Below are 57,671 nucleotides of genomic sequence, written 5' to 3'. Positions count from 1 at the left end.
TTACACATTTTATGCAATATAATTAACGTGCGGTCAGGCACATTTTTTATAAAGGTTAGTGATGGGATGAAGATGTTGATTTCCGTTTTGGCTGGACGCTTTCCGCGGGGCGTGTCTTGAGCCGCTTCGTCGCTTCGCTCCTGCAGGGTCTCAAGCTGCACGCTCATTCCCGCAGGAGTCGCCAGCCGCCACTCCAATCAACGCATTTCTAAAAGGGTATGCATCTTCACTAGAATCATTTTCCCGCCTTTAAGTGAAGGAATTTCGACAGCGATATGGGAAACCTTCAACTCATACGTCTTTCCTTTGATTTCTGCTCGAAAATTGATTTTCCCCTTTCTTCTAAGAGATGAATCGCATACCTTCAATTTCTTATTTTGATAGTGCAAATAACGATTTTTCTTCATTTGAGTAATAAAATGATCTTCCTGCCCAAAAGATGAATTTATGTTAAAATAGAGTAAGGTATATGAATATAACAAATTTTTCAGATTTTATTTTTGCGAAATGGATTTTTAAAGTAAGGAGGCAGTTATGAAAATACAAGCGTGGATTATTTCTATATCTGTTCTTTTAGAGATTATTTTCTTCTTGACCCTTACTGATCTCTCTTGGAAACTCCAACAGTTTCAAGAAAATACTGTAGATTCAATTTCTGTTGACAATGTTGTTGTGCAAATCACTATTTATGGTATTTTATTTGGTATTTTCTTAAACTGGCGGGAAATTTCTTTAATTATTACCGGGAGGGTTTCATTCAATTGGTTCCCAGCGGTTATTTCAGTTCTTCTGCTTGTTCTTGTCTTTATCCCCTATCATAATTGGATCTCTTGGTATGGAGTTCAGACGAACAGTTGGATATCTTTTATTATGGAAAGCATTCTCGCAAGGATTCTTATTTCGGTTTTTACTGGCATTTTATTCGTCCGCTCTTTTGTAAATAATTAACTACAACTGAGAAAGTAAAATGGGGCTGGGACAAAACTCCAGTAAAAAAAATTAAGGCGTTGGAGCTTACACTAAAAAAGTGTGACCCCCACGCCTTTTTTGTCGTTATTTTAGTAAACAAGAAGGACACCTTTTTATAAAATTAAAGTGACCAAACAATAATTTTGGAGGTGCCCTTATGTTTAAACATTATACCATGAACCAAGTAGTTTTGCTGCTAGATTTAGAAATTAAATTGAAAGAAAACGCTATTGCCTTAGCGATCAATGATCTTGTCCAGAGTATTCCGGAAGAGGCTTTCGAGGATTTCATACGACAAACCGTGAAAAATGAATTAGCACTTGCATTGATGGCGGTGAACTTGAGAAAAAGCCCCGCCATGAACGGTAAAATCGTGATGGAGATGGGGAAATCTCTCAACAAAGGTTCCAAGCAAATTTTTATTGCTTGGAACCTTTTTATTTTACTATTTCTGGCTTGTTATGTCCTAGCCTCTTAGGGCGAAACTACAATTACTCTTGCCCAAGGTATTTTTTTAAATATTTTTGCTGATTTTTCATAAAATCTTCGTGAGTGGTCTCTAAAACAATCTCCCCATCAGCATTTTTTAGGGTTACGGGTGTATCAGGATCAATGGGTTCTGTTTTTTGATTCTTCATTCTTTCTTGCATATGCGCTTCTGAATAATTTGGTTCGTTGTCCTTCTGGTTATTTGCAAGGGCACTTGACGATGCAAGTCCAAGCAATAAAACGACTGTTACTATCATTAACAATGAGCCAATTTTCTTCATTAACTTTTCCACCTTTCTGAACTAATTCATTATTACAGTACTAGAAGAACTAAAATGCGCCAATGTTGCCGTTCCAGCTCTTTCACCTGTTATGAATTGAGTAGAATTACCATCGAGAGTACGCCAATTGTAAGTTCCCCCTCCACCTGTCCAGTTAAACACTACTTGTGAACATCCTTCTTCACCTGGATATAGTAGATCTGAAGTTGTCGGCTCACCATAATAGACGGTAATATCTACGTGAGTACTATCGACATTAGATACCGTGTAACTAGTTACATCATGGCATCGAGTTATATTATTTACACCAGTAAAATTCATCTTATTAGGATCCCATCCTACTTTATATAAAAAGGCTCGATTTTCAGACGACTTGTTAGTTAGATAATTGTTTGCGTATACAGTATTACCATTACTCACGTTGGTTGGTCCATTATTAATATATACTTCCTGAATATTATTTGATCCCGAAGCAGAGTAAGTGTCAGTGGTCGCATTATAGGTCATGGTGAGGTTCGTTGCAGCAAAAGCATTAAAATTGAATGAAAAGAAAATCAAACTAAAAAACAGGACTGTAACCGTAATCATTTTCTTCAACACAATTTCCTCCCTCTCCATTTTTATATTTTACAACTTACCTTTGTATTCCTAGAATTTCTCAAGCACCTCCTTTATATGAATCTATTTGACGAATCTACAATCACTATAACATGTCTTAATTATTATTGAAATGAAGATTCAGAAAAATGCGTTTTTTCTACCATCATCCAAAAAAGGACTAATTTCCTATGGTGATTTATTTGAATTATGTGATTGAGTACCTGAATATTTTCTTCGAAATAGTTTTTTCTAGAGTTTTCAAAAATACTATTGTATGGATTATTGATTTTTGATACACACTGATAGTGCTAGATCACTGGAACATTTTTAGATTTTGCCAGCTTCAAACATATCAATATTCGGAAATAACTTGTTGTGTTAATTCATATAACCTCTTGCTCTGGTTTCTAGTATTTAGCGGGAATAGGAGCCGGAAACATATAGTAAATCCTCCTATTTTTTTCGTATCTAATTATTCAATCAAACTGTCTTCTTCTGACCCATTATGGGCCGATTAGATATCACTCAAAAAAAGTGAAACTATCCTTCTACAATAGCGGGTTGATCCTATGCATGACTGTTGAAGGAGTCAACAAACTGCTTGACTGCTTTACAAAACTATAAATTTGCCTAAAATTGTTTTTTCTTATTTGCATGTCTTCCCCATCTCGCCCATATATATAGTCTTAAGGGGGATGGACATGCTGCATGTATTGTTTTTTGCTTTATTAGCAGGTACATTTCTATTAGGTATGACATGGATGAGAATGGGGCTTTTTCATTTGTCAGGTAGCAACATGGAAAACTGGCTACAAAAGTTCACAAACTCTCCATTTATGGGAATGCTAGCAGGAATTGGTATGACAGCCATACTTCAAAGTAGTTCTGCCGTCACCGTCATTGCAGTTGGGCTTGTCTCAGCGAGAATCCTAACATTTCCACAAACAACCGGCATCATTCTTGGTACGAATATCGGGACTACCGTCACTTTAGAATTTCTTACCTTTGATTTAAATCATCTGATCATTCCTTTCATTATTGCAGGAATCCTCTTACAATTCTTTAAAAATACGAAGCTGAAAAGCTGCGGTTATATTTTTCTAGGGATTGCAATCATTTTTGCTGCTATGAACGGATTTGAAATATTAGCCAAATCTATAGAAGATGTTCCGATCATGCAAAGGCTGATTGGTTTAATGAAAGGGAATATTGCCATTTCATTTCTCACCGGGACTTTTTTAACGGCGATCATTCAATCAAGCACCGCTATGACGGGAATCGCTATGACCTTTTTAACTTCCGGGACTTTTGACTTAAATACAGGAATAGCGATTATGATCGGTGCGAACATCGGTACATGTGCGACCGCTTTACTTGCCAGTATAGGTGCGGGAAATGAAGCTAGACTCACAGCCTATGCTCATATTTGGCTAAACTTGGCTGGCGCTCTCCTGTTTTTACCTTTCATTTCTGTTTTAGGACATGTAAGCTCTGTACTTTCCGATGCGCCTGACATGCAACTCGCTCATGCAAGCGTACTATATAATACCGCATGCTCTTTACTTGCTTTACCATTCGCAAAAAAGTTCGGACAATTTATTATATGGCTTCACGGAAAATAAAAGGGAGAGTATGATCATCTATTCCTGAACAATCTCTATTCCTGAGCTTGTTCCAATCCGTGTAGCCCCGGCCTTTATCATTCTATCGGCGTCTTTCTTCGTCTTAATTCCCCCAGACGCCTTAATTCCCATAGCCTCCCCAACTGTTCGCCTCATTAACTCTATATCCTCTACCGCTGCCCCACCACCAGAAAAACCAGAGGACGTTTTGACAAAATCAGCTCCAGCACTTTTAGCCAGCTCACAAGCTTGACGCTTTTCATCATCTGTTAAAAGGCTTGTTTCAATGATGACTTTCACGGATGCTTTGCCACTTGCAGCAGCGCAAACAGCACGTATATCTCGTTCCACAAGCTCTACATCACCACTTTTCAGAGCACCAATATTGATCACCATATCCACTTCAACAGCCCCATTTTCGATCGCATTTTTCGTTTCAAACGCTTTCGTTTCAGGTGTATTCGCCCCAAGCGGAAAACCAATCACTGTACAAACCTTCACATCTGTTGCCTGTAAACACTGGCTTGCAAACTGCACCCAAGTTGGATTGACACATACCGAAGCAAATTGATGGAGACTGGCTTCTTTACATAATTTCATAATTTGCTTTTTGTTCGCATTTGGTTTTAATAAAGTGTGATCAATCAATTTTCCCATATTTTTATCCAAGTCATATCACCTCAAGTATTGTATCTCTACAAATAAGCATATCATTTTCACCTTTTTTGAAAAAGAAAAAGCTACCCATAGATGGGATAGCTTTACATTACATAGCCATAGAATTTGTTTTTTCCAATTCATCCATTTCCCTAACGAATTTTCCTTCATTATAGGGATAACCGGACTTAGAAATCTTCACTCGAATCAATTTGCCAATCATCTCTTTTGTAGCCGGGAACACAACTTTCATGTAATTATCCGTATATCCTTCATATAATCCACTCTCAGGATTTTCTTTAAAAGGTTCTTCTGGAATGACTTCGAGAACCTCATTCTCAAAACGCGAGGCATATTCTTTCGCAAGCTGGTCTGATAAAGCAATCAAGCGATGCACACGGTCATTTTTGACCTCTTCATCAATTTGCTCTTTCATTCTTGCCGCAGGGGTCCCTGTGCGCATGGAGTAAGGGAAGACATGGAGCTCAGAAAATTTATGTTTCTTAATGAAATTATAGGTTTCCATAAATTCTTCTTCTGTTTCTCCCGGAAAGCCAACAATCACATCAGATGTCACCGCAAGATTTGGTAGAGCTTTTTTCAGTCTTTCAAGACGTTCAGCGAAAAAGGCCATTGTATATTTCCTTCGCATTCTTTTTAAAACAGTATCTGAACCTGATTGCAGCGGGATATGTAAATGACGGACAACAAGCTTCGATTTTTCCAAAACTTCAATCACTTCATCCGTTAATTGGCTTGCTTCGATGGAAGAAATGCGAATTCTTTTCAGCCCTTTCACCTGATCTTCAAGATCACGTAATAAAGCAGCCAAATTATAATCTTTCAAATCCTCTCCATAACCACCTGTATGGATGCCTGTTAGAACAATTTCTTTATAACCAGCATCCACTAACTGTTGGGCTTGGCGAATCACTTCTTGGGGATCACGAGAACGCATTAATCCACGTGCCCAAGGGATGATACAGAAAGTACAAAAATTATTGCACCCCTCTTGAATTTTCAAAGAAGCGCGCGTTCTATCTGTAAAGGATGGGACATCCAATTCCTCATACACACGATTTTTCATGATATTACCGACACCGTTAATCGGTTGTCTTTCTTGCTTATATTGCTCGATATATTCAAGCATTTTCACACGATCTTGCGTTCCGACAACAATATCAACTCCAGGAATCGCCATGATTTCAGCGGGAGATGTTTGCGCATAACATCCTGTCACACAAATTACTGCCTCGGGATTTTTGCGGATGGCCCTCCGAATAACCTGGCGGCTTTTTTTATCCCCTGTATTCGTTACTGTACAAGTATTTATGACATATACGTCCGCCCGGCTTTCAAAATCAACTCGTTCATATCCTTGATTTTGAAACAATTGCCAAATAGCTTCTGTTTCATAGTGATTGACTTTACAACCTAATGTATGGAAAGCAACACTAGACATTACCTCACCTCAATAATTCAAAATGATAGGAAATAGCAGCCAGTGTATATAGCGGCGCTGTTTCTGTTCTTAATATCCTTGGACCAAGGCCGCAAATTTTAAACTCATTTTCTACTAGTACGTTTTTCTCTTGGTCTGTCATACCACCTTCAGGACCGAAAACAATGATTACCTTTTCGCTTTTTTCCATTGTCGAGAGGATTTGGGCGAACTGGCTTATCTCCCCTTCTTTAGCAGCCTCCTCAAAGGCTAAGACTTTCCAATCAAAGGCTTGACTATATTGGATTAAATTCGCAAGCTTCATCGGAGATTGAATCAAAGGTAGAGTCTGCCGATGGGATTGTTCAGCTGCTTCTTTCGCGATTTTTTTCCATCTTAAAAGCTTTTTTTCTGCCTTCTTCGCTTCCCATTTTACTATAGACCGCTCAGCAATAAAAGGGGCAAACTCTGCTGCTCCTAGTTCTGTCCCCTTTTGAATGATCCAATCTAACTTGTCTCCTTTAGCCAAGCCACTTGCAATGGTGACATGAACAGGAAGCTCCTTATCTTGCTCTTCCCAATTGATAATCTTTGCCTCTATCTTTGAATCATAAATAGTTTCCAATGATACCAAGGCTGTTTTTGAATCGGAAAAAACAACCCAGAAAGCGGCTCCTTCTTTCATCCTCATAACATGAACAATATGATGGTAGTCATCACCTGAGAGGATAACCAAGTTTTGGCCTTTGTATTCTTCATTCAAAAAATACCTTTGCATGTCTTCACTCCATCACGTTCTTCTCGCAATGAAAGTCACCCAATCTTCCATCACAAGGGTTTCCGTTATTTCAAACCCTCCCTGAATAAGGGCTGTTTGGACTTCCTGTTTTTTGGGCTGAATGATTCCGGAGGTAATGAAGTATCCATTTTTACGAACGAGTGATGCAGCATCTTTGGTTAATCGAATAATGACATCTGCTAGAATATTAGCCACAATCACGTCGACGTTATCAATCTCCAGACCGTTCAGTAGATCGCCTTTACGCACCTCGATTTTCTCTTGTAGTTGATTCAATGCAATATTCTGCTCGGCTGACTCAACAGCAATTTCATCCAAGTCAAGGGCAATAACGTTTTTCGCATTTAAGAGAGCCGCTGCAATACTTAATACCCCAGATCCTGTACCGACATCAACAACTGTATCTCCTGCTTTTATTATTTTTTCCAACGCTTGAATACTCATCACAGTAGTTGGATGTGTCCCGGTACCGAAAGCCATACCCGGGTCTAATTCGATGATTAATTCATCACTTGAAACCTTTTGATAATCTTCCCATGTCGGAACGATCGTAAAACGCCTGGAGATTTTGGCAGGATGATAATATTGTTTCCAAGCTTGCTCCCAGTCCTCTTCTTTTACTTCTGTTGTTGAAACATGGTTCTTCCCAATATCAATATCGTAATGGGTTAAGTCCGAAATCTCCTGTTTAATCGAATTAATTGTTTCACCAATAAAGCTATTAATCGGTAAATAGGCTTTAATTATGACCCCCTCTTCGGGATAATCATCCGGATTCAACTCGATGATTTCACCAAACCAGTTTTCCCGTTCCTTTGTCAACTCCAATGGGTCTTCGATCACAACTCCACTTGCTCCAGCTTCATGTAAAATATTACAGATTGCCTCTACTGCTTCATTTGTTGTATGGATACTTATCTCGTTCCATTTCATAACAGACCGCCTCGTTATTTTTCTCAACTTTTAAACGTTCGTCTTACTTTATCAAAAAAACTTTCATGTTGCTCATCAGGAGTGTTGCCACTAATTTCCGCAAAATCCCGGAGAAGTTGCTTTTGTTGTTCAGATAATTTCGTAGGTGTAATCACCTTCATTTGAACATGTTGATCCCCTGTACCATAACCACGAACATTTGGAACACCTTTGCCGCGCAAACGGAATTTCGTTCCTGTCTGTGTTCCGGCAGGAATTTTTAATTTTACTTTTCCATAAAGAGTAGGAACCTCAATTTCATCGCCTAATGCCGCTTGAACAAAGGTAATCGGCATTTCACAATAAATATCATCCCCATCACGTTCGAAGAATTCATGGTCCTTCACACGGAAAACAACGTATAGATCTCCGGATGGACCACCATTTATTCCCGGTTCCCCTTCACCCGCAACACGCATTTGTTGTCCTTCATCTACACCTTTCGGAATTTTGACATTAATCTTTTTCCGCTTTTTAACTTTTCCATCTCCGCCACAGGTAGAGCACTTTTCTTTAATGATTTGACCTGTCCCATGACAATGTTGACATACTCGACGATTGACAATCCGTCCAAAAGGCGTATTTTGTTCCACGTTCAATTGACCTGAACCATGACAATGTGGACATGTTTCGGGGGAAGTTCCTGGTTTTGCCCCACTTCCGTGACAGGTATCACAGGTTTCTTCTCTTGGTATTTCAATAACTGTTTCTTTTCCGAAAGCAGCCTCTTCAAATGATAAAGACATTGTATATTGAAGATCAGCACCTTGCCTAGGAGCATTTGGATCACGGCGGCTTCCGCCACCACCAAAGAAGGTATTAAAGATATCTTCAAATCCACCGAAACCAAAATCGGCGCCTCCTCCAAAACCTTCTCCCCCAAAACCTTGAGGTCCTGAATGGCCAAATTGGTCATATTGGGCCTTTTTTTGATCATCGCTTAATACTTCATACGCTTCCGTTATTTCCTTAAATTTCTCATCTGCCCCTGGTTCTTTGTTAATATCAGGGTGATATTTTTTGGATAAACGTCTGTATGCTTTTTTTATCTCATCCTTAGATGCATCTTTCGTCACACCTAATACTTCATAATAATCCCTTTTGCTCATCTAAACACACTCCCGAATCTTTTCACATAAGGTATATTCTAGCATATTTCAATTGTAGATTGAAAGTGCCGTCCTATTTATCGAGAAAAGCCAAAGCCGATAATGGCTTTGGCTTTCTTAATGTACAATAATTATTTTTTCTCCTCTTCGTCCTGAACTTCTTCGTATTCGGCGTCTACAATATTATCGTCTTTGTTTCCTTGTCCTGCTTCTCCCTCTTGACCAGCTTGTGCTTGTTTTGCTGCTTCTTCATACAGCTTCATCGAAAGGTTTTGGACAATTTCTTGCAAAGCGTCTTTCTTTTGACGTATTTCTTCAAGATCATTTTTCTCAATGGCAGCTTTTAAGGCTGCTTTTGCTTCCTCCGCCTTTTTCACTTCTGCTTCATCGACTTTACCTTCAAGGTCTTTTAATGTCTTTTCAGTCGTAAAGACCAATTGATCTGCTTCATTTCTAAGCTCAACTTCCTCTTTCCGCTTTCTATCAGCTTCAGAGTTTTCTTCCGCTTCTTTGACCATTCTTTCCACTTCTTCTTCTGAAAGGCCAGAAGAAGATTTGATCGTAATATTTTGCTCTTTTCCTGTGCCAAGATCTTTCGCGCTAACATTGACAATACCGTTCTTATCAATGTCAAATTTCACTTCAATTTGTGGAACCCCGCGAGGTGCTGGTGGAATATCGGTTAATTGGAAACGGCCCAATGTTTTGTTGTCTGCTGCCATTGGTCTTTCTCCTTGCAGAACATGAATATCAACCGCTGTTTGGTTATCGGCTGCGGTAGAGAACACCTGAGATTTGGCAGTTGGAATCGTTGTGTTACGTTCAATCAACTTTGTAAAGACGCCACCCATTGTTTCAATACCAAGGGATAGTGGTGTTACGTCTAGAAGGACGACATCTTTCACATCCCCTGTTAACACACCACCTTGAATTGCGGCACCCATTGCAACAACTTCATCAGGGTTTACACCTTTATGGGGCTCTTTTCCAACCTCCTTACGGATCGCTTCTTGAACCGCAGGAATTCTTGTGGAACCTCCCACTAAAATTACTTTATCGATCTCAGAAGCGGATTTTCCTGCATCTTTTAATGCTTGACGAGTAGGTCCCATTGTTCTTTCCACAAGGGATGAAGACAGTTCCTCAAATTTAGCCCGTGTTAAATTGATTTCCATATGAAGCGGACCAGCGTCACCTGCTGTAATAAATGGTAAGGAGATTTGGGTAGAAGTCACCCCAGAAAGATCTTTCTTCGCTTTTTCCGCCGCATCTTTCAAACGTTGCAAAGCCATTTTATCAGTAGAAAGGTCAATCCCATTCTCTTTTTTGAATTCCTGCACAAGGTAATCGATGATCACTTGGTCGAAGTCATCCCCACCAAGCTTATTATCACCTGCAGTAGCTAACACTTCAAAAACTCCGTCTCCCAATTCCATAATGGAGATATCAAATGTTCCTCCACCTAGGTCATAGACGAGAATCGTTTGATCTTCTTCTATTTTATCAAGACCATAGGCAAGAGCAGCAGCCGTTGGTTCATTAATAATTCTTTCAACTTCAAGCCCCGCAATCGTACCGGCATCCTTCGTTGCTTGACGTTGTGAATCATTAAAATAAGCAGGAACGGTAATAACTGCTTTATCAACCTTTTCACCTAGATAGTCTTCCGCATATGATTTTAAATATTGCAAGATAACAGCCGATAACTCTTGAGGCGTATAATTTTTCCCTTCGATTTCCGTTTTAAAGTCTGAACCCATATGACGTTTGATTGACATAACTGTATTGGGGTTCGTAATGGCTTGACGTTTCGCCACTTCCCCAACTTGACGCTCACCATTTTTAAACGCAATTACAGATGGACTTGTTCTATTTCCTTCTGGGTTGGGGATAACTTTAGCTTCTCCACCCTCTAGGACTGCCACACATGAGTTTGTCGTTCCAAGGTCAATTCCGATAATTTTGCTCATTTATAATACCTCCTGTATCAATATAAAGATCCTGCTAACTATTGGTTTACCTTAACCATGGATGGCCTGATCACGCGATCTTTTAAGATATAACCCTTTTGAAATTCTTCCACAATAGTATTCGATTCAAACTGTTCATCCGAAATTTGCATAACAGCTTGATGGTAATTGGGGTCGAATTTCTTACCAACCGCTTCAATTTGTTCAGCGCCTGCTTGCTTAAGGGCCTCAATAATGGAACGATAAACCATTTCAACACCGTTTAACAAAGCTTTGGATTGCTCATTTTCAGGCTCGATTGCCATTGCACGTTCAAAGTTATCAATCGCAGGCAATAACTCGGTAATAAGCTCTTGCGATTTATACTTTTCTCTTGCCTCTAATTCTTGACGGGCACGTCGACGCGAATTTTCAAAATCCGCATATAATCGAAGATAGCGATTTTCAGCCTCTTCTAATTTTGCTTGTAATTCTTCGATTTTGGAAGTTGTTTCATCTTTCTTTTCTTCTTCGGAACGGGCCTCATCTACGTCAGTTTCTTTTTGTTGCGTCTCTGCTTCGGATTTATGATTAACCTCATCGGTATTTTCAACTGTTTCTTCCATTAGATCATCTTCTTGATTTTTTAGATCAGCCTGTTCATTTACATCTTTATTCATAACAGTCACCTCCTTAAAAGAAAAGCGCAAGCGCCTTGATTATAGGATGAACGGCTAAAGGCGCCGCTTCAATCACTACGTCGATGGACTCGCATCCTGCGAGCCTCTCGGGGGCAGGCTCTGGGGCTCTAGATCCAGCGAGAATTTAAAACAAACAGGGGAAATCAGCAGAAACCCAGCTGATTTCCTCGCGTTTGATTCACCTATTGATAAAGTCTTGTTAAAGCAAGAGACATATCTTTGCTCAAGAAGTCTAAAAGACTAATAACTCTGGAATATTCCATTCTTGTTGGACCAAGGATGGCGATTGTCCCAACATCTTCATGACCAATAGAATAAGTTGCCGTAATAAGACTAAAATCTTCCATCATTAAATGATTATTTTCCTTACCAATTTTCACATTAATTCCCCGTGGTGTATGTTTAAATAGTTCGTATATCCCTTTCCCTTCTTCTATCATATCCATGAATGAACGAATTTTTTCAATATCATTGAATTCGGAATGGTTTAACATATTTAATTTTCCACCAAAAAACAGTCTTTCATTAACCGGAGAATCTAAGGTTTCCATAATAATTTTAAAGAAATAATCATATTGTTCAATATGTCTCTTTAGGAGATTTGCCACTTCTTTATAGATCGTTGGTCTTAATTCAGAAATGAGTACCCCTGAAAGTTTTTCATTTAAAATATTGACTATTTTTTCAATTTCTCCTGCTGCAACATCACTAGGTAAAGTAAATATTCGATTTTCTACATGCCCAGTATCTGTGATAATAATGGCGACAGCCGTATTATCGTTCAAGGGTATCATTTGAATACTTTTTAATCGGTTTTCTTTCACAGCGGGTCCTAATAAAATGGCCGTATAATTGGTTAATTCCGATAAAATCCGAGCCGACTTTTGTGCTATATTTTCTAACTCGTAAAGTCGCTCACTAAATATGGAATGAATTTTATTTATGTCTTCCTTCTTCAGTTCTTGGGGTGACAGTAAATGGTCGACGTAATAGCGATACCCCTTTTCAGATGGGACCCTGCCAGAAGAAGTATGCGTTTTTTCGATAAATCCCCATTCTTCTAAATCAGCCATCTCATTTCTAATCGTTGCCGAGCTAATAGGAAACGGAATATTCTTCGATAATTTTCTTGAGCCGACAGGTTGGGCAGATCGAATAAAGTCATCAATAATTACCTGCAATATTAATAATTGACGATCCGTTAACACTTTCATCACCTCTATTAGCACTCTATAAACATGAGTGCTAAATCTATAAATAAAGTATCAAAATGCCTAGATGATGTCAACAATTTGTACTTAAAGATAAGAATTTTTTAGAAAAGAAAGGCTTGAAAAACCTCATTCCCAAGAAATCGCCCCTTCTGTGTTAAACGAAGATGATCAAGATCGTTTTCCAATAACCCTTTTTGAGTCATTTCCTCGACCGCTTCTCGGAAAATTTGCAAAGGATCCATAGAAAACTTTTTCTCAAAATGCGAAATCGAGACCCCCTTTGTTTTCCTCAAACCAAGAAACATCTCCTCTTCCATCTTCTCTTTTTTGGTTGGAATATGTTCTGAAAATAGAGGGCGCTTCTCCTTTGCAATAGGTTCCATATATTTTTTTAATGGACCCGCATTAGAATATCTTGCCCCAGCCACATAACCGTGTGCTCCGGCCCCAAACCCATAATATTCTTCATTATTCCAGTAGACAAGATTATGCTTGCTTTCATATCCAGATTTAGAAAAATTACTTATTTCATATTGATATAATCCTTTTTTATCCATTTCCTCCATTAATAAGCGATACATATCTGCCTCTTCATCTTCACTAGGAAGTGGAAGTTTCCCTTTTCTCATTAAATTATAAAAGATGGTTTTCGGTTCTACGATTAATGAATATCCAGAATAATGGGGTAACTCCAAAGCCAGTGCTTTTGTCAGTGTATCTTTAAAATCGATGATTGTTTGGCCAGGTAAAGCATAGATTAAATCAATACTAATATTCGTAAACCCTATTTCTTGGGCCTGATCAATAGAGCGATAGACATCTTGAACACGATGGGAACGCCCTATTTTTTCAAGTAATTCATTATTAAAGGACTGAACTCCAAAACTCAATCGATTCACGCCATAGTCAGCAAGAATCTTTAATTTCTCTTTCGTTAAATCTCCTGGGTTTGCTTCAAACGTGACTTCTCCCCGTTCAAAAGGAAGGTGATCGCGGATTCCCTTACAAAGAGTTTCTAATTGTTTTTCATTTAAAGCAGTGGGCGTTCCCCCACCAACAAAAATCGTTTCTAAATCAGCCTTGGATGTTGGGTCAATCATCATCTTAAATTCTTGAAAGAGCGATTGCAAATACTCGTTAACAGGTTGGCCTTTCAGAAAAAATTTATTGAAGTCACAGTAATAACAGATATGTTCGCAAAATGGTATATGAATATAGGCAGCTTTCATCTTTTTACACTTCCAATCAAAAAAGGAGTTAGCCTTCCAGTTGGACCCCTCTCCCTTATCACTTTATTTTCCGTCATCGTCCCGCCTTAACACCGCCATAAACGCTTCCTGCGGAACTTCTACCGATCCCACCTGCTTCATCCGTTTTTTTCCTTCTTTTTGCTTTTCCAATAATTTTCGTTTTCTGGATATATCACCACCGTAACATTTAGCCAATACGTTTTTCCCCATTGATTTAATGGTAGAACGCGCAATAATTTTTTGACCGACAGCCGCCTGTACTGGTACTTCAAATTGCTGACGGGGAATCAATTCTTTTAGTTTTTCTACGATTGATTTTCCCCTTTCATAGGCAAAATCACGATGAACAATAAAGCTTAAGGCATCTACTTTTTCACCATTTAATAAAATATCCATTTTCACTAATTTCGAAGGTTTATACCCGATCATCTCGTAGTCAAAAGAGGCATATCCTTTTGTGTGCGATTTTAATTGATCGAAAAAGTCAAAAACAATTTCAGCAAGTGGAATTTCATACATCACATTGACTCTAATATCATCCAGATACTGCATGTCGACGAAATTTCCTCTTTTTGCCTGGGAAAGCTCCATTACCGCACCGACATAATCGTTGGGCACCATCATAGATGCTTTTACATAAGGTTCTTCCACATGATCTATTTTTTGTGGGTCAGGCATATTAGAAGGATTATCGACCTTGATTTCTGTACCATCGGTTAAATAGACTTGGTAGACCACACTTGGTGCAGTAGTAATCAGCTCAATTTTAAATTCCCGCTCGATTCGTTCTTGAATAATTTCCATATGAAGCAGACCTAAAAATCCACAACGAAATCCGAATCCAAGTGCTTGCGATGTTTCTGGCTCATATCTGAGAGCAGAATCATTTAATTCTAATTTTTCCAAGGCTTCTCGGAGATCATTGAACTTATTCGAATCAATCGGATATAGTCCACAAAATACCATGGAATTTAATTTTCGATAACCTGGTAGAGGCTCTGCAGCAGGAAAGTCTACTTTCGTAATCGTATCCCCTACTCTTGTATCTGTTACATTTTTAATAGCAGCGGTCAAAAAACCAACATCCCCTACTGTTAGTTCTTCGACTAACATCGGCTTTGGCGCATGAACACCGACTTCTAATACCTCAAACTCTTTTCCAGTGGCCATCATCTTTATTTTGTCTCCGGCTTTGACCGTTCCTTCCACAATTCGTATGGAGGCGATAACCCCTCGGTAAGCATCATACAGTGAATCAAAGATCAAGGCTTTTAGCGGTGCATCAGGATCACCTGTAGGAGCAGGTACTTTCTCAACAATTTCCTCCAAAATCTCCTCTATCCCTATGCCTGCTTTCGCGGATGCGAGTACTGCTTCACTTGCATCAAGGCCAATGACATCTTCAATTTCCTTCCTGACTCTTTCCGGATCGGCAGCAGGTAAATCAATTTTATTAATAACCGGTAATATTTCTAAGTCATTATCTAATGCTAAATAAACATTCGCAAGGGTTTGGGCTTCGATCCCTTGGGCTGCATCCACAACCAGTACAGCTCCTTCACATGCGGCTAAACTACGTGATACTTCATAAGTGAAATCAACATGCCCCGGTGTATCGATAAGATGAAAAATATAATCCTCACCATTTTTGGCGTGATATTTTAATTGAACCGCATTTAATTTAATGGTAATTCCCCGCTCCCTTTCTAAATCCATGGAGTCAAGGAGTTGGGCTTTCATTTCTCTTGCTGTTAAAGCTTTCGTTTTTTCCAATATTCTATCTGCCAAAGTTGATTTTCCATGGTCAATATGGGCAATAATAGAAAAATTTCTAATCCGTTCTCGTCTCATTATTTTATCTTCACGATTCATTGCTGTTCACTCCTGTTAATCGACGCATGATTGCTAGGCTAAATTATAACAGTAGTGTCCGGAAAAGTGAAATAGAAAAGAACATAAGTGTTTGACTCGAACCACCTATGTTCTGGTTGTATATAATTATGTTTTAAAAAAGACTTGCAAAAAAGTTAATCACAGCTTGGGCTATACTGGAGACCATATTTGCCAATAACTTTCCAGCTTCTGAAAAAAAGTTAAACGCCTTGGCGTCCTCTAATTTTTCTTTTTTCTCATCTAAATTAAAGGAGGAAAGTTCATTCCCTAATACAGCCGCATTGATCTTTCCATCCTCCGTTTTTTTCACATCTACTGGTGTTGTGAATGAGGAATCTGTATATCCCTTCATTTCATTCATTCCTTGATTTGCTTTGTTTAAACCGATTACAACACCTGCGACTAAAACCAGGGACAGTAGTAGTGATTTCATAACAAATTTCCCCATTCCATCCACCTCTCTATCATCAGCTCTACTAAATTATATGCAGATTGAAAAATGGTAGAACAAATTTACCGTGTTTTAAACCCAGTATCTGACTGATCAACGGCTGAATGTAAGGCAGCGTTCAAGCCAGTTGACAATAAATTCGCCATATCTTCAATAAATACATCAACTTCTTTTGGAGTCACCATCAGATTATGTCCTAAGGGGGCTAAAACTTCGGAAATGAGCTCCCTCTTCTCCTCTTCATTTAGTACACCTACCATTCCTAAAAAGGTCTGTCTTTCATTTTCTCCTGGTAGATCTTCTTCGGTTAATTTTTTCTTTTCCCCGAAGGTCAATCCTGCAGGGGCTAGAGATCTTGATGGACGCCCTGATTCTTTTAATTCCTTGCCGAAATGCTTTAGGATAAAATCAATCGTGTCACTCGTAATCGTTACAGCATCCACGACAGTGGGAACTCCTATCGAAATGACGGGTACACCCAGTGTTTCCTTACTTAATTCCTTGCGCTTATTCCCTACTCCAGAGCCAGGATGGATCCCGGTATCAGAAATTTGAATGGTCGCATTCACCCTTTCAATCGACCTAGAAGCAAGCGCATCAATGGCAATGACAAAATCAGGTTTTGATCTTTCCACAACGCCAAAGATGATATCACTTGTTTCAATACCTGTTAGCCCCATAACTCCAGGAGCAATCGCACTTACAGCACGATACCCCTTTTCAACATTTTCTGGTTGCAACTGAAATAAATGTCTCGTGATGATTAAATTTTCGCAAACACTTGGTCCTAAGGCATCTGGTGTCACATTCCAGTTTCCCAATCCCACAACTAAACAACTAGCGTCTTTAGGAATGTTCAGCATATGTAAAAATGAATGGAACTCACGAGCAAATACCTCTTGAACGTTTTGTTGTGTCACACTATCTTGTGATCGAATCCCTTGCACTTCCAGGGTAAGATAATATCCTTGCTTTTTCCCTAATCGTTTTTCCCCTTCAGGTGTAATCGTTGCCATGGAAATTTTTATATCATCTTCCATTTTTTCCTGAATGATGACCCCTTCAATTTCCTTTTTTTCAATTTTATGCTTCTTTTTTCCTGTTAATTGTTCTAAAGCTAATTCAAATGCTTCGGTTGCAAGATCCGTTCGAATGGCATATTGGTCTAAATGTATCTTATTATCTGTCACAAAAAATACCTCCCACTCTAATCTTTTCTTTTTCACATCTTTTCCCTACTATCTGATTTTCATTCAGAAGTATTGCATTCTTTCTATCTGTTTGATAAAATATCCAGTGTTCTTATTGTTGAAAATGGTATTGGTCGAGTGATATAAAAATCTCGATGTTGTACAGGAGGTGAAGGGAATGCCAAATATTAAATCCGCTATTAAAAGAGTTAAAATCAACAATGCTAAAAGTGCGCAAAACGCTTCAGCAAAATCAGCTATGCGTACAGCGATGAAAAAATTTGAAGTTGCTGTTGAAGCGAACCAAGAAAACTCAAAAGAATTGTTTAAACAAGCAGTAAAACAATTGGACAAAGCCACAACTAAAGGGTTAATCCATAAAAATACTGCCAACCGTCAAAAAGCTCGTCTTTCAAAAAAATTGAGCAAATTGGCATAAACCAATAAGAAAAGCGCAAGCGCCTTGTTCAGCCCCGACAAGCAAATGTTCCTGAACCTAGGAAGGGCGATCTTTCCCTTCATAGGTTCAGGGTTATTTGACCTTGAGGGGCTAGGCGCTGGAGCTAGATCAAACATTAGCCAGAATTTGCTTTCCTATCCTGTAAAAAAAACGCCCCTCGGGGACGTTTTTTTATTTTACCCTTCTTTATTTAAGTTTCCTAATTGAAGTAAAAAAAGCTCCAATGCCACTTCTCTTCCTGCTCCTCCTGTTTTAAGCTGTTGATCTGTTTTGGCTAGGAGTTGAATAATGGCTCCTAATTCCAAATCCGTAAATGCATGTGCTTGTCCAGTGGCCAATTTTACTCGAAAAGGATGTACTTTTAATGTACTTGCAATTTGTGCTTGTCCATATCCGCGTTTTATTAACTCCTTCACTTGATAAATTAAGCGAAATTGAGTCGCAATTAAGGCCAAAATTTTGATAGGCTCTTCATTTTGTTTTCGTAAGTCATAATAGATCCTGAAAGCCTCGTCCATTTTTCGTTGCACCACTTTATCAATCAAATCAAAAATATTTTGTTCAAGAGATCGGGATGCCAGCTTTTCTACTGTATCCACATGAACGACTCGCTCTTTTCCAACATATAAAAATAATTTTTCCAGTTCTGAATGAAGGCGGGTTAAGTCTGGACCAACTAAGTTCAGTAATAAATCGATTGCTTTTTTCTCCATTTTTACCTGTTGATCTGCTGCTTGTTGCTCAACCCAAACTCTTAATTCTCTTTCATTTAGTTTTTTCCCCTCCACAACCTCCGCATGTTTCTTTAATAATTTTGTGATTTTTTTCCTTTCATCGAGTTTTTCATAAGCCCCTGAAAACACCAAAATCGTATAGGGGGCCGGTTCTAATATGTAGCTTTCTAACTTTTTTAGATTATGTTCCACTTTCTCTTTCGGCTTTTCTGAAGTTAAAAAAATGGGGTTATGCAAAATCACTAATTTTTTTTCACCAAAAAAAGGTAAGGTTTCTGCATCTTCTAAAGCTTGTTCAATCGGCGTTTCTTCTACATCATAAACGGATAAATTAAAGTCCATTTCTTCATTTGTTAACACATTTGTCACTAATTTTTGTTTTGTTTCATTGATTACATAACTTTCTGTTCCATATAATAAATATAAAGGAGAAAATTGTTTCTTTTCTAATTTATTCCATATTTTCATGGTCAAGCCCTCTCTCGTTCATCTACTATTTATATCGTATGAAAGCTGGGCTAATTTGACAAGTGGAAAGAGACAAATCAACAAAAGTTGATTTGTCTCAGATCTATGATGAACGCCTCAGATAAAAGTCCTAGGAGTCTTTTTCTGAAGCGGAACATAGCACATGTGCACAGTTCAAGTGGTTTTTTCTGCAGAATAAGAAGCGCCAAACTTCTTGTACCTATATTGTGACCTAGTTGCTTAAAAGTATGGGTGTCAACTCTTGTCAACAGTGGTAAAGGAAAAAGTGGATTTTTTTTTAGACTTCGTCTATACTATAGTGGAAACAGGAGGGGTTATCTTTGAACGAATTTGAAAAAAATGTTCAATCAAAACGTAATGATGCGATTGATTCTGGGGTGGGCTTTGTTGTTGGCTTTGTCTTCTTTGCTGCTATTTTTGTAATAGGAGCAGTTATTGAAATCATAGGAAAATAATTTTTTTAAAAAGTATAAAAATTGGCTGGTGCTAAGTCTTACCAAGCAGCTTAGCACCGAGCAGCTTGCATGATGTGAGTCAGAGCGGCGAAGGTGTGCGGATATGGCGACCCTAGCCGTTTTTCATTCTCTTGCGCTTTTGCTATTTGCTATATCCTATTGCAAAATGGTGGAAAACGTTCCTTCCTCGTTTGAAAATTTATAATGGATGGCACCTTGTTCATCCGTACGAAATATTTTTACATCGGATTCTTTAAGATGCTTCAAGACATCTGGATGTGGGTGCCCATAGCGATTATTTCTTCCTGCTGAAATAATGGCATATTCCGGGTTAATCCGTTCCAATAGTTCCGTACTTGTGGATGTCTGGCTTCCATGGTGGCCAACCTTTAACACATCTACCTGCAAATCATTATACATACGTAATAATTCCATTTCACCTTCTCTCTCTAAATCCCCTGTAAACAGCCATTTTAATCCACCAAAATAAGCAAACAAGACAAGGGAAGAATTATTATCCATATATTTTTCATCAACGGGATAAATGAGTTCAAAGTAGCCGGATTTATTTTCCCATTTTGTCCCTGCCTTCCTAACAGATACTTTCGTATTTTTTTCTTGTGCTTTCAGAATAAGATCTTTCATCATCGGCTTTTCCCAAGAATTAGGAGGAATAAGAACTTCCTTCACCTTTATTTGTTCTAAAAGCTCTTCCCCTGCCCCCATATGATCGATATCTCCATGTGTCACAATTAATTTGTCTATTTTTTGGACTCCTTTACTTTTTAAAAAGGGGATTAATATATCTTTCCCCGTATCAAATGGTTGCTTTTGTATAGTCCACTCTTCTTTTGGAAAATCAATTTGACCTCCCGTATCGATGAGATAATTTCCACGATTATAAGGTAATTGAATAAAAATGCTATCCCCTTGTCCAATATCGATAAAAACCACTTCACCTTTTGGGGAATAATATAATGAAATAAAATGGATGATCAAGATCAACAAGAGAGGGAACGATGCAAAATAACGAAATCTTTTCCTTTCCCTCACAAGGAAAAAGATACATATTCCACCGATCACGAAAATGAGAGTCAAACCACTTGGTTTACCAGTAAGAATAGAGGAAAATTCCCAAGAACTAGCGAACATGGCGATTTGCTCGGACAATGCCAAAATCTCGGCAAAACCATTTGCAACCAATAAAAAGATCCCTTTATGAACGAACTGTAAGAGCCAAATAAAGATGGTAACCGGCAACACGACTAACGAATAGTAGGGAATAAATAATATATTTGCGAAGATACTGACTAAGGAGAATTCATAAAAGTGGAACATTAAAATAGGCAAGGAAACAAACATAGAAGTGATGGATGAATCGAATAATGACTTTAAAAAAGAGCCTTTTTCCACTAAACGACTTGACGTAATCACCAATCCGAAAGATACGGAAAAGGATAATTGAAATCCTGCTTGATAAATAATATAAGGGTCAAACAAAGTGAAGATCATAAAACTAATGGCAATCGTGTCCAACGTTGTAATCGGCAAACGCCATTTCTTAGAAGATAAAAGGAGAAGCATCATCAGAATGGCTCTTATAACCGGAGGGTTTGCTCCAGTCATAATCGCATATAGAGGCAGAGTACAGATAAAGATCCAATATATCATTTCTTTTGTTAATCCTATTCGCCTGAAAAGGTAATAAAGAAACCCCATAATCAACCCAACATGAAGACCAGATATGGCCAGTAAATGAATAATTCCCAATCGTTGATAGGATTCTAATACATCCTCATCAAAAGATGCACGATCACCGAAAATAAGTGCATTTGCATAAGGAATAAGCTTGGCAGGAAAATTTTCCTCTACAAGACGAATCCCTTGTTCCCGAATATTTTTTAATTGGTTTAAAAGTGAGTTTTGATTCGGGGCGCAATGGTGAAAAGATGATTTTGAAGGCTGGAAAATCCAGTGAATATTTTTCCTTTTTAAATATTTGGCATAATCAAAAGCATGTTCATTCGTGTTTTCCCTAGGGGCCATTAGTTCTCCCGATATCTCACAAACGGTTCCCGCTTGAATCGTTGCCATTAAAAAATCCTTTTCTTTCTCTGTTTGAATCATATACTGTAACTGAAATTTTTCACGGTGGGTAGATACAATCGCTTTTAAACGATCACCATCTATAAGGGGGGGTTCTCGAAAGGTGATAGAAGTTGTGATTTTCCCTTGTGTATAAAAGGAAATATGACTTTTTGCTATTATAAATCCAACACCTGAAAATAATAAAAAACAAGCACAACTGGCTATGAAGAGCTTTGTATTTTTCTCCAGCATCACTCTTCCCATGATCGTAAAGACCATTAAGAAAGAAAATAGATGAAACTCAAATATCATTAATAATCCTGAAAGTGCAGTAAAAGCAAGAAAAATCCATTTACCTATAAACATAGCGCCTCCATTTTTAATAGAAGGCTTCCCCTCCATTTGCAAAAAAACTGATGTGACTTATACCCGCAAATCAGAGGAGATGCCTCTTCCCTTATTCTTTAGGAATTTTGTGCAAAAGACAAAAAGATGTCCTTATCCAGTGGTACTTTTTCCATTTTGACATGAGCTTGTTCAAGAAGTTCAATGGCATAGGGGTGATTTTTATAATCCTCTGCATAATAAATCGCCTTTATTCCTGCTTGGATAAGGGCTTTGCAGCATTGTAAACACGGAAAATGTGTCACGTAAATTTCCGCCCCTTCTGTTGCAACCCCAAATTTCGCACATTGAAGAAGAGCATTCATCTCAGCATGGATTGTTCGAACACAATGATTGTCAATTACATAACACCCTTCATCTATACAATGAGTGCCACCAGCAATCGATCCATTGTACCCTCCAGCAATCATTCGTTTATCTCTTACAATGGTTGCGCCAACCGCGAGTCTTGTACAGGTGCTACGAGATGAAAGCAGATGACTTTGTGCCATAAAATATTGATTCCACGATAGTCTTTTCATAATTTTTTTACCTCTCCACTTTTTCTATAATATTATAACAGATACAGTCTTTCTATTATTAGAGGATGTTCAAAAAGTCCGATAAAAAGACATAAGCGAATTTCTTCGTTGGCTTGCTTTTCCGCTGCTCACGTATTAACTGCATACGTTCCGCTGCTCAAAGCTACGCCGCCTCGAACTTCTTGGTCCTTTTTATCCTCCTTTTTGAACTCACTCTATTATTGAATTTTAATTTGTTCTTTTAATTTTTCGAAAGTCTTTTCACCAATACCTGATATGTTCATAAGCTCTTCTATTGTTTTAAATGGTCCATTCTCTTCACGATACTCAATAATAGCAGCTGCTTTACTAGGACCAATCCCTGGCAAGGTTTCCAATTCATTGGTGTCCGCCTTATTGATATTTACTTTCTGATCATCCTTACTGTTCATATTGTCTAAGCTGGTAAGATCTTGTTCTATTTCTCCTATTTCCGGAATATAGATGACCATCTCATCATGTACCTTCATCGCATAATTAATTTGGTTTTCATCAGCAGACGTTGATATCCCACCTGCTCTTTCAAGAATATCATAGATTCGCTCACCTTCAACTGCTTCATATAAACCAGGTTTTTTAACAGCTCCTTTTAAATCAATAAAAATACTTGCCGAATCCGTCCCATTATCCTGATTTTCCTCTTCCATTTGGCTTGTTACTGGTTCAGTCCATACAGGGTCAGTAACCGCTGCATCGTCCTTTTGAAAATATTTAAATAAGAAAAGAAAGAGTAGAATCATGCCAATCACAATTCCAATGATAATATGTTTATATTTTTCAAGCCATATTAGCAATTTTCACTACACCTCAGATCATTATGAATATTTTGTGAGCACTGGCATACATTTGTTAGGAGTAATGGATGAAGGAGGGAGAAACGTGAAGGTCGGAATTATCGGAATCGGGAATATGGGTACTATTCTTTCTGAAGCACTTCTCGCAGGAAAAGCCATATCTCCTTCAGACCTAAGCATTATCAATCGTACCAAGGCGAAAGCTGAAAAGTTTAAAGATAGATATCAGGGAGTTACAATAGCATCTGACTATGAAGAATTAGTCCAAACATCGAATCTGATCTTTCTCTGTATGAAGCCAAAAGATTTTTATACTTTTCTTAATCAAAACAGTTCATTTTTTAGGAAGGATCAATGTCTTGTCTCAATTACGAGTCCTATTCAAACATCATGGCTAGAAAAAATGGTTCCAAGTTCTTGTGTCCGACTCATCCCAAGCATAACCAATCGTGCTCTTTCTGGAGTTACCTTGTTCACTTTTGGACTTCATTGTACAGAAACTTGGAGAAATGAATTACTTGAAACCTTTTCAACTATTTCAACCCCAATCCTTATTTCGGAGGAGATTACAAGGGTTTCTTCAGATATCGTAAGCTGTGGGCCGGCATTTTTTAGTTATATCACAAGGCAATTTATTGACGCAGCCGTATCTGAGACCAAAATTGATGGAAAAACGGCAGAAAAGTTATTTGAACAAATGTTAATTGGCTTAGGAGATTTACTAAAAAAAGGTTTTTATTCATTATCTGAATTGGAAGAGAAAGTATGTGTGAAAGGTGGAATTACAGGAGAAGGCATCAACGTATTAGAAAATGAACTAGGAGATGTATTTGAAAAAGTATTTCAAGCGACACATAAGAAATATGCAGAGGAAGTCCAAGAATTAAAAAAGGATTTTGTCGATCAAGAATTAAAAAAGGATTTTGTCGATTAAATATAGGTTTCGACATATTTTATAAAACTCCTGCTAATAAATAAAAAATTTTTAAAGGAATGAAATCAAGAAGTTGGCTGTGCCTGAAATAGCGGGAAAAGTACAATTCGGGCACAGCGGAGGGTAAAACTGGAGCCTGCCTTCTCCCCCATTGCTGAAAAATAATGAGCCTAAAGAGCTTCATTCACTTTTGACAGGCAAAAAAGATCCTTTCTGACTGTTCGTCAGGTTTTTTTTCGGTAAAATCTGCTGTGACCGATAGGATCGTGAACCCTGTTTCATTTAACCAGTTTGTATAGTCTTCCAATAAGTAGGTCCGTTGCACGTGGGATTCTTCAAAACGATCATATTGACCAGTTTGATCATCTTTTAGAAAGAATGTAAGATCATGCTCTACTGTATAGGGAGTATCCTCTGGGTAGCAATCCCATATATAAGAAATTTCCTCCCCGACATAGGAAAAGGTTTGATTCATAAATATATTTTCGATCTTATAAGCTGAATGGACGTCAAATAAAAATAATCCTTTATTCTCCAAATGGGCATAAGCACGCTGAAATGTTTGTCTCACTTGATCTGGTGTTGGGACATAATTTAAAGAATCACAAAAAATCGTAACGATATCAAAGGTCCCTAATCCTTCCAGATTCGACATATCTTGTTCATATAGCTCCAAATTGATACCGGCTTGTTCAGCCTTTTCACGAGCGACCATTAACATATCTGGGGATAAGTCGACTCCAGTGACGTTATACCCATTTTGAGCGAGAAGTATGGATAATTCACCTGTTCCACACGCAAGTTCTAAAATACGTTTGCCGTTAACATGATGGACTTGTTTTGTATGGTCAGCAAATTCCATCCACTTCTTATACGGAACATCACTCATTAATGAGTCATATACTTGTGCAAACCGTCCATACATTTAAGGATCCACCCTACTCAAAACATTGATAATCGGAGCATCTCCCCATAGTTTCTCTAGATTATAATAACTCCGCTCATCTCGCTGAAAAATATGGGCAATAACATCCCCAAAATCCATGAGAATCCATTTTGCTTCATCGAAGCCTTCCACTTTTCGAACCTCTGTCCCTATTTCTTCTAAAACATCTTTCATTTCACGAGCGATCGCTTGTACCTGTTTTCCAGAATTAGCATGACAAATGATAAAATAGTCAGCCAGAAGTGATATTCCTTTCATATTCAAAACAACAATATCTTCCGCTCTTTTGTCATCAGCGGCTTTCACAATTTTTTTAAGAAGTTCTTCTGTATTCAAAAACGAATTCCTCCCTTTCTTATCAAATCATTATATGCTTCAAATGTATCAGGATAAATAGCCGATTTTTTACTCAGCAAAAACACAATCGTATTACTTAACGCCTTTACCATCGCCTCATCCAGATTTTTTTTTGCGAGGTCTCTTGTCTCTTGAATCCCTGGAAAATTTCTTTCCGGTTCAATATAATCAGCCAGAAAAATAATTTTCTCAAGTCGGGACATTTTTGCCCGTCCTGTTGTATGATACCGGATCGCATTTAAAACATCCGGATCATCCATACCAAATTCCTTTTGAACGAGATAAGCTGCGACAGGTCCATGCCATAACTCCGGATGGTAATCAATGAGCCGACTATCCTCTTTAGCTGAAAGGATCCAATTTTTCAACTGATCAACTGGCATGAGTTTAGCGTAATCATGAAAGATAGCGGCTAATTCTACTTTTTTTACATCTTCTTCATATTTCTCCGCCAATCCAACTGCCGTTTCAAGTACCCTTACTGAATGCTTGTACCTTGGTCCATCCCCTAACGCCTTCTGCAAAATGTCTAAGGCTTGTTCACGATTCATATAAACCATTCTCCTCAATATACTGGATAACATTATCAGGTAAAAGATATTTTATGGAAATGGACTTTTTCCTTTTTTCTCTAATCATGGTAGAGGAAATATCCATTTGGGGGACATCTATATAACGAACAGGGTATGGACTATCCAATAAATAATTTGGCCTATTTACGCCGATAAATTGAACAAGTTGGACCAATTGATCAATTCCATGCCATTTAGGCAAATATTCCACCATATCCGCCCCTATTATAAAATAATATTCCACCTCTGGATTTGCTTCTTTTAATTTTATCATTGTATCAAGGGAATACGACTTTCCTTGTCTTGCTAATTCGATTCTTTCAATCATAAAGAAAGGATTGCCTTTTATCGCCAATTCCAACATTCGAATTCTGTCGGATTCCGTTGTTCCACTTGTCCTCGTTTTATGTGGAGGCTCTTGATTAGGCATAAAAGCAATTTGATCCAGATCCAAAGCATGTAATACTTCATTCGCAATAATTAAATGACCTAAATGTGGAGGGTCAAATGTTCCACCTAAAATACCGATTCTTTTTTTCTCAATGAATAAACTCCTCATATTATGGTAACTCCAATTGTTTATTTTCCGATGACTCCCTATATAAAATAATCGTATTGCCTATAATTTGGACAAGCTCCGCCTTTGCCCCGTCCGCTAAAGCAGCAGCAACGGTTTCACGATCTTCCTCACAATTTTGCAAAATGCTTATTTTGATTAACTCCCTTGCTTCTAAGGCCTCTCTTATTTGCTTGACCATATTTTCCTTGACTCCACCTTTTCCTACTTGGAAAATCGGATGAAGGTGATGAGCAGTCGATCTTAAAAAGCGTTTTTGTTTTCCGGTAAGCATACATTTCCTCCTAATTGTTCCATGACAGTTTCAGTCATTCTTTGTATATTTGGACTTTGACCTGTCCATTTTTCAAAAGCCAATGCCCCTTGATAGACAAACATTCCCAATCCATTTTGTGTTTTCGCCCCGCGTTTCTTTGCCGCTTTGAGAAATGTTGTTTCAAACGGATTATAAATAATATCTGACACAAAAGCATTCGGATTCAATTGTTCTAATGATAAAGGAGATTGAGAGACTTCCGGATACATTCCAATAGAAGTTGTTTGAATAATAAGGGAATATTGACTCAGTTTTTCCTCGGCTTCTGTTAAAGTCAAAGCAGTCGAATGACCTTTATAGGGACAATCTTTTATAAGCTTCTTTGCACGCTCCATAGTTCGATTGCAAATATCAATATGATGAATACCTTTTGATAATAAAGTATAAAAAACAGCTTTTGCTGCTCCTCCTGCCCCAATCATTAGTACTTGCTCATCTTGCAAATTCTCTTTCCACTCTGCTTGCAAAGCCTCGGTAAATCCTTCTCCATCCGTATTATAGCCGATCCACCGATTATTTTCCCTGATCACCGTATTCACTGCTCCAATTGCCTTGGCTAAAGGATCAATGGAATCTAAGAAAGGAATAACGGCTGTTTTATGTGGAATGGTTACATTGAATCCTTCTACCCCTATCGCTTTCATTCCTTTTATGGCGATTTCCAAGTCCTGTCCTTTAATATGGAATGGATGGTAATGGGCTTTAATCCCCATTTCATCAAACGCACGCCCTTGCATAACTGGGGACAAAGAATGGGCAATCGGATCACCAATAACACCATATAATTTCATTTCAAACATTTCCCCTTTTTCTCTCTTAAAGTGTGTGTTCCCAAAAGGAGGATAAACCGAACTTTTTTGAACACCCTCTTAAATCAATGATTTTCTTAAAAGGACACTGACACCCTTTGGTGCATAGGCAGCTATCTTTGCTCCTTTCTCTGGGACTGTTACCCATCCTAATCCTGAAAAAACAATATCCGTTTTCCCTTCTCGAATCGTAAAATGATGCCGGACAAGTTCTGGGAAAGCTTCAAGTTCATCAGCCTGTGGTGGTTGAAGCATTTCACCAACATGATTTTTATATAAAGCATCCGCTTTTTCTAACTTTGTTCGATGAATGGCTAGTTCATTGCCCATATAACAAACAAATGAACGTCTTCCACCTGTCTCATAATCTAATCTGGCTAGACCTCCGAAAAATAAGGTTTGCTGCTCATTTAGTTGAAATACCCTTGGTTTCATTTCTTTTTTTGGTGTAATCATTTTTAAATCTTTTTTTCCTACATAATGAGCGATTTGATGATGATTGATAATTCCTGGTGTATCTATTAATGATTTCCCATCGTCTAAAGGAATTTTAATGATATCTAAAGTAGTTCCTGGAAAATGGGAAGTTGTTACCACATTCTCCACTCCTGCCGTCTCTTTTAAAATTCGATTGATTAATGTTGATTTTCCTACATTGGTACAGCCTACAATATAGACATCTTTTCCCTTTCGGTAGTGATCTATTTTTTCAAGCACATCTTGAATGTGAAATCCTTTTTGCGCACTTGTAAGAAGAACATCGACTGGTCTAAGACCTAATTGTTTTGCTTCACTTTTCATCCATTGGATCACCTTATTAGGCTTAACGGATTTGGGGAGCAAATCTGCCTTATTCCCCACAAGCAAGATGGGATTATTCCCAACAAAGCGATGCAATCCTGGAAGCCAGCTACCATTAAAATCAAAAATATCCACAATTTTGACAATAAGACTATCCGTTAAGGCTAATTGATTTAAAATGTTAAGAAAATCCTGATCTGTAAGGGAAACATCTTGAACTTCATTATAATGTCGTAAACGAAAACATCTTTGACATATGACTTCTTCTTTATTTAAAGAGGAAGTTGGTGCATAACCGATTCCTTCAGGATCTTCAGTTTGGATAGTTGCCCCGCATCCGTAACAAATAATTTCCTCTTGTTTATTCAATGTGAATCCTCCCAATCAATCAAGCCTTTACGCTTGAAATTCGCCATAATTCTCCGCTCTATTTTTCGATTAAATTGCGTAAAAAACCCGTCTGAATTGGCAACAGGCATGACCAAAATGGTATGAAACCCCATTCGATTTCCACCAAATATATCGGTTAATAATTGGTCCCCGATAATCACGGTTTCTTCCCTTTCCAACCCCATCTTGAATAATGCCTTTTTAAAAGCTGCACGCATTGGTTTTCTTGCTTTAGAAATGAAGGGAATATTTAATGGATCTGAAAATATTCGTACCCGTTCTTCATTATTATTCGATACAATCGTGATTTTAATGTGATGACGTTTCATTTCATTTAACCATTCTATTAGTTTCGGTGTTGCATTCGGGCGATCCCATTCTACTAACGTATTATCAAGGTCTGTGATAATTCCCTTAATTCCTTTTTCCTTTAATACAAAAGGAGAAATATGATAAATGCTTTTCACATATTCTCCAGGCAAGAATTTATTTAGCAATGATTTGCACCTCTATTTAAAAATATATATACATCTTATCTAATTTTTGACATATTCGCATCTTTTTTGTTAATACAAAAGACTTTTCGACATTTTTCTACTTTTCTGCAAGTTGTGGATAACTTTATTCACTATATTATAGTGAATACAGCAAGTTTTATCCGACCTATTTTCAAGTTGCCCACAAGTTATCCACCCCTACCTGTGGATAAAAGGAACACTTGTTCCAATGCATTTATTTTGTTACAGTGGAGATAGCGAAAGGAACTTATTATTGTATGAGAGCATGTTTGCTTTTAGACCAAAAATTGCTGGAGGTGAAGCTGATGAATAAGCTATCAGACGAACTATTGATTGAATCTTATTTTAAAGCAAAAGAACTCAAATTGAGTTACGACTTTATTCAGCTAATTGAAGTGGAGCTCCACCGGCGATCATTAGAAAAATACACAAAAAAGATGACGTTAATCAACAAATAGAACCTTGTTTATTTTCAAAGCGCTCTAAAATAGGCGCTTTTTTATCCCGAATGAACTGGCAGTAAGACCCCCACTTCAAGAATTCGAGGGAAAACAAGAATTGTAAATGGGGGATCAACTGAAAGTCAAATCCCCGATTGGTTAGGCCTGCAGGACGCAGATCACAAAGGCGTTGCGACAGGACGTCGCGAATTTAGCCTTTGATCTTTTCAAATCAGTAGGGGATGGAAGAAACCTCCACTGATTGAAGTTTCACTTTATATTTCTTTACAATGGATGATCTTTCCTATTGGTTCTCCAAGTTGAACAGGTACAGGCAAGTTTTCATGTGTTCGTGCTTTGAATGTGTCTTTTTGAAATAAAAGGATCACCGTTGATCCAAAGGAAAAGTAGGCTATTTCTTCTCCTTTTTCCCATGTTTCATTGTTGTTTGTTATTTGAACAGAATTTATCAACATGGCACCCACTTTTACCATTGCGAATGGAACATTTTCATGCTGCAATTCTGTTATCACCCGGTAATTACTTGCTAAAGTTGCTTTCCCATATTTTAATCCTAATGAATTGACTGGAAATGATCGATCTCCAAGGCTATATTGATTTATTTTTTTAGCTGAAAGCGGAGAGTGAATTCGATGATAGTGAGAAGGACTTAAATAGATGATCATATAATGGCCTTCCACAAATTGAGCTGCTCGCTCCTTTCCCCCAAGCATGTTTGCAATTGAATATAACTTTCCCTTCACTAAGATATCCTGATTTAAATTAATACGTCCGATATCTTCAATTACCCCATCAACAGGACTAATCACTGTATCATATTGCCGGTCAAACGAGCGTACACCAGCTTTTAATTTTCTTGTGAAAAAAGAGTGCAAATTTGGATATGTTTTCCATTCTCCCTCCATTTCTTCGTGATTAATGTGGTATAGTTTGGCATAAGGTTTAATGAATGGCCGACTTAACCCAGATTGGGCAAATCGATGAATAAGGGTAGAAAAGATTGGTCCATTCGTCATTCGTATAAATGTACAGTATAATTTACTCTTCAACATTTCTTCCTCCATTAAAATTCATGTTAACATTTTTTTAAGAAAGTATTATAATTGAATAAAGGAGCTTTATTAAAAGGAGGTGGTTTAATGTTAACCAATGTTATGGACATCACAATTCGTTTATTAAAAGCAAATGCTGCAAACCTACTGACACTTTGTAATTTGGGATTAGGTGGATTTGCTATTATCGCCTGTATGAATGGTCAACCTCATTTAAGCTTATTATTCATTTTCATTGCTGCACTTGCTGACCGATTTGACGGAATGACCGCTCGAAAATTCCATATTGAATCGGAATTAGGAAAACAGCTTGACTCGATGAGTGATATAATTTCTTTTGGTGTTGCCCCCGCTTTGCTATTATATCAAGGAATTTTTCATATGTTTGGTTTTCCAGGAATATTTTTTACTATTTTTTATATAGCTTGTGGAGCTTTTAGACTTGCCAGATTTAATATTACCGAAAGTAATGGTTATTTTACAGGACTTCCTATCACGGCTGCTGGATGTTTGCTAACATTCAGTTATCTTGCCATACCCTATTTGCCATCGCACTTTTTTATCTTTTTCAGCTTTATTTTATCTATACTAATGATTAGTACTTTTACATTAAAGAAGGTGTAATAAAAGCCGGTTCAACTCTAGTAGAGTGGGCCGGCTTTTATTTGGCTAGAGTTTATTACTTTTGAGTCATTTTCATAAATTCCTCGACGTCTTGTATGCAGAGTTGAATTCCCTCTTCCCAGAATTCCTTTTGGGTCAAATCTACATCTAGGTGTTTTTTCGCAAGGTCCTCTACCATCATGGAGCCGGTATCTTGAAGAAGAGAAATGTATTTTTGTTCATACCCTTTTCCTTCTTTTATAGCCTTTGCATAGATCCCCAATGAAAACAAATAACCGAAAGTATATGGGAAGTTGTAAAACGGTACACCCGTAATAAAGAAATGTAATTTTGATCCCCAAAATAAAGGATGGTATTGTTTTAAAGCATCTCCGTAGGCTTCCTTTTGGGCTTGAACCATCAACTCATTTAAACGATTTTTACTAACAACGCCGTTTTTACGTTCTTCATAAAAACGAGTTTCAAATAGAAAGCGCGCTTGGATATTCATCAGTAAAGCAACAGATCTTTGAATCTTATCTTCCAATAAGGCCAATTTTTCCTCTTCATTTTGTGCATTTTTAACCGATGCATCTGCCACAATCATTTCTGCAAAGGTAGAAGCTGTCTCAGCAACATTCATGGCATAATTCCGATTTAGAGGTTCCTCTTGTTTTAAAACATAAGAATGAAAAGCATGTCCCAATTCATGAGCAAGAGTAGAAACATTAGCAGGAGTCCCAGAATAAGTCATAAATATCCTAGATTGCCCACTATTTGGAAAAGAGGTACAAAAACCACCTGGACGTTTACCTGGACGATCCTCCGCTTCAATCCAACGATCCTCAAACGCCTTTTCAGTAAAACGTGGCAACTCGTCACCGAACTCGTTAAAATGCCTTAAAATAAATTCTGCACCTTCCTGGTAGCTGTATGTTTTATTCGCCATCCCTACTGGTGCATCTAAATCCTGCCAGCCTAGTTGATCCACACCAAGAATCTCAGCTTTACGCTTAAGAAATTCTACAAATGGCTTTTTATTCTCTGAAATAACTTCCCACATGACATTTAATGTTTCTTCCCTCATACGGTTATAGGTTAAAGCTTCCTTCAAAAAATCATCCCACCGACGCTGCGTATAAACGGATAAACGAAAACCTGCAAGATGATTTAAAGTTTCAGCTAAAAGATCAGACTCACGATCCCATGCTTCCTCCCATGCTGTGAAAATCTGCTGGCGAATTTGAGGATCATGGGAGGAAAATTTATTGGAAGCTTGTCCGACAGATAGCTCCACTTTTTCTCCATTTTCCTCAAACGGAATTTTAATTTTCCCAACAATCGTATCATACAGTTCGCCCCATCCATGGTATCCATCTACACTTAAGGCATGAATGAGTGCTTCTTGCTCTTTCGATAGTTTTTCGGCTGCCGTTTTTCTTTTTTCATTTAAGACAAATTGAATTTCTTGAAAAGGCGGTTTTTCAAGTAATTGTTGCCAAACATGTTCATCTATTGACGATAGTTTTTCGTCGAATATAGTAAGGGCAGTTTCAAATTTTGCCTGTAAAGTAGTGACAATCCCGCGTAGTTCGTTTGCTTTGGTGTCATATGTATTCTGAGCTTGTAAGCAGCTAACAAACGCCCCCGCCTGCCCCATATTATCCGAGATTGTTTGGATTTGTTCTAATAACGCTAGAAGGGAAGAGTTTTCAGAAACCTTAAGTATTTCCCATTCGTTCACCTCTTCCTCTAAGGTTGTTAATTGCGATTGTAAGCTTTGCAGATGCTCCGCAAATTGTGGGGAATCACTTCCCCCATCAAAAAATACATCTAAATCCCAAGTCCATTCATAATTATGTGCCAATGAAAATTCCTCCTTTTGTAAATCAAACTTGATTCCTCCATTTTATTATAAGAGACTCATCCGATTTTTCATAATATTAGAGGTTCTACATGTTTTTCCCAGGGACAAGCAAAACTGTAGAGATACATACATATACATGGGGATATAGGCAAAAGTGGAGGTGAAAATTTGTCCGGACTACTAACCGCAATCGGGTATTTATTCAAAGAATTAATCTTCCTTGTCTCATATGTTAAAAATAATGCTTTTCCCCAACCTTTGTCTCCTGAGAAAGAAAAACTTTATTTGGAGCAAATGGCTGAAGGGGATGAGAATGCACGTAACCTTTTAATTGAACATAATTTACGACTTGTAGCTCATATTGTCAAAAAGTTCGAAAATACTGGTGAGGATTCCGAGGATTTAATTTCAATCGGGACGATCGGATTAATAAAAGCGATTGAAAGTTATTCTTTTGGTAAAGGAACAAAGCTAGCTACCTATGCCGCTCGTTGTATAGAAAATGAAATACTGATGCACTTAAGAGCATTAAAAAAGACAAAAAAAGATGTTTCTTTGCATGATCCAATCGGGCATGATAAAGAAGGAAACGAAATTTCTTTAATCGATGTTTTAAAATCGGAACTTGAAGATGTTTTTGATACAATTCAATTAAATATGGAATTAGAGAGAGTGAAAGAATATATCGATGTACTGGATGAAAGGGAAAAAGAAGTGATCGTTGGCCGATTTGGCTTAAACTTACAAAAAGAACGAACACAAAGAGAAATCGCAAAAGAATTAGGGATTTCAAGAAGCTATGTCTCGCGAATAGAGAAAAGAGCCCTTATGAAAATGTTCCATGAATTTTACAGAGCGGAAAGAGAAAAACTTAAAAAAACGAAGGACGAATAGTCAATAGGCTATCAAAAGACCAATTGCAATCTTTTGATAGCCTATTTTATTATAAACTTTTGATCATTTCTAAGACTAGATTGGTTGAATGAACAGCCGCGGTTTCAAGAAATTGGTCAAATGAGATATGGGATTCCTTGCCTGCAATATCCGATAACGCACGAATAATCACAAATGGAACATCAAACTGCCAAGCCACCTGAGCAATGGCGGCTCCTTCCATTTCAACCGCATAAAGCTCTTTAAACTGTTGGCGAACGAACTCTGCCCTTGTCGGATCGTTCATAAATGAATCCCCTGTCGCGATTAGGCCTTTAACAGCCCGAACGCCCTCCAATGTTTTTGCTGCTTCTTCGGTCTTCTCAACGAGAAAAGGATCGGCCTTAAATGCAGGTGGCATCTGCGGAACCTGACCATATTCATATCCGAAAATCGTTGCATCGACATCATGATGCCGAACCTCTGTTGAAATAACTAAGTCGCCAATCTGTAGATCAGGGTGATATCCACCTGCAGAACCCGTATTAATGACGACATCTGGTCTAAATTTCTCTAGTAAAATCGTTGTTGCCATGGCTGCGTTTACCTTGCCAATCCCCGATTTCAGCAGGATGACTTCCTTTCCTCCGAGTGACCCACTTGTAAACTCACTGTTGGCTATCATCTCTGTTTTTATGTTCGTCATCTGCTCTCGTAATAGGGAAACTTCCTCTTCCATTGCCCCGATGATTGAAATTTTCATGTAAAATACTCCATCCCTATCTTTCTTTATTCTTGGCCCTTATCATTTTCTATTAATTTCTTCACTTCTGTTGGTTTCCAACCTTCTCCGTCAATCCAATCAAGATACACTCGATAGGTATCAGAACTTCCTTTTTCCGAAATCGTCATAACTGCCTGATTCTTCGGATCAGCACCTCTCTTTGTCCACCAATTCGTTATATTATCCGCCGAAGTGCCAATCGCATAGGCAGCCGCTTTTTCTTTTTCATTCCAATCAGTGGATCCCATTTCCCAGGAGGATTGATGCTCTCCAGTTTGCTCTGTCCCGATCGGTTTCCAAGACGGATCGATTATCACCTTTTCAACGTTTGGTTCATCACTCTCTTTTTCGATCCGTTTATTATCATCTGGCTGCTCTTCTGTTTCATCAGGTTCGTTTTGCTTTTCTTGAGACTGTTTATTTTCTTTTTGTTTTTCAGTGGTGGACTTATTTTCCATCTGTGCCTCAGTCCTTGCCGCCTCTTCTTTCTTTAATTTCTCTGTTTTACTATCCGTAAAAAAAATACTTCCACCTACGATAAGAATGAGGATAAGGACAATCGTAATTAATGTATTTAATATGATATTGGTTTTCCTTCGTTTCGCACGCTGTTCATAACGCGAATTGATTCGATTGAATTTATCTGGCATATAATCCTCTCCATTTCCATTGTCTTTATCATATCATGGACAGGAAAAAACGTGAATAAAAAAATCATGACGAAAGTTTTAAAATTGACCATCTTTAGCGGCCTGTCAATACTTCTTCTACTCTTCCTCTATATCATATACCATCTGCACCAAATCAGCATAAAGGCTAGAAACGGATCCTTCATTTTCAGTCACTCCCAAATTGACCGTGACAAGTGAATATTTTGGTTCTTGAAAAGGAAAGTACCCAGCAAACCATTTGTTATATAAAGGCTGCCCGTTCGATTCAAGACCTGTTTGTGCTGTACCACTTTTCCCTGCCACTTCATAAGGAAGGTTTTGAAAATAGGCCCCTGTTCCTTCAGGATCTGTCACAACCTCACGAAGCAATTGTTGCATTCTTTGTGCAGAAGCAGGAGAAATATGCTGATCCTCCTTATATTGCTCTGGAAATTTAAACATCGCCCCTCCATCTGCATATTGAATTTCGGAAGCTACTCGAATGGATTTAGCTTTTCCTCCTCGTGCAATCGTCGCCATCATATTGGCCACTCCTATGGGAGATACTCGAACTTCATGCTGACCAATACCAGTTTGCGAAATAAAATTATGGTCAACTTTATGATCACTTTCTAAAAAAATTCTTCCTGGTGAATGAGTAAATTGTTTAAAATCTTCGAGGTAAAATACATCCCCTTCCCAGCTCTGAGTTCCTGTTAAGCCAAGCTTTTCAGCATACTTTTCCAATAGATTAGGATCCTCTTTTTCCACCTTATTGGCAAGCTCCGCAAATGTACGATTACAGCTACGTGCAAAACTTTCCTTTAAATCTAATTCACCTAATTCGCGAGTAGCAAGATTTCCCCTTATATCGAGATTACAATTAAAGCGATCTTGATTACTTACCAAGCTCTCTTCAATAGCCGCTGTGGCAACAACCGTTTTAAAAACGGAACCAGGAATATGTGATTCAAACATCATATTTTTCGTCCCTTCATCTTCGAAAGGCTTCCCCACATTTAAGGATGGTCTCGAAGCAATGGCTGCGATCGTCCCAGACTGAATATCTAATAAAACCGCTCCCCCTCTTTCGATTTGATGCTGATCAAGTAGTGATTCCATTTTTTCCTGTAAACGCCGATTAATCGTCGTTTTCACATTAAGCGGATAGTATGGATTGTTCTGACCTGTATATTTAACATCTATTCCAAATAAAGGGTTTCCGATTGCATCAACATGAAAAATTAATTTCGATGGGGTCTCTGGTAATAAAAATTCATCAAATTGTCGTTGCAAACCCGTCACACCAACTTTCAAATCGGCGATATGTTTATCTGGATATCTTTTTTTCAGTTGTTCATTATTTTCTCCCGTAAGACCAATTAGTTGGGCGGCTGGAAAATCGTGGGGAATCCATTTTCTTTTTAAAGAAATCGCACCTGGTATTTGTAATTCATTAATTGAAGCGGCTTGCTTTTCCGTTAATTCTCCATAAATAAAAGGCGATTTCGCTTTCTGTATTTTTTCTGTTAATTCAACGGGTGGAACATCAAGAATATGGGCCAGTTCTTTATGGTCCCAATCGATCCCCTTTAAAAAAGGGAATAAGACAAGTACCATCTCTTCCTTATGGGAAAGCGGTTTTCCTTCCGTATCTAAAAATACACCCCGCCCATCATCAATTAACACTTGCTGGGTTCTTTGTTTCACACTTTCTTCCAAAAGATTGACTTTATGCTCTGAAAAATGTTCTGTTTGAAATAATTGAATTTGCATTAATCTACCCAATAATGCAACCAACATCAGTAAAATACTGAAAGATAATAGCAACACACGTTTTTTGCTCATTCAATCACCTCAAAAAACAGTGTTGCCTTTTTTTCCGTTTGTCAACCTTCTAGAAATAAAATAAAGGACAACTCTCATGCTGAGGAGTTCATTTTGTTAGGCATTGGGTATTATCAGCATACGGATAACCCAGAAAGATGATCCTTTTGATAAATCCTTCTTGCTTTATGTACATTTTCCACTTTTCATCTTTCAATCTTCCCCATTATGAGATAGGTGTGAGCCTTTCGCTGGTAGAACAATATTAATCGTCGTTCCTTCATTCACTTTACTTTTGATTTCCATGGTACCACCATGATTTTTAATAATACGTTGGCAAATCATCAATCCCAATCCGGTTCCTTTTTCTTTTGTACTATAAAAAGGTTGACCTAAGTTCTGCATTCGTTCTTCGGGGATCCCTGGTCCGTTGTCTTTGATCCTTATTTCAATTCGACCGTCTTCGAGGTTTCGTGCGGAGAGATGGATCTTTCCTCCATCCGGCATAGCTTCAGATACATTTTTCAGAATATTGATAAGAACCTGCTTTAATCGATTCGCTTCTCCCTGTAGAATAGGGTCAGCCAAATCGATGTTCGTCTGGATATCTATATTATGGAGGAGAGCTTCAGATTGAAAAAGTGCAATGGTACTTTCGAGTAGTTCTTGCACGTTCAATTTTTCCATTTTGGACGACTGTGGTTGAGCGAGAATCAATAAATCGTTTATAATATCTTCAATTCTCTTCAATTCCTCCAAAACAAGGTCTAGATAACGAATGTTTCCCATTTGATTTAATATCTGTATAAACCCCTTGATGACAGTCAAAGGATTTCTAATCTCATGGGCGATACTTGCTGCAAGTTGACCGACGACCGAAAGTTTCTCTGTTCTGTCCATCATTTCCTCTGCTTTTTTTTGATCCGTTAAATCACGGATTTGAATTTGAAAAACCTCTCTTCCTTTACGGATGGTCGGAATTAACTTTATCATGACATATTTGATTTGACCATCACACCGGTTCACAGTCAACTCCACCGACTGGTTCAATTCGTTTTTCAAAAGCAAATCTTTCAGAGCTTGGCTTGATTCAGTGGAAAGAAGTTCAAAAACAGATTAACCAATAATTTCTTCTCTCCTTGTTAAACCGAATAATTTCTTTCCCGATTTGTTGATATAAATCCAGTAGCCATCTTTTGTGATGATTCCAACGGTATCATTTAGGTTCTCAACCAACAGGAAAAAATATCCAATCTGACTTCAATCATGTCACATGGTATAACGATAACATGTAAAATATCGTAGAGATTGACCATAATCTGATGTTTACACTATTATGGTCGTTATATTCAAAAGGCAAATGGACAACAATTTTCATTCATACAGGACTCGGGAACACACTCCATTTCAAACAAATGAAGCAGTAAAAACCTTAAACTCATAAGGTTTTTACTGCTTCGTTTTCTACGCTATTTCTTAAACAGGCCTATGATGTCCGCTTTTTGATTTTTTGAACATCCAGAAGGTTCCTTGATTTTTTTCGATTCTCCCTGTTTTAGCGGATAACCTTGTGACCTTCGCTCCATATTATTTTATTGGATAGATACGATTCGCACATTCATTTCTCCGCCTGGAGTTTGTACAGTTACTTCCTCATTTACTTTATGTCCAAGCAAGCTTTTAGCGATTGGAGAATCATTGGATATTTTCCCTTCAAATGGATCTGCCTCCGCACTCCCAACAATTGTATAAGTTTCTTCATCACCATCGGGAAGTTCCATAAATGTGACCGTTTTCCCTAATGTGACCATATCGGAATTAAGATCATCATCCTTAATAATTTTGGCATTGCGAATCATATTCTCTAATGTTGTGATTCGACCTTCTACAAAAGCTTGCTCCTCTTTTGCAGAATCGTATTCGGAGTTCTCAGATAGATCTCCAAAACTTCGAGCGATTTTAATACGTTCCACTACTTCTTTTCTCTTTACCGTTTTTAACTCTTCAAGTTCCTGTTCAAGCTTTGCTTTACCAGCTTCTGTCATTGGAAAAACCTTTTCGACAGCCATTCCCTTCACTCCTTATTTATTTACCTAAATGAATAATGATTATTTGTATGTAATACATGACAACGCGCCCGTATAATAGGCGCGCCTCTTCTTCATGTGAGTACATAATAGTATCTATGCTATATTATTACAAAAAAGACTTTTGATCAAGGCAGGTGTAACCTTTTCTTATTTACATATGATAAACCATTATATCACATTATATTTTGCGACTTACTGCTAAACCGTCACCTACAGGAATAATCACTGTTTCAAAATCCTTATGATTCATTAACCAACGATTAAAATCATCGAGCTTTTCTGCTATTTTAGCTAATCTTTTATTCTCGTTTGATGCTGGATCGGCTACTAGCCCCCTAAATAAAACATTATCTACATAAACACAGCCACGAGGAGCTAATAAGTCACTATACAACTCAAAAAACTTCTTATATTGTCCCTTTGCCGCATCAATAAAAATCGCATCAAATGAACCAAGGGTTCTTACACTCTCTACAACATCCAGGGCATTTCCATGTATAATCGTGATTCTCTCTTCAACACCAGCCCGGCGTATATAAAAACGTGCCTGTTCTACTTTTGATTCATCTATTTCTACTGTTACGATCTGACAATCCGGCAGGGCCTTGGCCATTCTTAAAGCGGAATATCCAATCGCTGTACCTATTTCTAAAATTCGTTTCGGTTGCTGAATTTTCATGTTGTGCAACATCACTTCAATCCCTGTTAACTCCATAATAGGAACATGTTGATCTTTTGCATATTGCTCCATCTCATGAAAAATAGTCTGCCGATCTGGAATAAGGGATGTCAGATAAGCCTTAACCGATTCATCCATTTATAATCACTCCGAAGCTTCCTTCCTTTTATCCGTTATATGCTTTTTCTTTAAAGCATTATGCTCTTCTAATGTTTTTGCAAAATAGACGTCACCTGTTCCATATTCTGCCAAAAAGTAAAGATAATCTGTATCAGCGGGATTCAAAACAGCTTCAATGGACTCTTTACCAGCATTTGCAATTGGTCCGGGAGTTAGTCCTTTATGTTCATAAGTATTGTATGGAGAATCAACTTTTAGATCCTCATACATGGTTCTAACTTTGTGTTCTCCCAATGCATAAGCAATGGTTGGATCTGTTTGTAACGGCATTCCCGCTTCCATTCGATTGAAAAAGACACTTGCTATTTTATGGCGATCCGCTTTAGCTGTTGCTTCTTTTTCGATGAGAGAGGCCATCGTGAGAAGTTCATGGACATTCATATCCTTTTCTGCAAGGATTCCATGAAAATCAGCTAATACATCCTTCGTTTGCTTGATCATCGTATCTATAATTGAATCTAGTGATGGCTTTTCCTCATAAAAGGAATAAGTAGCAGGATATAAATAGCCCTCAAATGGATGTTTAATGTTATCAGCTTTCAAGTCTTCTGTTATGATTTCCGGATATTTTTTTGCAAATTCATCCACAGTTTTCGGATCATCTAATTTCTCCATAATCTCTTTAGCTGAGTAATCTGTGTTTTTAGCAATGATTTCAGCAATTTGATCTAATTGGAGTCCCTCTGGTACCGTTATTTTAAACACCGCTTTGTTCACTAATTTTCCGGTTTGTAAGGCGTCTGTTATTTCTTTCAATGTCATGGAAGGAGAAAATTTATAATTTCCAGCTTGGAATCCAGATATATTATTGAATTTCACATAATATTTAAAAATCGTTCCATTTTTGATAATCTTTTTCTCTTCCAATAAATTTCCGATGGATGTGGTGGATGAACCAATGGGCACTTCCACTTCCTTTTGCTTTTGGTTTTCTGAATCAAGTGGTTTTAACGCTGATTTAATATATAGATATCCTCCTAGAATCATTCCGCCAGCAGCCAAAATGAAAACTAGGGCAATAATGGCTACAATTTTTCTAATGATTCTCGCCTCATTTCCTCTCTCAACTAAATTATTTTTGATAAGCATTTTCTTTGCTGTCTTATTACTTTCCTCTTGACTTTTGTTCGTCACGCAGTAATCCCCCTTACGAACCAAAACTTACTTTCCCTATCTTTTTCTCGTCCATTATACTACAAAAATTGTCTAATTTACCCGCTAAATAAATAAACATGAAAAAACTAGATTGAAAAAGAGGATTTGCCCCATCGCTGATTGAAATAGGTAGTTATAGAAAGGGGGGATGAAAATGTGACAACACTTTTGTATGGAGGGCTATTAATCTTTTCGTTCATCATTTCTATACTTGTGTCAGTATCATTACTCAAAAAGAAAAAAAGTTTAGCCAGAATAGGGGCTTTTATCGTAAACACTGCCATTTTAATTTCCGCAACATGGATTTTATACCATTTTGATGCTCAAGCAAAAGTATTTGGTATTGGTGATTATTATATATTGGTATTGATGATCCCAGTTCTAACTTGGATCAATTTCCTAATCCTTGAAATTTCCGGGGAAAATTTCTTAAAAAGGACCTAGCCCCTTCCTTCCAATTGGGCTAGGTCTTTCCATTCATTTTTTATTCCTCTTCTTCTGCCAGAAAGGTATTTAACATTTCTTCAATCATATTCCATTCTTCCTCTGTTTCGATCGGTTCAAGATTACCTCCATCACTTTCCTCACCTTGGTCATAAGCAGAAGCATGAATTTCTATATCCTCGTTTTCCTCTTCATCTGCTTCGGCAGGGAAATATAAAACATAGGATTTATTAAATTCTTCTGAATCAAAGGTAAATAAGATTTCGTGTAGCTGCTCATTTCCCTCTTCATCTACAACCGTAATAAATTTTTCAGCGTTTTCCATTTTTTCACCTCATTATTGTTGGCTATCTAAATAGCCTTGTAAAATCATGACAGCAGCCATCTTATCAATCACTTTTTTCCTTTTTTTCCGACTAACATCCGCTTCAAGTAAAACACGTTCCGCAGCCATCGTGCTTAGGCGCTCATCCCATAACAAGACGGGCAAATGGAAAATTTCCGCCAATTTTTCGGCGTAGGATTTTGAAGCTTGTCCTCTAGGACCAATGGTGTTATTCATATTTTTCGGGAAGCCCACAACTACTTTTTCTACATGATACTCTTCAATTATTTGTCCAATTCGCTTAAAACCAAAGCTGTTTTTCTCTTCATTAATCGCAATGGTTTCAATTCCTTGAGCCGTCCAACCCATTTCATCACTAATAGCGACACCAACTGTTTTTGAACCAACATCTAAACCCATAATTCGCATATATTATTCCTCACGATATTGCTTTAAATACGCCTTAACCAATTCTTCGATAATTTCATCCCGTTCTAATTTTCGCATCATGTTACGTGCGTCTTGATGGCGCGGAATATAGGCAGGATCCCCCGAAAGTAAATAACCGACAATTTGGTTAATGGGATGATACCCTTTTTCTTGAAGAGCTCCGTACACATGAAGCAAAACCTCTTTTACTTCCCTTTCCATTGGATCTTCATGAAAATCAAATCGCATTGTTTTATCAAAAGAGCTCAATATATAACACCTCTCTTAAGACATACCGTTTTCAGATAGGCCCAATTGTTAAACATTACCTTTATTGTACATGATTTCGACTTGGAATCAAACGGATTTCACCCAATCCTTGACATAGTTTAACGCTTCTTCCAATTTTTCGGGATTTTTCCCGCCTGCTTGAGCCATATCAGGACGACCACCGCCGCCGCCGCCGCAGATAGCAGCCACTTCTTTCACTAATTTTCCCGCATGGTATTTCTCGGTTAAATCCTTCGTAACGGCTGCGATAATATTTACCTTCCCATTTTGAATCGAGGCTAAAACAATAATCCCTGAAATTATTTTTTGCTTTATATCATCCACAGTTGTTCTCAAAGTATTCATATCTGCTGCTTGAACTTTATTCGCTAACACTTTGATCCCATTAATCGTTTCAACTTGCTCAAGCATTTTCCCTGCTTCTTGATTCGCTATTTTGGCTGATAAAGATTCATTTTCTCGATGGACCTCCTTTAATTCACCCAATAACGATTCAATTCTGTGGACTAGATGATCAGGTTTCGTTTTTAAAAGCTCCGTTACTGTTTGAAGCCTCTTAAGCTCTCCATTTACAAGTTCATAGGCGGCCTTGCTAGTCACCGCCTCAATTCTCCTCGTACCAGCTCCAATGCCACTTTCCGACAAGATTTTAAAGAAGCCAATGGTCGCACTGTTTCTTACATGGCATCCTCCACAGAGTTCAAGGCTATAATCCCCAATGGATACTACTCGAACAATATCTCCATATTTTTCTCCAAACAAAGCCATTGCGCCTTTTTCTTTTGCCTGCTGAATCGGCATATTTTCCATTGTAACGGGGTGAGCCTCCCATATTTTCTCATTGACAATTTGCTCAATTCTTTCTAGTTCACCTTGTTTTACTTGACCAAAATGAGAGAAATCAAAACGAAGACGGTCAGGACCCACATAAGAACCCGCTTGATTCACATGGCTTCCCAAAACATCTTTTAAAGCCTGATGGAGCAAATGGGTGACGGTATGATTTTTTTCGGTTTGGCGTCGCTTCGCTTCATCCACTTGAGCATATACGACCATTCCTTCTTTTAATTGACCGGTCTTCACAATCGCTTGATGAAGATTTTGTCCATTGGGTGCTTTTTGCACCTCTTTGACTTCTATAAGTAGATGATCAGCTTGTATCTGACCATGGTCAGCAATTTGCCCGCCACTTTCGGCATAAAAGGGTGTTTTCTCAAGGATACACTCTATTTCATCCCCAGCTTTTGCTGATTCTACAAGCACCCCATCTTTCAGAATAGCTTGTATTTTTGTTTTAACATGTAACTCTTCATATCCAATAAATTCACTTTCCACATGTAAATCGCCTAATATGCCTCCTTGAACATGCATGGATTCTGTATCTTCTCGTGCTGCTCGAGCCCTTTCACGCTGCTGATCCATCGCCTTTTCGAAGCCATCATGGTCTATCTCCATCTTTTCTTCCTGAGCATATTCTTCCGTTAATTCAACCGGAAATCCATACGTATCATACAATTTAAACACATCTGAACCTGAAATTATTGTTTTTCCCTCTGCCTTTGCCTTGCGGATCATAGCCGATAAAATGTCCAATCCATCATGAAGGGTTTCATGGAAACGATCTTCCTCATTTTGAATGACTTCTTGGATAAAATCTGTTTTCTCAAGGACATTGGGATAATAATCCTTCATAATCTCGCCTACAACTGGGACTAGCTTGTACATAAATGGTTTTTCAATTTGAATTTGTTTCGCATATCGCACAGCTCTTCTCAATAATCGACGCAAGACGTATCCGCGACCTTCATTCGATGGAAGAGCCCCGTCGGCAATCGCAAAGGTCACGGTTCGGATATGGTCAGCAATCACCTTAAAGGCTGTACCAGTTGATTCTCCATAGCTCATACCGGAAAGCTTTTCAGTTGCATGAATAATCGGCAAAAATAAATCTGTATCAAAATTAGTTGGTACATTTTGAATGACAGAGGTCATTCTTTCCAAGCCCATCCCGGTATCAATATTTTTCTTTGGGAGCGGTGTATAGGTACCATCAGGATTATGATTAAACTGGGAAAAAACGAGATTCCAAATTTCTAAATAACGTTCATTTTCCCCGCCTGGATATAGTTCGGGATCATCTGGATCATCTCCATACGCTGGACCTCGATCATAGAAAATTTCCGTGTTTGGACCACTTGGCCCTTCGCCAATATCCCAGAAATTTTCCTCTAAACGAATAATCCGCTCTTCAGGTAAACCAATCTTTTTATGCCAAAGTTCAAATGCTTCGTCATCTTCTGGATGGATCGTCACAGATAATTTTTCCGCTTCAAAGCCAATCCATTTCGGATCAGTTAAAAATTCCCATGCCCATTCAATCGCTTCCTCTTTAAAGTAATCTCCAATCGAAAAATTCCCAAGCATTTCAAAGAAGGTGTGATGTCTGGCTGTTTTTCCTACATTTTCAATATCATTTGTCCGAATTGATTTTTGAGCATTCACAATTCGCGGGTTTTCTGGCTTCACCCTTCCATCAAAATATTTTTTTAGCGTTGCAACCCCACTATTAATCCATAATAATGTCGGATCATCATGGGGAACCAATGATGCACTTGGTTCGATTGCATGACCTTTTTCCTGAAAAAAATCTAAATACATCTGTCTAATTTCTGCTCCTGTTAATTGTTTCATTTTATCCACCTCCGAAAATATAAAAAGCTCCACCCCTACACAGGGGCGAAGCTTTGTTTCACGGTACCACCCTGATTCGATCAACGGAAATGATTGATCATCTCAAGTCACCTTAACGCGGCAAACGGCAGGGATTAGCTGCTCTCAGGATTGGCGCATTGTTATGATGCGGTTAGAATTTCTTTCAGCCATGGAAATTCTTCTCTTTTGTTTGCTTTTCATAACAACTGGATCCATCAACAAGTTTCATGTATATATCGAATTATAAAAAGAGGTTCACGATTTGTCAATCTTATGATTGTCTTGTACGAATCAAATAATCTCTAGAATGAAGAATGGCAATTTTAATTACAGCAAGAATCGGTACGGAAATAATCATGCCAATCACACCTCCTACTTCTCCCCCAATCACGAGCGCGGCAATAATAAATAACGGGTGCATATGAAGAGATTTCCCAACAATGAATGGGGATAACAGATTTCCTTCTATAAACTGGATTATTAGCATGGCAATAGTGGCAAAAATCGCTAATTTCACAGAAGACAACAAAGCAATAGCAAGCGTTGGAATTAAGCCAATGAGTAATCCAAAGTAAGGAATAATATTGGTTACTCCAATAAATAATCCCAACATAACAGGATATTCCACACCAAGAAAAGCAAGTGTAATCATAGATAAAACAGCAACAAAAATACAGACCAATAGTTGCCCCCGTATATATCCTCCCAATGAATCATTAACTGCCTCCAAAAATCGCTGGCCATTTGCTCTCCATTTTTTAGGTGCTATATACCATGTTGCTCTTTTCAATAAAGACACATCTTTTAACATATAAAAAGAAATAAATGGAATAACAGCGATGACAACAAGATAATCAATTAGTTTCACTAGAAAAGTAACACTTTTCTCCATCCACTTATTAAACCATCTTTCCACATCATCAATTCTCTTATCTATTTGGTCTTGAATTCCATCAGGATAATGAGAAGTGGAAGCTTCCAAATGATGAATCCACTCTCGGTAATGACGGATAAAAATGGGCAGTTGATCTGAAAAATCTTTTAATTGCTTAATAAAAAAAGGAATTCCCATATAAAGACCATAGCCAATACCCGCGAAAAAAATAATATAGATGGAAGAGATCGCCAGTGTTCTATTCATCCCCATTTTTTCTAAACGAACCACGATAGGATGTAAGAGATATGCAATAAATCCACTTAATAGGAAAGGCATCACTCCAACAAAAATGGCCTTTAAAATGGGAGTCCATAATGGTTTAATGAGCAAGAAGCAATAGAGGATTAAAAAAATGAGTAAGACAATACTTAATCGTAAAATAAGTTGGAGATGACGCTCTTTCAAAAATTTCCCCTCCTCCTTTTTAGTTTCCCTTTTATAAGAAAATTTTATGTAAGAGAGGTAGAGGAAACCCCAAAAGGAGGCTTCCTCTTATTAGCTAAGCTTACGGAGTTGCTCATCAAATAAATCATCCAATGAACTAAGACTTCCATCTTCCTCCACTTGATGAGTATGGATGGTTTCATTTCCAATGGACAATTCAATAAAGCAATTCCAACAATAATATTGATTGACGCCGATTTTACCGAGATCCTTACTTTGGCAATTCGGACATTTCATCATGATCATGACCACCTCGTAGCTTATTGACTGACATGACGATTGTTTCTTCACTGATCTTAGGTGGAAGTGAAGTCCGAATTATTCGTTTCCCTTTTGTAATATCAGAAAAGAAACCATCTGTCAGCTCATACCCTACGATCGTGCCCATTTCTTCTAAAAAATATACATCATCCAATAAACCTAAGGTTTCCCCCTCTTGAGAAATGGTTTTTATTTTAGCAAGAGGCTGATCATGTGTCATGGTATAGGTCCGTTTATTTTTACTATATGGAGAAAGAAGTTCTTCATCCTTTAAGTGGATCCCATTCTCATCCCAAGAGGTTAATCGTTCCACTGGCAAAAGAAACTTCTTTCCCATTAAACCTTTTTTCTGTAACAATAAATGGGTCACTCGGCCGTTGGACTGAATACAAATATCACAAACAGAACCAAAAAGATCTCCGTTTTTATCGTATACAGGCGCATCCTTTAAAAGGGAAAAGGTCCGCAAAGAATCTACTCCTTTCCGAACACTTTTATTTTCCCTCCATCTCCATGAAATCATAAGGCGTAACATTTTCCATCCCAATCATTGGGTCAATGAGCATGAAGGTTTCTTCTGTTAATCCTTCTACTTTCGCCTCTTCTTTTTCCACTTGTGATTGGATCGTGATCAACTTTTCATATAAAGATGTTTTTCTTTGTTGATCATCTTCCCGCTTTATCCCGATTTGGAATGCTTGTTCTTCCCCGCATAAAACTAAGGATTTTTTGCTTCTGGTGAGGCCTGTATATAATAAATTCCGTCGTAACATCCGATAATAACTGCGTACAACCGGCATAATGACGATTGGAAATTCACTACCCTGTGATTTATGAATCGAACAACAGTAGGCAAGGGTAATTTGATTTAAATCGGATCTTGTATAGGCAACTTCTGTCCCTTCAAAGGACGCAATCACCATGTCTTGTTTTTCAGTATTTTCCTTTGCTGTTAAAATGGAAATGATTTCACCAATATCCCCATTAAACACATTCTTCTCTGGCTGATTGACAAGTTGTAAGATCTTATCGCCAATTCTATATTTCGTTTCTCCGAAGGAAAGTTCCTTTCTCTTTCTGTCTTCGTTCGGATTAAATATGGCCTGTAAAATTTGATTCAAGGCATCGATTCCGGCTGCTCCACGATACATGGGCGCTAATACTTGCACATCCATCGCCGTATAGCCCTTTTTCTTTGCACTTAACACAATTTTTTTAATAACATCACCCATCTGATCGGTTTGACATTGAATAAAGGAGCGATCTTTTTGTGGCTTTAATAAGTTTTGAGGGATCTCACCTTTTTTGACCTGATGAGCCAGTTCAATAATGGAGGAGCCTTCCTCTTGACGATAAATATCTGTTAATTGAACAACAGGAACAACTTTTGAACGCAGTAAATCTTTTAATACTTGTCCTGGTCCAACCGAAGGCAATTGGTCCTCATCCCCAACCAATATGACTTGAATCTGCGAGGGAAGTGCTTTAAATAACTGATGGGCAAGCCATGTATCAACCATCGACATTTCATCCACAATGATGAGTTTTCCCTCTAATTCACGTTCTCCCTCAGCTTCCAAATTTTCCTGAGCGGTCATACCAAGCAGCCGATGAATCGTCATAGCAGGTAATTCGGTTGACTCTGACATTCTTTTTGCGGCTCTTCCGGTTGGAGCCGTTAACAGAATCGGAAATGGTTCTTCTTTTTTATAAGCGTGTGGATCAAGGGAGCATCCATGCAGTTCCGCATATAGTTCGACAATTCCTTTAATCACAGTCGTTTTTCCTGTTCCTGGCCCACCCGTTAAAATCATCATCGGATTCGTGAGAGCTGTTTGAATAGCCTCCCTCTGGGATGGAGCATATTGGACATTTAACCGTTCTTCTAACTTGCCTAATGCTAATAAAAATTCCGACTCCGGGAATTGATCCGCATATTCCGTTTGTTTCATCACCCTGTTGAGATTTGTCACAATACCTTTTTCCGCAAAATAGAGAGAGGGCAAATAGATTCTTTTCTCTTCGCCTATTATTTTGCCTTCCTCCTCAAGGTTTATGATCTCCTCTGCAATATTCTCATAGGGGATTTCAATATTCTGACTCTCTTCCAGTAATCCCTTCACCTTTTCCAAAAGCTCTGCTGACTCCAAGTATACATGTCCATTTTTCAAACAATCTTGCTCTAACATATATAGGCATCCCGCTTTAATCCGATCGGGATGATTGCCAGTAATACCTAATTGTGAACCTAATTCATCTGCACGCCCAAATCCAATTCCTTCCACATCTTCAATCAATTGGTATGGATTCTTTTCCAAGATCGTTAATGTTTCCTCTTTATAAACCTGATAAATTTTCATCGATATTTGTGGACCAAATCCATACTGATTTAATCCCACCATAATTCTTTCAAGCCCTTGATGTTCCATGAGCGTCTCATAAAGATCCTTAGCTGTTTCTGATCCCAATTTCGGTACTGAATCAAGTAAGGATGGTTGATCTAGAATTCGGCTTATGGCATTTTCCCCTAGAACATCGACAATTCTTTCGGCTGTCTTTTTTCCAATGCCCTTAAATAGTTCACTGGATAGGTAGGCAACAATTCCCTGCTTTGTTTGCGGCATAACTTTTTTAAAATGCTTTGCATTAAACTGATGACCAAATTTGGGATGCTCCTTCATTTGCCCATAAAAAACATAGGATTCTTCGTCCTGCAATTTTGGAAAATGGCCCACAATAACGGCCTCTTTATCTTTTATTTCCGCATCCGTTTTCTCAACCCTTATTCTGACAACTGAATAGAAATTTTGCTCATTATGAAAGATGGTCACAAGGTGTCGCCCTTGTATATATTTTTCCTGCTCAGAAAAAAGATCAAGCGAATTTTGCCGCACATCCATTCTCTTCTCCCCTTAAAGCCTTATTCTTGATTTTCCATTACTGTTTTTTTAGCATTTACTGCTAATAGATGATCTGGTTGAATGGTAATAGCTTGATCCAATAATGATAGGACTTGATCACGATCAGCCCCTGTCATAGCATAGGCAACGGCTACATTATAAAAAGCATCGGCATGATGAGGATCAGCCTCGATCACCTTCTCTAATTGGGCAATGGCCTCTTTATAGGAGGCTGATTGAGCTAGGGAAAGTCCATATTGAAAACGCGCCTCAATATCTTCTTCATTAAGCTCAACACTTCGTTGCAGATAGGGCAGTGACAGAGGATATTTTCCTAAATAGCTAAAACACATCCCTAACATATAATAGACATCATTTGAATCCATCCCATTGGTAAGCGCTTTTTCAAACATTCCCGCAGCCTGTTCATATTTTTCTTGGTTAAAATAAAAATTTCCATAGCTATAATAAGAAGCCGCTACTTGATCATCTAGTTCAATCGCCTTGTTTAAGAAGGATTCTGCCCGTTCTATTTCCCCTACCGAAATAAGAACATTAGCAAAGTTTACATATCCAATCGGATCTTTTGGGTTTTCTTCGATCACTTCTGTAAATAATTGGATCGCCTTTTCCATATTTCCTGCTTGTAATAACTCAATACCTTGTTTATTCTTATCCATACGTCACACTCCGAACAATTTTCTAATGAAATTATAGCATAAAAAACAACAAGCAGAGTGATAGAAAATCCTCACTCTGCCTAAGAACGGACATTAGCCCACATATAAAAGTTTCGTATTGTCCTTAAATATTTGATCAATTACTCCTCCACCCAGGCATTCTTCATCTTGATAAAAGACAACAGCTTGTCCGGGGGTGACAGCTCTTACGGGCTCTTTAAAGATCACTTCTGCTTCATTTTGCGATAAAAGATGTACTTCTACTTTGACATCAGGTTGGCGATAGCGAAATTTGGCTGTGCATTCAAAAATGGCTGGTTTTGCAGCATCCGATATCCAGTTGACATTTTTAGCTAAAATGGCATCCGAGTAGAGAGCCGGATGATGGAATCCTTGCTCCACATATAAGACATTTCGTTTTAAGTCTTTCCCAACAACAAACCAAGCCTCTCCCTCTCCACCAATGCCAAGACCATGGCGTTGACCAATCGTATAATACATCAGGCCATCATGCACGCCCATCTTTTGGCCTGCTAATGTTTCCATATTTCCTTTTTGTGCTGGTAAATAGCTTTGTAAAAATTCCTTGAAATTTCTTTCGCCAATAAAACAAATACCTGTACTGTCTTTTTTTGAGGCTGTCGCCAATCCCGCGCTTTGAGCTATTTCGCGAACTTCCTTCTTATGCAAACCGCCCAAGGGAAACATTACTTTTTCCAGTTGTTTTTGACTTAATTGATTCAAAAAATAGGTTTGGTCTTTGTTCTCATCCACACCTCTTAACATTTTCACTTCTTCTCCACTATGATCTACACGTGCATAATGCCCTGTCGCAAGATAATCCGCGCCAAGATTCATGGCATGCTCCAAAAAGGCTTTAAATTTAATTTCTTTATTGCAGATCACATCTGGGTTAGGTGTTCTCCCTGCTTTATATTCATCGAGAAAATAAGTAAAGACTTTATCCCAATATTCTTTTTCAAAATTAACGGCATAATAAGGAATGCCAATTTGATTACATACTTTTATGACATCATTATAGTCCTCTGTTGCGGTACAAATCCCAAATTCATTCGTATCATCCCAATTTTTCATAAAAATACCGATCACTTCATAGCCCTGTTCTTTTAATAAAAGAGCGGCAACAGAAGAGTCAACGCCACCAGACATCCCTACAACGACCCGGGTATCTTTTGGGGCTTTCTTCATCTTATATCTTCCTTTCTATTTTGAAACCTGCGAACAATTTTGGCAATCTCCTTCGCTGCTTGAACAATCTCCTCTTCCGTATTCCCCAAACCAAAACTAAAGCGAATCGAATTTCGAATCCGATTCGACGATTCACCAAACATTGCCACAAGCACATGGGAAGGTTCTACTGATCCTGCTGTACATGCGGAACCACTAGAAGCAGCAATTCCAATCAAATCAAGATTCACAAGCATGGATTCAACATCTGTTTCTGGAAAACTAATATTCAGAATATGTGGCAAACCTTCTTCAAATGTGCCATTGATGTTCAATACAATTTGTTCTGATTCTAATGTTTGAATCAATGTTTGTTTGAGGTGAGAGAAACACTCTACCTTCTTTTCTAATCCATCCATTGAAATTTGAGCGGCCTTAGCGAAACCAACAATGGCTGGTAAATTCTCCGTACCAGCTCTTCGCTTCCTTTCCTGCTCCCCACCGTATAAAATGGGGGCAATGCCAGTGTCAGCCTTTATATACAGAAAACCAATCCCTTTTGGACCGTTGATCTTATGCGCTGTTACGGACAGCAAATCAACACCTAACTCTGTCACATCTATCGGCTTCAAACCAAAAACCTGAACGGCATCTGTATGAAAAATAGCTTGATGGGATCGTAAAATTTTTGCTATTTCCTTAATAGGTTGTAATGTACCTACTTCATTATTTCCATACATAATCGTCACAAGTATCGTATCTGGACGCAAGGCTTCTTTTACTGATTCCAAACTGATTTGTCCATATTCATCAGGACTTAAATAGGTTATTTCAAATCCTTCCTTCTCAAGAGACTGGCAAGTATGGAGGACAGCATGATGTTCGATTTCTGTTGTAATAATATGTTTTCCCTGCGCACGTTTTGCCCTGGCTGTTCCTAAAATGGCTAAATTATCCGCTTCTGTCCCACCGCTTGTAAACACAATTTCGGCAGGTTTAGCTCCAATACTCTCAGCTAAAATAGACCGGGCATCATCCAGTTGTTTTCGCGCTTCTCTACCAAAAGAGTGAATACTCGAGGGATTTCCATATGTGGTATTTAGGGTTTCCATCACTTTGTCCATTACTACCGGATGAATTGGCGTTGTTGCAGCATGATCCAAATAAATTCTTTCCATTATTATTTCCCACCTATTTCGACTTAAATATAGAACATATAAGGGGTATCCGTTCCATCTTCTTCGTAGTTGGCTAAGTCTTCGATCGTCGTGTTATCTAATACTTCTTTTACGGCGTCACGAATTTTCATCCATAAATTTCGTTTTGCTGGTTCTTCCTCTTCAATTCCTTCAACAGGACTAATCGGTCCTTCTAATACACGGATAATATCTCCCGCAGTAATTTTCGCTGGCTCATCGGCAAGGATATAACCACCATACGCCCCTCTAACACTTTTGACTAATCCTGCATTTCTTAGTGGACCCGCTAGCTGTTCCAAATAATGTTCAGATAGATTATAGGTTTTCGCAATTGATTTTAATGAAATGGGACCTTCTCCATATTTTTTCCCCAATTCGATCATAATCGTTAAGCCGTATCTTCCTTTTGTTGATATTTTCATAATTCTGCACTCCGTTCTATTCGTTTATCTAATGGATTAGGTTTCCGTAAAAATTTATTTGCTATAAAACGACACTGTGGTAGGGCGAATCCAATGAAAGTCCCCACCGTTAAACTAAATATAATGGTTCCATAAAAAACAGGCCCACCTAATATCCAGCCGATGATAAGGACAATAACCTCCATGATACGTCTCACTGTCGCTATTTTCCAGCCCGTTTTTTCTTGTAAGGCGAGCATAAAACTATCCCGCGGACCTGCTCCCAATTGTGCCGAAAGATATATTCCCATCCCATAAGCATTAATAATCATACCGATAAAAAACATCATGAATTTTTCAACCATATGGTTTGGCTCAATTAAATAAGGAATTTTCATATACATGTCAATAAACAATCCTACAAGGATCATGTTCAAATAAGCGCCAAATTGAGGCCATCTTTTCATTAAAAGAGATGAACTCCCTAAAACAATGAATCCTATGATAATAGACCATGTCCCAATCGTTAAACCGAACTGATAAAATAAACCTACATGTAAAACATCCCATGGTGATACCCCAAAATTAGAGATGATCATGAGGACAATACCAAAAGACATAATAAGAAGCCCGATTACGAAAAGAAGAAATCGTTTATAAAGTACTCTGTTTTTCATTCAACCAGACTCCTTTGCATTACATCATTATAGCATACTCATCCTATTGAATGCATATATCTGAGTATTTTGGTATGATAGTAACAAAAGCGCAAGCGCCCGTTTAGCGACGTACAAACTTAAATATAAGGATGAACAGCTAAATTCGCGCCGTCCTAGCGCAACGCTGTTCTGACCAACATCCTGTTGGCCTGAGATAAAGGAAACACGGCGAAGAATGAGCCGATGTTGACTTATCGTAGGAAGAAGCTGAAAGTTTGCTAGTCGCTGGGCGCTGGAGCTGGACGACAAAACTCATAATTAGAACTTATTCACTAGCGAGGATTTTATAAAATCCTGGCAAAAACAAAAGCGCAAGGCGCCCGCCTAAAGAATGAAAAAGGATAAACGGCTAAGGGCGCCACGTCCTGTGGCAACGCCGTTTTGACCAACATCCTGTTAGCCGCCGTCCTAGCGCAAAGCCGTTCTGACCAACATCCCGTTGGCCTAGTTTGGGAGAGATATTTGTGAAGAAACAACCGTTAGCGTATAGAATGCGTCCAAGCACCATCGAGGAAGTGGTTGGACAACAGCATTTAGTTGGAGATAACAAAATTATAGCAAGAATGGTCAAAGCAAAGCAATTATCATCCATGATTTTATATGGGCCCCCTGGAATTGGGAAAACGTCGATTGCTAGCGCCATTGCCGGTAGCACCCAATATGCCTTCCGAACTTTAAATGCTGTCACAAATAATAAAAAGGATATGGAAGTTGTCGCTGCTGAAGGAAAAATGAGCGGAAAGGTTATTCTCTTGCTTGACGAGGTGCATCGTCTTGATAAAGGCAAACAAGATTTCCTACTCCCTTATTTAGAAAATGGTACAATCATTTTAATTGGCGCCACGACAAGTAATCCATACCATGCCATTAATCCAGCTATAAGAAGCCGCTGTCAAATTTTTGAACTTTTCCCGTTAACGGAAGAGGAAATTAAATTAACTTTAACACGAGCATTGCAAGATCCTAAAAGAGGTCTAGGCGCTTATTCCATTTACATTGAGGAACAAGCCCTACAGCATTTTGTCACAGCTAGTAATGGAGATGCCAGGAGCTCCTTAAATGCTTTAGAACTAGCTGTTTTATCGACAGACCCTGACGAGAACGGAATGATCCATATCACAACGGAAGTTGCAGAAGAATGCTTACAGAAAAAAAGCTTGGCCCATGATAAAGATGGGGACGCCCATTATGACGTTTTAAGCGGCTTTCAAAAGTCAATTAGGGGAAGCGATGTGAATGCTGCTCTTCATTATTTGGGACGCCTGATTGAAGCCGGTGATCTGCCAAGTATTATAAGACGACTTTTAGTGACCGCTTATGAAGATATTGGTCTTGCCAATCCACAGGCGGGACCTCGAACCCTTGCCGCTATCCAAACAGCTGAAAAAATCGGCTTCCCTGAAGCACGAATTCCACTTGCCAATGCCGTGATTGAATTATGTCTTTCACCAAAATCGAATTCAGCCATAACAGCGATCGATAAAGCGATTAGTGATATAAGAGCGGGGCTAAGTGGAGAAGTACCGCTTCATTTAAAGGATGCGCATTATAAGGGAGCAAACGCACTCGGGAGAGGGATTGATTATAAGTATCCCCATAACTATGAATCAGGTTGGGTAAAACAACAATACCTCCCTGACAAACTTAAACATAAAGAATATTATGAGCCAAAACGAACAGGGAAATTCGAACAGGCCTTAGCGAATGTTTATGAAAAAATAAGAAAGAGTCGTCATTCATAAAGTGAAACTCCAATAAGTAGAATTTAAGGGGGATACTCATCTATTCGGTTTGTATTCCCCATTGCGCATGAGAATTTTTCTGCCGCTGTAAGATGCTTATTCGGGTCAGGGTAACGATAAGAACTGTTTTCCCCTGATTATTTATGCTTTTATTATTGCCATAATCTCTTCGCCTGTTTTTTGATCAAGTGCTCCTGTCGGTTCATCTGCCAATATGAGATTCGGGTCAGTGACAAGCGCTCTCAGCGATAGTGACTCGTTGCTGCTGTCCACCTGAGAGCTCGCCAGGCCGTTTATGCATATGATCCGCTAAGCCAACCGAGCTTAAATAGTGCTGAGCCTGTTGCTTTATCTGTTGTTTTTTCCTATTTATAGGATTCCAGTTTAATACTCCACGATACAAGAGTGGAAGCATGATATTGTCTAAGGCAGTTAATTCGGATATAAGCGCAAAATGCTAGAACACAAAGCGTAGCTAAGCCATTATGGCCCATATTATGAGGGTAAAAATATGTGGAAGGATTCCCCCTGTATCGACAAGAAAAGCAATTTTAAAGGATAGGGCTTGATTTGTCGCGCCAACAATGGCCAATTGGATGATTCAGGGGGTGGATCGTTGGCTGTCCCCTCTCTATAATAGATTGTATAAATCGTAACACAAAATAAAAAACAAGGCTCTTCGCTATTTAATGTTGAAAAAACAAGTTACTAGGATCTTTCCGTTTCTATCATTTACTGATAATTTGACACTGAATTACTAGAAAGAGTAAAACCAAGAACCGGACTAGGGATGAGTTCGATTACTCGCTCCACATTCACCACCTGTAACATGAATAATCGCCCCGATGTGTGGGCATACTTATTTGTGGACTAGGGATGAGTTCGGTTGCGAGCGATACATGGCTCCAAACTGTAACTCATTCTTTTTTGTTTGTGTGCAACCAAAGGTGAAAATAGTCATGATTCCATGATCAAGTCGAGTTTAT

61 protein-coding genes and 2 pseudogenes (1 of these 63 running past the window's edge) are annotated in these 57,671 nt (G+C 38.3%); 12 read left to right on the top strand and 51 right to left on the bottom strand.

The window, feature by feature from the left end; translation table 11 throughout:
* Window positions 1-197, bottom strand: partial view of a hypothetical protein gene (locus MUB24_RS13185; RefSeq protein ID WP_244704786.1) — the 5' portion only. Its footprint begins 94 nt before the window's first position; 197 of the gene's 291 nt are visible here — the first part of the coding sequence; it begins with the start codon at window positions 195-197; its stop codon lies off the left edge, out of view.
* A gap of 337 nt (window positions 198-534) precedes the next feature.
* Here MUB24_RS13185 and MUB24_RS13180 point away from each other — a divergent pair, with 337 nt between their 5' ends.
* Together MUB24_RS13180 and MUB24_RS13175 are read left to right on the top strand one after the other, a co-directional pair.
* Window positions 535-948, top strand: a complete 414-nt coding sequence (locus MUB24_RS13180) for a hypothetical protein (protein ID WP_244704784.1) — start codon at window positions 535-537, stop codon at window positions 946-948.
* Between the two features lie 178 nt (window positions 949-1,126).
* A complete protein-coding gene (locus tag MUB24_RS13175) occupies window positions 1,127-1,447 on the top strand; it encodes a hypothetical protein (protein WP_244704863.1) in 321 nt (106 codons plus the stop codon).
* 13 nt (window positions 1,448-1,460) lie between these two features.
* On the opposite strand, the gene MUB24_RS13170 is transcribed toward MUB24_RS13175, so the two are convergent.
* A complete protein-coding gene (locus tag MUB24_RS13170) occupies window positions 1,461-1,739 on the bottom strand; it encodes a hypothetical protein (protein WP_244704782.1) in 279 nt (92 codons plus the stop codon).
* Window positions 1,740-1,760: 21 nt separating this feature from the next.
* Complete coding sequence (locus MUB24_RS13165; RefSeq protein ID WP_244704780.1) at window positions 1,761-2,336, bottom strand: hypothetical protein; 576 nt, start codon at window positions 2,334-2,336, stop codon at window positions 1,761-1,763.
* A 704-nt stretch (window positions 2,337-3,040) separates the two neighbouring features.
* On the opposite strand from MUB24_RS13165, the gene MUB24_RS13160 reads away from it, so the two are divergent.
* The gene (locus tag MUB24_RS13160) at window positions 3,041-3,961 is read left to right on the top strand and encodes a Na/Pi symporter (RefSeq protein ID WP_244704778.1); all 921 of its coding nucleotides are present in this window, start codon (window positions 3,041-3,043) and stop codon (window positions 3,959-3,961) included.
* A gap of 18 nt (window positions 3,962-3,979) precedes the next feature.
* Here MUB24_RS13160 and deoC read toward each other — a convergent pair whose 3' ends face one another.
* From deoC to gpr, 12 genes are all read right to left on the bottom strand, one after another.
* Window positions 3,980-4,618, bottom strand: coding sequence for a deoxyribose-phosphate aldolase (deoC, locus tag MUB24_RS13155; protein WP_396426758.1), 639 nt, complete (start codon window positions 4,616-4,618; stop codon window positions 3,980-3,982).
* 109 nt (window positions 4,619-4,727) lie between these two features.
* The gene (gene mtaB, locus MUB24_RS13150; protein WP_244704774.1) at window positions 4,728-6,080 is read right to left on the bottom strand and encodes a tRNA (N(6)-L-threonylcarbamoyladenosine(37)-C(2))-methylthiotransferase MtaB; all 1,353 of its coding nucleotides are present in this window, start codon (window positions 6,078-6,080) and stop codon (window positions 4,728-4,730) included.
* A gap of 4 nt (window positions 6,081-6,084) precedes the next feature.
* Window positions 6,085-6,837: a 16S rRNA (uracil(1498)-N(3))-methyltransferase gene (locus MUB24_RS13145; RefSeq protein WP_244704772.1), complete on the bottom strand. Its 753-nt coding sequence runs from the start codon at window positions 6,835-6,837 to the stop codon at window positions 6,085-6,087.
* Between the two features lie 12 nt (window positions 6,838-6,849).
* Entirely contained in the window at window positions 6,850-7,791 is a 942-nt protein-coding gene (gene prmA / locus MUB24_RS13140; protein WP_244704770.1) for a 50S ribosomal protein L11 methyltransferase, read from the bottom strand.
* A gap of 23 nt (window positions 7,792-7,814) precedes the next feature.
* On the bottom strand, window positions 7,815-8,939 hold the full coding sequence (gene dnaJ / locus MUB24_RS13135) for a molecular chaperone DnaJ (protein ID WP_244704768.1): 1,125 nt from the start codon (window positions 8,937-8,939) through the stop codon (window positions 7,815-7,817).
* Between the two features lie 131 nt (window positions 8,940-9,070).
* Entirely contained in the window at window positions 9,071-10,909 is a 1,839-nt protein-coding gene (gene dnaK / locus MUB24_RS13130) for a molecular chaperone DnaK (RefSeq protein WP_244704766.1), read from the bottom strand.
* Between the two features lie 38 nt (window positions 10,910-10,947).
* Window positions 10,948-11,568 (bottom strand): nucleotide exchange factor GrpE, encoded by a 621-nt coding sequence (gene grpE / locus MUB24_RS13125; protein WP_280516980.1) that lies wholly within the window; start codon window positions 11,566-11,568, stop codon window positions 10,948-10,950.
* A 203-nt stretch (window positions 11,569-11,771) separates the two neighbouring features.
* Window positions 11,772-12,797, bottom strand: a complete 1,026-nt coding sequence (hrcA, locus tag MUB24_RS13120) for a heat-inducible transcriptional repressor HrcA (RefSeq protein WP_244704764.1) — start codon at window positions 12,795-12,797, stop codon at window positions 11,772-11,774.
* A 107-nt stretch (window positions 12,798-12,904) separates the two neighbouring features.
* Entirely contained in the window at window positions 12,905-14,032 is a 1,128-nt protein-coding gene (gene hemW / locus MUB24_RS13115; RefSeq protein WP_244704763.1) for a radical SAM family heme chaperone HemW, read from the bottom strand.
* Window positions 14,033-14,095: 63 nt separating this feature from the next.
* Entirely contained in the window at window positions 14,096-15,925 is a 1,830-nt protein-coding gene (lepA, locus tag MUB24_RS13110; RefSeq protein WP_244704761.1) for a translation elongation factor 4, read from the bottom strand.
* 133 nt (window positions 15,926-16,058) lie between these two features.
* Window positions 16,059-16,394 carry a DUF3679 domain-containing protein gene (locus MUB24_RS13105; protein WP_244704759.1) on the bottom strand — a complete coding sequence of 112 codons (336 nt, stop codon included), beginning with the start codon at window positions 16,392-16,394 and terminating at the stop codon, window positions 16,059-16,061.
* Window positions 16,395-16,459: 65 nt separating this feature from the next.
* Window positions 16,460-17,587, bottom strand: a complete 1,128-nt coding sequence (gene gpr, locus MUB24_RS13100; protein ID WP_244704757.1) for a GPR endopeptidase — start codon at window positions 17,585-17,587, stop codon at window positions 16,460-16,462.
* A 178-nt stretch (window positions 17,588-17,765) separates the two neighbouring features.
* Here gpr and rpsT point away from each other — a divergent pair, with 178 nt between their 5' ends.
* Entirely contained in the window at window positions 17,766-18,026 is a 261-nt protein-coding gene (gene rpsT / locus MUB24_RS13095; protein ID WP_244704755.1) for a 30S ribosomal protein S20, read from the top strand.
* A gap of 197 nt (window positions 18,027-18,223) precedes the next feature.
* Here the strand turns inward: rpsT and holA are convergent, their stop codons facing one another.
* Entirely contained in the window at window positions 18,224-19,255 is a 1,032-nt protein-coding gene (gene holA, locus MUB24_RS13090) for a DNA polymerase III subunit delta (protein WP_244704753.1), read from the bottom strand.
* 335 nt (window positions 19,256-19,590) lie between these two features.
* On the opposite strand from holA, the gene MUB24_RS13085 reads away from it, so the two are divergent.
* Window positions 19,591-19,725: a YqzM family protein gene (locus MUB24_RS13085; RefSeq protein ID WP_244704751.1), complete on the top strand. Its 135-nt coding sequence runs from the start codon at window positions 19,591-19,593 to the stop codon at window positions 19,723-19,725.
* Window positions 19,726-19,881: 156 nt separating this feature from the next.
* Here MUB24_RS13085 and MUB24_RS13080 read toward each other — a convergent pair whose 3' ends face one another.
* The 3 genes from MUB24_RS13080 to MUB24_RS13070 all read right to left on the bottom strand — a co-directional run bounded on the left by MUB24_RS13080 (window position 19,882) and on the right by MUB24_RS13070 (window position 23,572).
* Window positions 19,882-22,179 carry a DNA internalization-related competence protein ComEC/Rec2 gene (locus MUB24_RS13080; protein WP_244704749.1) on the bottom strand — a complete coding sequence of 766 codons (2,298 nt, stop codon included), beginning with the start codon at window positions 22,177-22,179 and terminating at the stop codon, window positions 19,882-19,884.
* Window positions 22,180-22,277: 98 nt separating this feature from the next.
* Window positions 22,278-22,739 carry a ComE operon protein 2 gene (locus tag MUB24_RS13075; protein ID WP_244704747.1) on the bottom strand — a complete coding sequence of 154 codons (462 nt, stop codon included), beginning with the start codon at window positions 22,737-22,739 and terminating at the stop codon, window positions 22,278-22,280.
* Between the two features lie 218 nt (window positions 22,740-22,957).
* Window positions 22,958-23,572, bottom strand: coding sequence for a helix-hairpin-helix domain-containing protein (locus tag MUB24_RS13070; RefSeq protein WP_244704745.1), 615 nt, complete (start codon window positions 23,570-23,572; stop codon window positions 22,958-22,960).
* A gap of 85 nt (window positions 23,573-23,657) precedes the next feature.
* Between MUB24_RS13070 and comER the strand changes: the two genes are divergently transcribed.
* On the top strand, window positions 23,658-24,506 hold the full coding sequence (comER, locus tag MUB24_RS13065) for a late competence protein ComER (RefSeq protein WP_244704743.1): 849 nt from the start codon (window positions 23,658-23,660) through the stop codon (window positions 24,504-24,506).
* 184 nt (window positions 24,507-24,690) lie between these two features.
* On the opposite strand, the gene MUB24_RS13060 is transcribed toward comER, so the two are convergent.
* The 8 genes from MUB24_RS13060 to MUB24_RS13025 all read right to left on the bottom strand — a co-directional run bounded on the left by MUB24_RS13060 (window position 24,691) and on the right by MUB24_RS13025 (window position 29,771).
* Entirely contained in the window at window positions 24,691-25,431 is a 741-nt protein-coding gene (locus MUB24_RS13060; RefSeq protein ID WP_244704741.1) for a class I SAM-dependent DNA methyltransferase, read from the bottom strand.
* Complete coding sequence (gene rsfS / locus MUB24_RS13055) at window positions 25,432-25,788, bottom strand: ribosome silencing factor (RefSeq protein ID WP_244704739.1); 357 nt, start codon at window positions 25,786-25,788, stop codon at window positions 25,432-25,434.
* Window positions 25,785-26,360: a bis(5'-nucleosyl)-tetraphosphatase (symmetrical) YqeK gene (yqeK, locus tag MUB24_RS13050; RefSeq protein WP_244704737.1), complete on the bottom strand. Its 576-nt coding sequence runs from the start codon at window positions 26,358-26,360 to the stop codon at window positions 25,785-25,787. Before yqeK ends, rsfS begins: the two co-directional genes overlap by 4 nt.
* Window positions 26,350-26,940, bottom strand: a complete 591-nt coding sequence (locus tag MUB24_RS13045; protein ID WP_244704735.1) for a nicotinate-nucleotide adenylyltransferase — start codon at window positions 26,938-26,940, stop codon at window positions 26,350-26,352. The genes yqeK and MUB24_RS13045 overlap by 11 nt, the downstream gene beginning before the upstream one ends.
* Before the next feature lies 1 nt (window position 26,941).
* Window positions 26,942-27,232, bottom strand: a complete 291-nt coding sequence (yhbY, locus tag MUB24_RS13040) for a ribosome assembly RNA-binding protein YhbY (RefSeq protein WP_244704733.1) — start codon at window positions 27,230-27,232, stop codon at window positions 26,942-26,944.
* Window positions 27,202-28,065 carry a shikimate dehydrogenase gene (gene aroE / locus MUB24_RS13035; RefSeq protein WP_244704730.1) on the bottom strand — a complete coding sequence of 288 codons (864 nt, stop codon included), beginning with the start codon at window positions 28,063-28,065 and terminating at the stop codon, window positions 27,202-27,204. The genes yhbY and aroE overlap by 31 nt, the downstream gene beginning before the upstream one ends.
* A gap of 78 nt (window positions 28,066-28,143) precedes the next feature.
* On the bottom strand, window positions 28,144-29,253 hold the full coding sequence (gene yqeH, locus MUB24_RS13030) for a ribosome biogenesis GTPase YqeH (RefSeq protein ID WP_244704728.1): 1,110 nt from the start codon (window positions 29,251-29,253) through the stop codon (window positions 28,144-28,146).
* Window positions 29,250-29,771: a YqeG family HAD IIIA-type phosphatase gene (locus tag MUB24_RS13025; RefSeq protein WP_244704726.1), complete on the bottom strand. Its 522-nt coding sequence runs from the start codon at window positions 29,769-29,771 to the stop codon at window positions 29,250-29,252. The genes yqeH and MUB24_RS13025 overlap by 4 nt, the downstream gene beginning before the upstream one ends.
* 326 nt (window positions 29,772-30,097) lie before the next feature.
* Here MUB24_RS13025 and sda point away from each other — a divergent pair, with 326 nt between their 5' ends.
* Window positions 30,098-30,250 (top strand): sporulation histidine kinase inhibitor Sda, encoded by a 153-nt coding sequence (gene sda / locus MUB24_RS13020; RefSeq protein WP_244704724.1) that lies wholly within the window; start codon window positions 30,098-30,100, stop codon window positions 30,248-30,250.
* A 257-nt stretch (window positions 30,251-30,507) separates the two neighbouring features.
* On the opposite strand, the gene MUB24_RS13015 is transcribed toward sda, so the two are convergent.
* Window positions 30,508-31,302: a phosphatidylserine decarboxylase gene (locus MUB24_RS13015; protein WP_244704722.1), complete on the bottom strand. Its 795-nt coding sequence runs from the start codon at window positions 31,300-31,302 to the stop codon at window positions 30,508-30,510.
* A 90-nt stretch (window positions 31,303-31,392) separates the two neighbouring features.
* On the opposite strand from MUB24_RS13015, the gene pssA reads away from it, so the two are divergent.
* Window positions 31,393-31,929: a CDP-diacylglycerol--serine O-phosphatidyltransferase gene (gene pssA / locus MUB24_RS13010; RefSeq protein WP_244704720.1), complete on the top strand. Its 537-nt coding sequence runs from the start codon at window positions 31,393-31,395 to the stop codon at window positions 31,927-31,929.
* 55 nt (window positions 31,930-31,984) lie between these two features.
* On the opposite strand, the gene MUB24_RS13005 is transcribed toward pssA, so the two are convergent.
* On the bottom strand, window positions 31,985-33,775 hold the full coding sequence (locus MUB24_RS13005) for a M3 family oligoendopeptidase (RefSeq protein WP_244704718.1): 1,791 nt from the start codon (window positions 33,773-33,775) through the stop codon (window positions 31,985-31,987).
* 168 nt (window positions 33,776-33,943) lie between these two features.
* Here MUB24_RS13005 and sigK point away from each other — a divergent pair, with 168 nt between their 5' ends.
* The gene (sigK, locus tag MUB24_RS13000) at window positions 33,944-34,669 is read left to right on the top strand and encodes an RNA polymerase sporulation sigma factor SigK (protein WP_244704716.1); all 726 of its coding nucleotides are present in this window, start codon (window positions 33,944-33,946) and stop codon (window positions 34,667-34,669) included.
* A gap of 49 nt (window positions 34,670-34,718) precedes the next feature.
* On the opposite strand, the gene mtnN is transcribed toward sigK, so the two are convergent.
* The 8 genes from mtnN to mltG all read right to left on the bottom strand — a co-directional run bounded on the left by mtnN (window position 34,719) and on the right by mltG (window position 41,992).
* A complete protein-coding gene (mtnN, locus tag MUB24_RS12995; protein ID WP_244704714.1) occupies window positions 34,719-35,411 on the bottom strand; it encodes a 5'-methylthioadenosine/S-adenosylhomocysteine nucleosidase in 693 nt (230 codons plus the stop codon).
* Between the two features lie 26 nt (window positions 35,412-35,437).
* Window positions 35,438-36,082 carry a YrrS family protein gene (locus MUB24_RS12990; RefSeq protein WP_244704713.1) on the bottom strand — a complete coding sequence of 215 codons (645 nt, stop codon included), beginning with the start codon at window positions 36,080-36,082 and terminating at the stop codon, window positions 35,438-35,440.
* A gap of 117 nt (window positions 36,083-36,199) precedes the next feature.
* Complete coding sequence (locus MUB24_RS12985; protein ID WP_244704711.1) at window positions 36,200-37,930, bottom strand: peptidoglycan D,D-transpeptidase FtsI family protein; 1,731 nt, start codon at window positions 37,928-37,930, stop codon at window positions 36,200-36,202.
* A gap of 192 nt (window positions 37,931-38,122) precedes the next feature.
* Complete coding sequence (locus MUB24_RS12980) at window positions 38,123-38,935, bottom strand: ATP-binding protein (RefSeq protein ID WP_244704709.1); 813 nt, start codon at window positions 38,933-38,935, stop codon at window positions 38,123-38,125.
* A gap of 90 nt (window positions 38,936-39,025) precedes the next feature.
* On the bottom strand, window positions 39,026-39,145 hold the full coding sequence (locus MUB24_RS12975; RefSeq protein ID WP_244704707.1) for a PAS domain-containing protein: 120 nt from the start codon (window positions 39,143-39,145) through the stop codon (window positions 39,026-39,028).
* 356 nt (window positions 39,146-39,501) lie between these two features.
* Entirely contained in the window at window positions 39,502-39,978 is a 477-nt protein-coding gene (gene greA, locus MUB24_RS12970; RefSeq protein ID WP_244704704.1) for a transcription elongation factor GreA, read from the bottom strand.
* A 199-nt stretch (window positions 39,979-40,177) separates the two neighbouring features.
* Entirely contained in the window at window positions 40,178-40,816 is a 639-nt protein-coding gene (locus tag MUB24_RS12965) for an O-methyltransferase (RefSeq protein WP_244704703.1), read from the bottom strand.
* 6 nt (window positions 40,817-40,822) lie between these two features.
* A complete protein-coding gene (mltG, locus tag MUB24_RS12960; protein ID WP_244704701.1) occupies window positions 40,823-41,992 on the bottom strand; it encodes an endolytic transglycosylase MltG in 1,170 nt (389 codons plus the stop codon).
* Window positions 41,993-42,169: 177 nt separating this feature from the next.
* Between mltG and MUB24_RS12955 the strand changes: the two genes are divergently transcribed.
* A complete protein-coding gene (locus tag MUB24_RS12955) occupies window positions 42,170-42,457 on the top strand; it encodes a hypothetical protein (RefSeq protein WP_244704699.1) in 288 nt (95 codons plus the stop codon).
* A 40-nt stretch (window positions 42,458-42,497) separates the two neighbouring features.
* On the opposite strand, the gene MUB24_RS12950 is transcribed toward MUB24_RS12955, so the two are convergent.
* The 13 genes from MUB24_RS12950 to MUB24_RS12890 all read right to left on the bottom strand — a co-directional run bounded on the left by MUB24_RS12950 (window position 42,498) and on the right by MUB24_RS12890 (window position 54,901).
* Window positions 42,498-42,782, bottom strand: coding sequence for a DUF1292 domain-containing protein (locus MUB24_RS12950; RefSeq protein WP_244704697.1), 285 nt, complete (start codon window positions 42,780-42,782; stop codon window positions 42,498-42,500).
* A 12-nt stretch (window positions 42,783-42,794) separates the two neighbouring features.
* Window positions 42,795-43,211, bottom strand: coding sequence for a Holliday junction resolvase RuvX (gene ruvX, locus MUB24_RS12945; protein WP_244704695.1), 417 nt, complete (start codon window positions 43,209-43,211; stop codon window positions 42,795-42,797).
* Window positions 43,212-43,214: 3 nt separating this feature from the next.
* Complete coding sequence (locus MUB24_RS12940; protein WP_244704693.1) at window positions 43,215-43,481, bottom strand: IreB family regulatory phosphoprotein; 267 nt, start codon at window positions 43,479-43,481, stop codon at window positions 43,215-43,217.
* A gap of 87 nt (window positions 43,482-43,568) precedes the next feature.
* A complete protein-coding gene (gene alaS / locus MUB24_RS12935; RefSeq protein WP_244704691.1) occupies window positions 43,569-46,193 on the bottom strand; it encodes an alanine--tRNA ligase in 2,625 nt (874 codons plus the stop codon).
* Between the two features lie 292 nt (window positions 46,194-46,485).
* Window positions 46,486-47,556 carry an AI-2E family transporter gene (locus tag MUB24_RS12930; protein WP_244704690.1) on the bottom strand — a complete coding sequence of 357 codons (1,071 nt, stop codon included), beginning with the start codon at window positions 47,554-47,556 and terminating at the stop codon, window positions 46,486-46,488.
* Window positions 47,557-47,646: 90 nt separating this feature from the next.
* A complete protein-coding gene (locus tag MUB24_RS12925; protein WP_244704688.1) occupies window positions 47,647-47,835 on the bottom strand; it encodes a hypothetical protein in 189 nt (62 codons plus the stop codon).
* Complete coding sequence (locus MUB24_RS12920; protein ID WP_244704686.1) at window positions 47,807-48,325, bottom strand: PRC-barrel domain-containing protein; 519 nt, start codon at window positions 48,323-48,325, stop codon at window positions 47,807-47,809. The genes MUB24_RS12925 and MUB24_RS12920 overlap by 29 nt, the downstream gene beginning before the upstream one ends.
* 25 nt (window positions 48,326-48,350) lie before the next feature.
* The gene (gene recD2 / locus MUB24_RS12915) at window positions 48,351-50,756 is read right to left on the bottom strand and encodes an SF1B family DNA helicase RecD2 (protein ID WP_244704684.1); all 2,406 of its coding nucleotides are present in this window, start codon (window positions 50,754-50,756) and stop codon (window positions 48,351-48,353) included.
* Between the two features lie 20 nt (window positions 50,757-50,776).
* A complete protein-coding gene (locus MUB24_RS12910; RefSeq protein WP_244704682.1) occupies window positions 50,777-51,436 on the bottom strand; it encodes a tetratricopeptide repeat protein in 660 nt (219 codons plus the stop codon).
* Between the two features lie 93 nt (window positions 51,437-51,529).
* Window positions 51,530-52,645, bottom strand: a complete 1,116-nt coding sequence (gene mnmA / locus MUB24_RS12905) for a tRNA 2-thiouridine(34) synthase MnmA (protein ID WP_244704680.1) — start codon at window positions 52,643-52,645, stop codon at window positions 51,530-51,532.
* Window positions 52,642-53,802, bottom strand: a complete 1,161-nt coding sequence (locus tag MUB24_RS12900; RefSeq protein ID WP_244704678.1) for a cysteine desulfurase family protein — start codon at window positions 53,800-53,802, stop codon at window positions 52,642-52,644. The genes mnmA and MUB24_RS12900 overlap by 4 nt, the downstream gene beginning before the upstream one ends.
* Before the next feature lie 23 nt (window positions 53,803-53,825).
* Window positions 53,826-54,245, bottom strand: a complete 420-nt coding sequence (gene cymR / locus MUB24_RS12895) for a cysteine metabolism transcriptional regulator CymR (protein WP_244704676.1) — start codon at window positions 54,243-54,245, stop codon at window positions 53,826-53,828.
* Window positions 54,242-54,901, bottom strand: coding sequence for a YczE/YyaS/YitT family protein (locus MUB24_RS12890; protein WP_244704674.1), 660 nt, complete (start codon window positions 54,899-54,901; stop codon window positions 54,242-54,244). The genes cymR and MUB24_RS12890 overlap by 4 nt, the downstream gene beginning before the upstream one ends.
* 506 nt (window positions 54,902-55,407) lie before the next feature.
* Here MUB24_RS12890 and MUB24_RS12885 point away from each other — a divergent pair.
* Window positions 55,408-56,685 carry a replication-associated recombination protein A gene (locus MUB24_RS12885; protein ID WP_244704672.1) on the top strand — a complete coding sequence of 426 codons (1,278 nt, stop codon included), beginning with the start codon at window positions 55,408-55,410 and terminating at the stop codon, window positions 56,683-56,685.
* A gap of 109 nt (window positions 56,686-56,794) precedes the next feature.
* On the opposite strand, the pseudogene MUB24_RS12880 reads toward MUB24_RS12885, so the two are convergent.
* Window positions 56,795-57,142 (bottom strand): annotated as a pseudogene (locus MUB24_RS12880) (ATP-binding cassette domain-containing protein); the annotation flags it as partial.
* Between the two features lie 50 nt (window positions 57,143-57,192).
* Between MUB24_RS12880 and MUB24_RS12875 the strand changes: the two are divergent.
* Window positions 57,193-57,335 (top strand): annotated as a pseudogene (locus tag MUB24_RS12875) (IS66 family transposase); the annotation flags it as partial.
* Between the last annotated feature and the right edge of the window lie 336 nt (window positions 57,336-57,671).

This window comes from Lederbergia sp. NSJ-179 (genome assembly GCF_022867885.1).
In the GTDB taxonomy this organism is placed as follows: domain Bacteria; phylum Bacillota; class Bacilli; order Bacillales; family Bacillaceae_C; genus Lederbergia.
This window is presented reverse-complemented; position numbering and strand designations above follow the sequence as displayed.

Bases quoted from the DNA above. Each gene is read 5' to 3' on its own strand.
- MUB24_RS13180 (WP_244704784.1), top strand. From the start codon at position 535: ATGAAAATACAAGCGTGGATTATTTCTATATCTGTTCTTTTAGAGATT.
- MUB24_RS13175 (WP_244704863.1), top strand. From the start codon at position 1,127: ATGTTTAAACATTATACCATGAACCAAGTAGTTTTGCTGCTAGATTTA.
- MUB24_RS13170 (WP_244704782.1), bottom strand. From the start codon at position 1,739: ATGAAGAAAATTGGCTCATTGTTAATGATAGTAACAGTCGTTTTATTG.
- MUB24_RS13160 (WP_244704778.1), top strand. From the start codon at position 3,041: ATGCTGCATGTATTGTTTTTTGCTTTATTAGCAGGTACATTTCTATTA.
- deoC (WP_396426758.1), bottom strand. From the start codon at position 4,618: ATGGGAAAATTGATTGATCACACTTTATTAAAACCAAATGCGAACAAA.
- mtaB (WP_244704774.1), bottom strand. From the start codon at position 6,080: ATGTCTAGTGTTGCTTTCCATACATTAGGTTGTAAAGTCAATCACTAT.
- MUB24_RS13145 (WP_244704772.1), bottom strand. From the start codon at position 6,837: ATGCAAAGGTATTTTTTGAATGAAGAATACAAAGGCCAAAACTTGGTT.
- prmA (WP_244704770.1), bottom strand. From the start codon at position 7,791: ATGAAATGGAACGAGATAAGTATCCATACAACAAATGAAGCAGTAGAG.
- dnaJ (WP_244704768.1), bottom strand. From the start codon at position 8,939: ATGAGCAAAAGGGATTATTATGAAGTATTAGGTGTGACGAAAGATGCA.
- dnaK (WP_244704766.1), bottom strand. From the start codon at position 10,909: ATGAGCAAAATTATCGGAATTGACCTTGGAACGACAAACTCATGTGTG.
- grpE (WP_280516980.1), bottom strand. From the start codon at position 11,568: ATGAATAAAGATGTAAATGAACAGGCTGATCTAAAAAATCAAGAAGAT.
- hemW (WP_244704763.1), bottom strand. From the start codon at position 14,032: ATGAAAGCTGCCTATATTCATATACCATTTTGCGAACATATCTGTTAT.
- lepA (WP_244704761.1), bottom strand. From the start codon at position 15,925: ATGAATCGTGAAGATAAAATAATGAGACGAGAACGGATTAGAAATTTT.
- MUB24_RS13105 (WP_244704759.1), bottom strand. From the start codon at position 16,394: ATGGGGAAATTTGTTATGAAATCACTACTACTGTCCCTGGTTTTAGTC.
- rpsT (WP_244704755.1), top strand. From the start codon at position 17,766: ATGCCAAATATTAAATCCGCTATTAAAAGAGTTAAAATCAACAATGCT.
- MUB24_RS13080 (WP_244704749.1), bottom strand. From the start codon at position 22,179: ATGTTTATAGGTAAATGGATTTTTCTTGCTTTTACTGCACTTTCAGGA.
- MUB24_RS13075 (WP_244704747.1), bottom strand. From the start codon at position 22,739: ATGAAAAGACTATCGTGGAATCAATATTTTATGGCACAAAGTCATCTG.
- MUB24_RS13060 (WP_244704741.1), bottom strand. From the start codon at position 25,431: ATGTATGGACGGTTTGCACAAGTATATGACTCATTAATGAGTGATGTT.
- yqeK (WP_244704737.1), bottom strand. From the start codon at position 26,360: ATGAATCGTGAACAAGCCTTAGACATTTTGCAGAAGGCGTTAGGGGAT.
- MUB24_RS13045 (WP_244704735.1), bottom strand. From the start codon at position 26,940: ATGAGGAGTTTATTCATTGAGAAAAAAAGAATCGGTATTTTAGGTGGA.
- yhbY (WP_244704733.1), bottom strand. From the start codon at position 27,232: ATGCTTACCGGAAAACAAAAACGCTTTTTAAGATCGACTGCTCATCAC.
- aroE (WP_244704730.1), bottom strand. From the start codon at position 28,065: ATGAAATTATATGGTGTTATTGGTGATCCGATTGCCCATTCTTTGTCC.
- sda (WP_244704724.1), top strand. From the start codon at position 30,098: ATGAATAAGCTATCAGACGAACTATTGATTGAATCTTATTTTAAAGCA.
- pssA (WP_244704720.1), top strand. From the start codon at position 31,393: ATGTTAACCAATGTTATGGACATCACAATTCGTTTATTAAAAGCAAAT.
- mtnN (WP_244704714.1), bottom strand. From the start codon at position 35,411: ATGAAAATTTCAATCATCGGGGCAATGGAAGAGGAAGTTTCCCTATTA.
- MUB24_RS12990 (WP_244704713.1), bottom strand. From the start codon at position 36,082: ATGCCAGATAAATTCAATCGAATCAATTCGCGTTATGAACAGCGTGCG.
- MUB24_RS12985 (WP_244704711.1), bottom strand. From the start codon at position 37,930: ATGAGCAAAAAACGTGTGTTGCTATTATCTTTCAGTATTTTACTGATG.
- greA (WP_244704704.1), bottom strand. From the start codon at position 39,978: ATGGCTGTCGAAAAGGTTTTTCCAATGACAGAAGCTGGTAAAGCAAAG.
- MUB24_RS12965 (WP_244704703.1), bottom strand. From the start codon at position 40,816: ATGGATGAATCGGTTAAGGCTTATCTGACATCCCTTATTCCAGATCGG.
- MUB24_RS12950 (WP_244704697.1), bottom strand. From the start codon at position 42,782: ATGGAAAACGCTGAAAAATTTATTACGGTTGTAGATGAAGAGGGAAAT.
- ruvX (WP_244704695.1), bottom strand. From the start codon at position 43,211: ATGCGAATTATGGGTTTAGATGTTGGTTCAAAAACAGTTGGTGTCGCT.
- alaS (WP_244704691.1), bottom strand. From the start codon at position 46,193: ATGAAACAATTAACAGGAGCAGAAATTAGACAGATGTATTTAGATTTT.
- MUB24_RS12925 (WP_244704688.1), bottom strand. From the start codon at position 47,835: ATGATGAAATGTCCGAATTGCCAAAGTAAGGATCTCGGTAAAATCGGC.
- recD2 (WP_244704684.1), bottom strand. From the start codon at position 50,756: ATGGATGTGCGGCAAAATTCGCTTGATCTTTTTTCTGAGCAGGAAAAA.
- MUB24_RS12910 (WP_244704682.1), bottom strand. From the start codon at position 51,436: ATGGATAAGAATAAACAAGGTATTGAGTTATTACAAGCAGGAAATATG.
- mnmA (WP_244704680.1), bottom strand. From the start codon at position 52,645: ATGAAGAAAGCCCCAAAAGATACCCGGGTCGTTGTAGGGATGTCTGGT.
- MUB24_RS12900 (WP_244704678.1), bottom strand. From the start codon at position 53,802: ATGGAAAGAATTTATTTGGATCATGCTGCAACAACGCCAATTCATCCG.
- cymR (WP_244704676.1), bottom strand. From the start codon at position 54,245: ATGAAAATATCAACAAAAGGAAGATACGGCTTAACGATTATGATCGAA.
- MUB24_RS12890 (WP_244704674.1), bottom strand. From the start codon at position 54,901: ATGAAAAACAGAGTACTTTATAAACGATTTCTTCTTTTCGTAATCGGG.